Source organism: Dictyobacter arantiisoli (assembly GCF_008326305.1).
GTDB classification, from domain to species: domain Bacteria; phylum Chloroflexota; class Ktedonobacteria; order Ktedonobacterales; family Ktedonobacteraceae; genus Dictyobacter; species Dictyobacter arantiisoli.
Genome location: NZ_BIXY01000054.1, coordinates 1 through 49,216, shown reverse-complemented (window position 1 = coordinate 49,216; position 49,216 = coordinate 1). Strand labels below are relative to the sequence as shown.

Below are 49,216 nucleotides of genomic sequence, written 5' to 3'. Positions count from 1 at the left end.
ATTTGAACCCAGGTTTGTTCCACTAGATAACATCTCGATCTGTGAATCTTGGCGCTGGTTCACCTCCTATTTTACCTCCTTTTCATCGTTCCGGGTGCTCCGCAGGAGCATGGACTATTTGAACCGTATTGGGCTGCCACCCCTGCACCCCGCATTCACTCTAAAAGACAAAGACCCAGATGATCTGAAAAGCAATGCTCATTCGCGGCGCAGACGTGAGGCACCAGCAGCAACCAGTGCCAGCGCAATGGTACATCTAATTCCGCGCCCGCCACCGGTCACCGGTCACCACAGCAACCTGACCTGCCAGGGGTTTCATTGCATCAAATATCTTCATCTCACACCATCCTGAAAAATCTCCATCGCAACCGGCAGCATCTTGCTCTCCTCATAGATCACCCTGCTGCGCAAAAAGATAAAGGTGGTAGAGAATGTCAGTATCAGGCCAAATCCCAACGCACCCCAGAAGAGAGGCCAGAAGGGTGCTATTCCTTGCGTGAGCCAGACGACCAGAAAGATCGCCCCTTCCAACAACCCACCAGCGATCAAGAGCGTCAAAATAAAGGTTAACAACGCATAAAAAATATAGCTGAACAAGAGCAAAATTCCATCAAACTTCCCCAATATAGCGGGCTGATCCTCTGCCATATGGCGTAGCTTACGATAATGGATCTGAAAAAAGGAGACGGCCATCAAAATAACAACAGCCAATAGGACAGCACCCACTATTTCTAGCGTGGATCGATGCTCAGGCCGTATAAATATACTCATGTCGGGCAACATATGCACACTCCATATGCAAACGCATGATCAAATCAGCGAAAAATAATCGAGCATCCTGCCCTGCATATTTGCTGGCACGATGGTACACTACCATCCATTGTAGTATTTCTAGCATCTGCTGGCAATTACCCCTTCCAAATTGGCCCCTTGCCTGGTAATGAAGGCCCGATCCCTTGCGGTCGTGCTCCGTTCATCGTACGACCCTGCCCCTCTTAACTCTCCTACTCCTTCTACCTTTCCAGGAGAGTGCCCGACCGCAAGAGACAATACTGCTCAAAGAACGAGAATCATGGTGGAGAAGTGTAGGTGCGCACCTACATCCCTTCCCAGCATTTGCAGCTATTACTTGTAGTAGGCCGGGGCTTTTTTGAGGGTCTGCCACTGGAGACCGTCGTGGCCGAAGACGACCAGCGCCACATGCTCACACTCGACGAGATTCAGGAGTTTGCGGGTGCTGGCACGCAATGGCTCCTCGTTCTCAAATGCCCATGCTTTGCGTTCCGGTGTGAAAAAACACTGGAACATGACGGCATCGATCACCAGTAATACGGGGCCGGTCTGAGGCAGGCGTACCAGGACGGATTGATGTCCGGGCGCATGTCCGCTGGTTTCGATCAGCGTCAGTCCAGGAATTAACTCGCGGTCTCCATCAATCAGTCGATAGCGCAACTCTGGATGATCCCAGTGTGGGCGCGCACCTGCGTAACGAGGATGTCCACTCCGGGCCAATTCATAATGTTCACGCTGGACGATCAATTCCGCCCGCGTAAAGGCATCGTGATAACCTGCATGGTCTATATCGAAATGGGTACAGATGAGGGTATCGATATCCTCAGGGCGCAGGCCAAGCTCAGCCAGTTGTGCGAGCACGTTTTTTTCGGTCATGGCTGGCGATACACCTGTCGAATTCTCAGAGTCCGCCGGAAACCCACTATCGATCAGGATATTCTTGCCATCACTGGTCTGAATGAGGTAACATCCAGCTGATCCTGGCATCGGTGGATCGGTTGGGAAGGTCGAGGTACCCAACTGCATGAGATAGAGTCGCTGTGGAGTCGCATTGTTGTTCATTAGCACCGAACCTTTCTTATACAAAATGTTTCTTCCCGATTCTCTTGTTAGTGCCATGTTTTACTCAGGACACGTAGCCAGTTTTCATGAGTCAGCTTACGTAAAGCAGCATCGTCATAGCCATGCTCACGTAGCGCTGCAACAAGCTCAGGTAATCCCGCGGCATCCTTCAATGCTTCAGGCATCGTCGTTCCGTCATCAAAATCCGATCCGAAGCCTACCCCCTCAATATCTAGATGCTCGACAAGATAGTCAATGTGGCGCACGATGAGATCCAATGGCGTGTCGGGATCAATATTTGCGTCTGGCCGTAGATCCGCCACATCAAAGTTGAGTCCAACCAATCCTTGCGAAGCTTTAATCGTATCCAATTGATAATCCGTCAGATTGCGTGTTGAAGGACAGAGGGCATGGACTGCTGCATGCGTGACGATCAGCGGCGCCTCCGAGAGGCGTGCCACATCCCGAAAGCCCTGCTCGTTCAGATGGGCCAGGTCAAGCATGATGCCCAGACGGTTACAAGCGCGCACCAACTCACATCCCAATGACGTCAGACCCGGTCCTGTATCAGGAGAAGCAGGGAATTTGAAGGGCACTCCATGCCCAAAGGCATTGGGACGGCTCCAGACAATGCCCAGCGAGCGCAATCCCATCTGATAGAAATCATACAGGGCATCAAGTTGTGGATGTGGATCAATCGCCTCCGCGCCCTCAAAATGCAGGATGATAGCCATGATGCCTTGTCGGAGACAATCTATAATCTCAGCCACGGTACGCACAACTTTGATTTGTCCCTCTGACTCAGCCTCCAGATGAAACAGGTGTGCCATAACATCAAGCGTCACCTGCTGCGCATAGAGCTGATCTAGCACCGGAAAGGGATAAACTTCATAGCCATTCTCTCCAATCACCAGATTTTCTTGCATAAGTTGGGCCTGCCTGGGATCAGGAGCAAAAATGGCGAAGAAGCCGCCAGCAAATCCGCCACGCTTCGCACGCGGCAGATCCAGATGTCCCAGCTTGCTTTCGATAAGGAAGTTCCGACCTCCTCCAGTCTCAGCAGCCTCTAAAGAGCTCAATCGACTTAATGTATCATTATGCCCATCCAGGATGGGAAATGGATTTCTCGCAGCCATTTATTTTATTCCTCTCGCTTAGAGTGTGTCGGACTCCCATGCTCTCCACGATCTCTGTGTATGCGTTTTCGCACCTGCGGTGCTCAAACAATTTATATTGTATGTTGCTGTAAATGTGCATAGCACATTTACAGCAACATACAATATAAATGGCGCAGGCGCGTCGGCGCCTGCCAACAGGTGAGCAGCAAGATCCCGCTGGTACTGGGAGTCTGGTCTCCTTTAGAAACTATGTTCTTATCATATCACGCTTATTCAGCATTGGCAATCCTATAGCATCTAATAAAATATTAGATAGATAAATCCATATATTTATATTTATATATCAAACAAAAGCTTTTTATTAACCTGCATGCTATAATATATAATTACATGTATTTACTGCTTGTATAATAACCTTCAATAGGGATGATGGTAGCTGCTATGGCTATCAGCGCCTTCATCCTCTGACAATTTCGCCAGCGTGGATGGTTATAGGAAATCTTCTTTGCGCTGGCGTTGACAGGGCGAATAATCGATGGTACTGTTGTTGAAGATGCTATTGTTGGCTTTTTTAGCAATAGCACGCCTCATCCTATGCAGGTGCCCCTTTATAGAAGTAACATGGCTGTTATTGATTCGACAGGTGCCGCTGGATGCTACTTTTGCTGTTATCCTCTCTATCAACGAAGAGAGAAAGGGGAACGGATTCCATGTCTCTACGACGTTTACCACTCAAAACTCTGAAGGTGTCTCGCTGGATACTGGTTTTTCTCCTGGCACTGCTTCTCTGCCTGATCCGCACGACCACACCGACCCTGGCTGCTACCACACGCATCGTGCCTGGCACGCCCTGGAGCGATAGTAGCGGGCGCGAGATTCAGGCCCATGGGGAAGGCATTACGCAGGTTGGCTCAACCTATTACTGGTTCGGTGAAGACAAGACCAATGAGTCATCTGGCAATGCCTATTTCCAAAATGTACCCTGCTATTCATCCACTGATCTGGTCCATTGGACATTCGTACAGAATGTTTTGACAAAGCAGAGTAGCGGTGATCTCGGTCCGAACCGTATCATCGAACGCCCCAAGGTGATCTACAATGATTCTACCCATCAGTATGTGATGTATATGCATGTGGATACCAGTAACTATGGCGCGGCACTGGTCGGGGTCGCCACCAGTTCCAGTATCTGCGGCACCTACACCTATCATGGCAGCTTCCAACCGCTCGGCAACCAGAGCCGCGATATGGGACTCTTTAAGGATAGCGATGGCACGGGCTATCTGCTGACCGAAGATCGCGCCAATGGCCTGCGCATCGACAAGCTATCAGCAGACTATCTAAGCGTGGTAAGCTCGGTCGCCCTATTCGCCGATTATGAGGCACCGGCGCTCTTTCGCGCTAATGGGCGCTATTATCTGCTGGCCTCCCATCTCACTGGATGGAATACCAACGATAATCAGTACACCAGCGCGACCTCACTATCCGGCCCCTGGTCGGCCTGGAGCAATTTTGCGCCGAGCGGCACCAATACCTTCAATTCTCAAACCACTTTTGTACTGCCCATCACAGGCTCACAGGGCACCACATACATCTACATGGGTGACCGCTGGAATCCTGCTGACCTGGGTGATTCTCCCTATGTGTGGCAGCCCATCCAGTTCAGCGGCAACAATCTATCCATTAGCTGGCACAATAGCTGGTCCCTCAATGTCGCCGCTGGCACCTGGCAGGATCAAGGGACGGCCTACTATAAACTGGTCAACCGCAACAGTGGCAAAGTCCTGGATGTATCCAATGCTTCCACCACTGCCGGGGCCGCTATAGACCAATGGACCGATAATGGTGGCGCAAGCCAGCAATGGAATCTCTCAGCCCCCGGCTATGGCTTCTATGATAATCTCATCAATAATCATAGCGGACAGTTATTGGATGTCGCCAATGGAGCCACCACCGATGGCGCAGCGGTCATCCAATGGACCAGCAATGGCGGCAATAACCAGCAATGGAGCATTGTATCGGTAGACAATGGCCTCTACTATAAACTGGTCAATCGCAACAGCGGCAAAGTATTGGATGTCGCCAACAACTCAACCGCTGCTGGTGCCAGCGTGGATCAATGGACTGATAATGGTGGCAGTAACCAGCAATGGAGCCTCATCCTGATCTAACCTTCGCACAATACAGGATTACAGGAGAGATGAAATGGTATTCATCTCTCCCTTGCCTGCACCGCTATTTTTACATAACATAAGCTTCAAACCAGCGCAACTGGCGTTCAGTGGTGTCACGCACGTGGTCACGCTCACTCACACCATGGCCCGCACGGGGATAAATCACGCATTCAACCGGCACATTGCGTTCGCGCAGGGCACGATAGAAAGCATACGCCTGCGCGACCGGGACACATGGATCTTCCTCTCCATGCAAGATCAAGGTCGGCGTCTTGACCCGTCCGGCGAAGGTGATGGGTGATGCGCGATAATAGGCTTCGGGATGTTCCAGAGGATCAGCAGCCATCAACATGCTATCGGCATCGGGAGTATTGGTCTGGGCATGCATGTTCAGCCAATCTGAGATACCAGCACCCATCATAGCGGCTTTGAAGCGATCCGTTTGTGTCACAGCCCAGGCTGCCAGATAGCCACCATTGCTCCAACCACCAATCGCCACCCGATTGCCATCTACCTTGCCCTCTCGCACCAGATACTCTACGCCACTCAGGATATCCTGGAGATCCTTGCCGCCCATATCGCCGAGCACGGCATCAGCAAAGGCCATGCCCTGGCCCCAGCTTCCGCGATAGTTAGGACGAAAAACAGCATAGCCAGCCGCCAGAAATATCTGATCCCAACTCGCCCAATAATCGCATTCAGCACCGGAGGGGCCGCCATGCACATCTACATAGAGCGGCGGCAATTCACCTGCCTGTGCAATGGGAGGGACTGTAAAGAGGCCATCAACCAGTTGTCCATCCTCACTCTTGTAGCGGATGCGCTCTGATTGCACCCGAGGCAACACTTCCACGGCCAATGTATTCAAGTGTGTCAGTTGCCGCCATTCGATCCGTGTAGGCAGGTTATCCTCAAGAATCAGGTTGCCAGTCCAGACATCGCGTGGCAACTGCGCCCCCGAATGGACGGTTGCACAGCTAAGATGATTCGGTGTGAGCCAGAGGGACGGCTGATCATCCTGCATGACAAAATCTGTGTCCAGCAGCCTGATTGTACCGTCCTGGCTATCGAGCAGGCCAATCTGATGCGTGACGTGCTTCACCATCGCAAAGAGCAAATGACGGCCATCAGGGAACCAGCTACACCAGGCCGGGCTGCCATCAATCCCAGGAGTCAGATTGCGCACCTGCTGCGTCGCCAGCGTGACCGCGTAGATATCGCTCACGCCACGTCCTGGATCACTCCAGCTACCGGACAGAAAAGCAATCTGTGTACCATCGGGCGACCAGGCCAGGGCACGCGCTGGCAATTTGAGGGATGTGAGCTGGCGTACCGCGCTACCGGAGGCCGCCACGGTCCCAATCTGTCCATGATACCAATCGTTCTCTTCAGGTCCGTGGGCGTAGTAGAGAGCCAGAGACTGACTATCAGGCGACCAGACATATTCCATCACCATGATATCGCGGGGCGTGACAGCTTCAGGGAGAGCCTGCTCGGCACGTACGGTCCAGAGACGCTGATAGCGTGCCGGGGCCAGTACTTTAGGATCACTCTTTGGCTCCTCGCCCTCCAGGGAGAGAAAGGAGATCCGGCTACCGTCGGGGGACCAGGCCAGATTGCTTACGCCGTTGGGCAGCTTACAGATCAGCTTTGCTTCGCCCCCTTCGGCTGAGATGATATGCAATTGGGGTTTTTCCTTCTCGCCCTCTGCCTGCGTCACAAAGGCCAGTTGCTTGCCATCCGGGGACCAGCAGGGAGAAGTTTCGTCGCGCTTACCACTGATAAGTGGATGGGCCTCTTTGCTGCCATCTGTCTCTGCAAGCCAGATACGCTGACGTTTTTTCTGCTCGTCCGGTGCCCGTTCAGAGACCACAATGGCTACGCGCTTCCCATCATTGCTGAGGACAACATGGACTGGATTGCGCATGTCCAGCACCACATCCAGCGTCGCCAGGGCGCGTGTGATAGCCGGGGTATTGGTTATCTCGCTTGTCGAGGTCGAAGATTTAAATACGCTCAAGATATTCCTTCCTTCCTGGAACAATAAAGTAGTTAGCATATATTCTTTTTCATATACGCTAACTACTATACTATATGGAAGGTTAGGCTTAGAAATCCTTGAGGCGTTGCGCGATGCCTGCGACGGCGATCAAGCCGAGCAGCGGGAACAGGATGGCGCTGAGCACTGTGTAGAGATTCAGGCTGCCTGCTTCAGTTTCAGGGAAAGTGATACTTTCTGCTGATCACACATCCCCTGAAGCAACTTCTAATCTCCACTACAACGACAACACCATTATAAGCCATAATAGTTACATCACTTGCGATGCAGATATATCCATCCAAATGATCTATAAAGCACTCAGATTAATCGATCAAGTGCTGGTGAGTCAGGTAGAGACGGTTCTGTTTCACGCAAGTAGCGATCGTAGGAGAGCCGTCCTCGGGTGGCAATTATGATAATAAGTGTAAATACGAATAAAATGATATAAGTCATTATTTGATTCACTAACGTATTGGCAAAAGCTGGAGCTAAGGAGCCGCTTGAATTAATAGATGCATGTAGTAGCATTACCAGGAATAAGCTGCCGCCAGTACGATTGGAGACCCAGGCAAAGACGATAGAGAGCGCCGATGTTGCAACGATAAATGTTAGCATAGCGGTACTAATCCCAACAAAGCCTGAACCAGCCCCGTTATAACCTGGAATGAAGAACAGGGGCAGATGCCAAAATCCCCAGAGGACTCCAAGCAAAAGGCTTCCTCGCAATGGACCAAGGCGTTGCTGCAAACGAGGTAGCGCAAAGCCGCGCCAACCTGGCTCCTCCAAAAATGGCCCCCCAAGAAAGAAGACCCCGATATAGGTGATAGGATAGAGCGGCAACCCTGAAAGCAGAGCTGATATACTTCCAGCCATGAGCATAGGAACAAGCACAAGCAGCAGAGGAATACCAACAAACACCAGTAGATACCAGAATGCACCAACACGCCAACGAATATAACGGCGTAGCAATTTACCAATCCCGGCCCGGCCATCAATTGCCGCTGTCATGATGAACGACGAACCTGTTGGCCCAAGACATAGAAGAACCGCAAACCAGAGAGGTAGAGCAGCGTGATGTAATAAGAGGATGTAGGTAAAGCCTATACTCCAGGTTATGATGTACGCTATCAGAAAATAGCACCAGAGCGGGTGGCGCCGCATAATTGACAACAGCCACGGTACATTGGTAGATTGATCCTCAGATAGCATTGAAGAGCTTCCTTGTTGCATAAAAAATTTCCTTTATCTCCTATATTAGAAGCAAGGGCATCTGCCAATAAGGTACTATCCTTACTCGTTTCTGTCTATGAAATAAGGATAGTATCGAGGTATGACAGTTTGTTGCCAAAAATGTGACGATTGTGTGTCAGTTGCAAGGAGCGATGTGTGAAGATCAGGCACCTGAAAAATTAGTAGATATTACGATACAAAGCGATAGCCACTGCACAACCTTAGGCTGCTGACAGTTTGGACAAGCAGTGATACAAGGAGTTGCCGCCCCTTGCATCCCCGCTCTGGTCCCTTCAAATGAACTTTGACGAAGCACTACGTTTCCCGGGATTTTTATTACAAAACAAGCACTTTATGTTTGAAAATGCTGGTTTTGCTGCTGTCCTATGGTTTGATGCCGTCGACGTCGACGAGGAGATGGCGTGGGCCGCGTAACACGGCACTCTGGCGATAGGGTGGCGGATCAACCACAAGACGTGGATTAATCAGGCGTCGCGCCAGGGCGTTGAGCGCGATCTGTACTTCTACGCGGGCCAGGGGCGCGCCAAAACAGTAGTGGATGCCACTGCCAAAACCGAGATGCTGGTTGTCTTCACGATCTGGGATGAAGCGGTCTGGCTCGTTGAAACGCACAGGATCACGGTTCCCGGCGGCTATCATCAAGTAGACGGGAGCTCCTTTGGGAATCGTGACTCCATCAATGGTGATGTCGGCAAGGGCGGTACGCTGTGAGTTGAACTGCACTGGTGGCTCGAAACGTAACGTCTCCTCGACGAGTGGGATGATCAGATCTGGCTCGTGGCGCAGACGTTCGAACACGTCGGGATTGCGTAAGAGGGTCAGAGTTCCGTTGGTGATGAGATTTACGGTCGTCTCATGCCCGGCAATTAAAAGTGTAACAGAGGAACTTACAAGCTCCTCTTCAGTCAACCGTCCGTCCGCACTACTATCGGTGATCAGTCTGGATAACATATCATTGCCAGGCTGCTTGCGATGAACGTCTATCAGTGCACGCATATATTGGCCCAGTTCATTGCGAGCTACCAGACCTTTCGCGATCAGTTTACGTCCTTCTTCCCCGATGGCGGGGTCCAGGGAGAAGGCAATATCTTCCGCCCAGCCATGAAAGCGCTTCTCGTCTTCAGGAGGGATACCCAGCAGCTTACAGATGACGTCTACCGGAAAAGGATAGGCATAGTCATCAACAATGTCGATCTGCTTACGATCCTGCATGCGATCCAACAGGCCATTCACATACTTCTCCAGATCCCCTCGCATATTGTCGATCATGCCGACTGTATGGGGAGGACCAAATTGTCGTGTGAGCATGCGGCGCAAACGATCATGTTCGGGCGGATCAGTGCGAATAAACGCAGGTGAAATTGAGCTCTGCGCGACAGCCTGCTGCTTTGGATCATCAGGCGGGCGAGCACGAATATCTGAGCTGAGCCGTGGATCATGTAATAACTCGGTGATCAGGCGATAGCTACTGACCGCATAATTGCCGTCCTCATCCCCTAGCACAGGAGTCTTGCGCATCTCCGCATAGAGTGGATAAGGATTTGCTCGATGAGCATAGTCGTTAACCTGCTGGAATAAACTCTTTCCGGCCATAATCTCATCCTTCCTTCCTTCCTTCCTTCCTTCCATTATGCCATTATGCCTTCCCGCCTGACTCTACCGTTACCGGCGTCATAGGTGGCTCTTCAAGGTACGTTGCGCAAATTTCATCTGGCGCATAACCGGTCAGGGCGATGGTAGGGGTTGAGGTAGGCGCGTTCGCCGCTGGAAATTTAGCGGGTACAGGATGTAAGGGTATCGGTACATCATAAGCAGGCGGAGTAGGAGGGAAGGCTGCCGCAGATGCAATCAGCCGCTCATAATAGGGAAGCCAGCGACCTTGATTGAAGCTCACCGCCGCCACCGTACGCCCCTTGTGTCCATACGCCGCCACAAAACGGTGTTGTTCCACCGATCCCTGCATAATTACCACCTGATCGGCAAAGGGTGGAAGTCCAACGGATTTGATATTAACGCCAAATTGAATCGACCAGAAGGCGGGAATGGAGATATGTGGACGCCGTTCGGCTTCAGAATTTACCATATTATGGGCTGCCGCCTCGGCCTGAGCCACTGCGTTTCCCCAGTGCTCAAGCGCGATCAATTGATAGGCATATAAAGGATGAGGGAAACGTGCCACATCTCCTGCGACAAAGATATCATCCGTGATGATACCGTTGATGTCGAAGGCACGGCAACCAGCATCACAGGCAACGCCTAATTGACCTGCCGCCAGGCGGGAACCACGCAACCATTCAGTATTGCGAATCGAACCTAACGCGATGACCGCCACATCCACATCGAGCGTACTGCCGTCGGAAAAATGGGCACGGCGCAATGTTCTCTCTGCGTCTCCCTCCAGCGCGGTAACAGTGGTATTACAGCGCAGATCCACCCCGTGCTGGCGCTGGAGATCACCCGCGATGGAGCCAATCTCGCCCCCGAGCGCACCAATCAGAGGTGAGGCACTGCGCTCAGTTACCGTCACGGTTAATCCTAAATCGCGACAGACAGAGGCCATCTCAGAACCCGTAAAACCAGCACCAACAATCAGCACATGGCGCGGTTTGGTCTCTAATTTTTGACGTAACAAGCGTGCATCATCGCGTGTACGCACCACAAAAACACCCGCCAGTCTCGCTTCATCCTCTTTCGGCCAGTGCCGGGCTCGCACACCGGTTGCGATCAGCATGCGATCAAAATCAACCGACTGACCATCGGCAAGATGAACCTCCCTGGCCCGCAAATCCAGTCCGGTAGCAGCAATCCCCAGGCGCCAATCCACATCATCAAGAGGATGCTGGCGCGGCAAGGTCGTATGTTCCGCCTCGACCCAACCGGCTAAAACCTGCTTGGAAAGCGGCGGGCGATCATACGGCTCATACGGCTCATCCCCGATCACCGTCAGGCGGCCCGCAAATCCCTCCTTGCGCAAAACCTCGGTGGCACGCAAGCCAGCCAGCGAAGCCCCCACAATCACGATACTCCCGTTCTTCTTAAAGCTCTGTAGGACATCAGCTCTATGCACCATGCCGGGCCTCCGCTTCTGACGTTCCACTCTTTACCATCTCATCCGCATGACCGTTCATGTACTCAACCATGATTGCCTGAACTGGACACGAAGCAGCAGCGCGCTCAATCTTCTCCTTCAACGCATCGTCAGGACCAGAATCATACATCAACGCCTCTTCACCAACGAGCTTAAACGACTCCGGTGCCAAAAAGCAACATTGTGCATATCCCTGACACCGATTCAGATCCACAAGCACTCGCATCTGCATATTCTCCTTCACCCAATCACCGCTAGCCGTTCTGCTTTTCACCACTCTCCATGCGGAAACATATCCCACTTTCAATCGTTGAGGGAACTGCATTCCCACCAACAGATAGCATACAACAAAAAACATTGGCAACAACATGCCCTACCACAGGCATGCTTGCTTGCTTCCAGATATAACCAATCCCCCAGAATGTGTAACGAGGTTACGAATGTATTCACCATATAGCAGAGACCTCACAACTCAAACTGCCTCTTTTTCGAGTACGTTCCTCTGTCTGCTTGACAGGGGAAATAGTAGTCTATATAATCTGAGGCTCGTTCATGGACAGAGCTCGTGAAGAGCACACAAGAAGGAGTACCATATGGAGATCCGAGAAGCGACACGTGAGGATGCAATAGCCATTGCACGCATCTATAACCAGGGAATCGAGGACCGATCAGCCACATTAGAGACACAGCTACGCACGCCAGAAGAGCGGGCCGAGTGGCTCGCCACTCGGGAGTCTCGACATCCAGTTCTTGTCGCTGTAGATAGCCAGGGGAATGTTGCGGGTTGGAGCTCGCTCAATCCCTTCAATCCTCGACCCGTCTATGATCATGTCGCAGACCTCTCTGTCTATGTCGCACGTGAACAGCGCGGACGAGGCATTGGAGATACCTTGCTGAGCGCGCTAGAAGTGCGAGCACGGGAACTTGGATATCACAAGATTGTGTTGGCTGCCTTCCCAACCAATGCACCAGGTATGCGCTTGTATGAGCGCCATGACTTCCACACGGTTGGCATCTATCATGAACAAGGCATGCTCGATGATCAATGGGTAGATGTCATTATGATGGAAAAGCTTCTCAAGTGACTATCCTTGCCCCCCTTATCGCGAAGACCCGATCCCTTGTGATCGGGTCTTCGCGATAAGGGGGGCCGCGCCCATGGGTGCGAACAGAAGCGGGATTGTTAAGGGTTGCACCCTTAACCTGGGGTTCGGGGCTGTGTCCCGGTCTCTCACCTCCCTCTCGCCGCCGCGTGCGGCGGTGAAGAAAAGAAGAAAAAGGGGTATTTGGGGACACCCCAAACCCCGGCAAAGGGCGCGCCGCCCTTTGCAATCCCGCTTGAAAAGCCTTCTGTTCGCACCTATGGTAGTATTCCCCAAATGGGATGGAAGCTATGTTACCTTCCTGGCGCGCTTCTGCTGAAAGCGACTCTGTAAGAGCACTACGATCAACAAAAAGACACCGCGAATGACGTCCTGCCAGAATGAATTGAGATAGAGTCCTCCTCCGTGATCGAGGGTATAATTATTCTCAAGTTGCAGAATTTCAACGATGGTTCCCAATAAGATGGTCCCCACCAGGGTCCCAAAGACCGAGCCCACACCTCCGGTTAACAGGGTGCCACCTACGACCGTGGCCGCGATGGCGATCAATTCCCAGCCATTGCCTTCGGTTGCCGAGCCACCATTCAGATTGATGGCTAGCAGCACACCAACCAGACCGGATAGCGCACCACTGAGCGTATACACCCAGAAGAGAGTACGTTTAACGGGCAGACCCATCAGTTTCGCGGCTTCAGGATTGCCTCCAATTGCCAGTACATAGCGCCCAAAACGGGTATAGCGCAATACAAAGATACCGATCAGAAAGGCTATCACTAATAATGGGATGGTTAAAGGGATCGGTGGATTGAAGATGCCATTTCCTAGCGTGGTGCCAGCGATGGTAGTAAAGTCACTCTTCTGATCAAGATCGATGCTGGCTGCGTTATTGATGAGTTTTAAGGCAACACCGCGTACAATATACAGGGTTGCGAGCGTAGCAATAAAGGGGGGAATGCGCATCCAGCCGACAATAAAGCCATTGACAATGCCAACCAGTGTGCCCGCAATAATCGCGGCGATCAAGGCGTAAAAGAAACCATGGGGACTGGCAAGCGCCGCCACGACACTGGCGAGCGCCGCGATTCCGCCGACGGAAAGATCAATTCCGCCGGTCATAATTACAAACGTCATGCCCAGCGCGATCAGGCCAAACTGCGCATTGAAATTCAACATGCTATAAATAGTAATCGTGTCGAAATTGTCATAGCGAATAAAACTAAAAAGCACCACAACAAACAGCGCAATCAGCGTACTCTGCTGCCTCAATATTCCTTGCACCTGGGGCAGTCGCGCTTTGAACCGTTCGATACGCGTGGGTGCGGTTGCTGGCACGGCCAGATCGCTGGTCTCTGGCTGCGATGAAACCTTTGGCATAATAGGTACATCCTCCAAATTCACAAGCAGTGCCAACATACCTGCTGGCACACAGTTACCACTTCCTATGCCTGGCGCTGGCGCTGGAGAAAGACCGCCAGCACAATGAGTACACCAATAATGACACTGGCAATATTATCTGGCACATTGAGCGCGACCACCGTCTGGCGGATAAGCTGAATGAAGATCGCCCCAACGACAGTACCCATAATGGTCGCGCGTCCACCGGTCAGTGGTGTTCCTCCAACTGCCACCGCTGCAATCGCATCCAGTTCCCGGCCCAGTCCATCGGAGACGGGATTAGCGGCGGAATCAAAGGCGATAAAGGCTAATCCGGCGACGCCAGCCAGCAAGCCGCTCAACGTATAGACAATAATCAGAATGCGGTTCACCGGCACACCAGCCAGACGCGCGGCTGATTGATTCCCACCCGCCGCCAGCAGATAACGGCTAAAGGATGTGGCATGCATCAGCCAGGCAAAAATAGCGACGATGACGGACATCAGAATCACTTGTTTGGGGAGAAAACCTAAAACGTTACCACTCAGCCAGCTTACGATGGGCGCACTTAAAAAGGCGAATTGGAAACCATTGACCGTGACCTCCGCGACGCCACGCACAATGATCAACGCAATCAAGGTGGCAACGATGGGCTGTACTTTGAAACGCGTAACCAGCAAACCATTAAAAGCCCCGATCAGCGCGGCAACGGCTAATGCAATCGGAATCGCCACGGCGGTACCCAGTACGATATTTTGGATACCAAATAATTTTCCGCTAAAAATCAGATACGTGAGGATGCCCGTCAGGCCCATGATTGATCCGACTGAAATATCGATACCGCCAGTCGCAATTACCAGCGTCATACCAACGCCCAGGATCAGAGTCGGCGTCACATGGACCAATAGATCAGTGATCGCGATCACCGAATTAAATTGTCTGGTAAAGATAAGATTAAAGAGGATAAGCACCACAAGCGCAATCAAGGCCCCGTAGTCCTGTCCTATATTCCGCAGGTTCCGTGTCTTGAAGGCCGTTAAACGCTGCTCTAAGCGTATCATACATTTTCTCCCGCGTCAGAATGCGCCTCACCATGCGCCATAGCGGTTAAAATAGCATCCTGAGTCAAACCCTCACGTGGAAGTTTCGCTACCGTTATGCCATCCCGCAATACGACCACCTGGTCACTTCCTTCGATAATCTCTTCAAGTTCAGAGGAGATCAGCAGGACGCCCATACCTCCCTCAGCCAGTTCCTCGACAAGCTTCTGGATCTCGCTTTTGGCTCCGACATCAATACCACGTGTCGGCTCATCCAGCAACAACAAACGAGGATTCAAGCAGAGCCAGCGTGCGAGCAGGACCTTTTGCTGGTTACCACCCGATAGTTCGCGGATCTTTTGCTCTGGTCCAGCCGTTTTAATACCCAGGCGCTGAATGAAATGATCCACAATTTCTTCCTGTTGCTTGCGATCCACGATGCCATAGCGAGTCAAGGTAGGCAGCGCCGCCAGAGTAAGATTTTCACGCACCGAGAGATCGGGAATAATGCCATCGATCTTACGATCCTCTGAGCAGAATCCGATGCTTGCCAGAATTCCATCTTCGGGCCGACGGAAGTGGACCTCTTTGCCATTCACAGCCACCGTACCCGCGTCCAGACTATCCGCGCCAAATATGGCCCGCGCAACTTCGCTGCGTCCAGAACCAAGCAGACCAGCCAGGCCAACGATCTCGCCCACATGCACACTAAGGCTGGCATTTTGTAGCTTGCGCCCGGCACGCAAACCAGTGACATCCAGCAGGACTTCCTCGCTGGCACGGTGGCGGCTGGCATCAAAACTGGTCAAACCGCTCTTCTGTACGCTCCCTAAATCCTTTCCCAGCATCTTTGCCACTAACTCAAGCCGGGTAATCGTATTGATAGGCCGCTCATCGACCGTGCTCCCATCCCGCAAAATAGTGATACCATCGCAAATCGCATACAACTCGTCAAGTCGATGACTGACAAAGATCGTCGCAACCCCCTCCTCTTTCAACTGGCGGATAACCCCGAAGAGCGTCGCAACTTCATCCTCATTGAGTGAAGAGGTGGGCTCATCCATAATCACCAGTTTGCTTTTAAAGGAGATCGCACGGGCAATGGCCACCATTTGTTGGGTCGCGATGTTATAGGTATTGAGTGGTTTGGTGACATCCAGTGAGATGTGCAGGCGCTCAAGCAGCGCTCGCGCCTCGATGTGCATTTTGCGCCAGTTGAGTAGTCCCCAGCGAAAGATCTCACGTCCCAGAAAAATATTCTCGGTAACGCTCCGAAATGGAACCAGATTGATTTCCTGATAGATGGTACTGATACCCTCGCGTTGCGCCTGCTGTGGGGATTGGAAAGCTCTGGTCTGCCCATCAAAGAAAATAGTGCCTTCATCATAGCGATATACACCGGTAAGGACTTTGATGAGGGTCGATTTACCCGCGCCATTTTCTCCAATCAGGGCATGAACTTCGCCGCGCGCCACGTGTATGGAGGCATCTGAAAGCGCGACAGAACCCGAAAAGCGCTTGGTGATATGTTCCATTTGCAGCAGTATGTCGTTTTCTTGCATAAGCGTCCTCTCCGAGCGTAGCCCTGCATCCCATCGGCACTGAAAAAGGTCAGGATAGAAGGAATGCGCTAACCCGGCACGTAAAGCAGAGCTTCCGGTGTAACTCACAATCCTTGCCTTGTTACACCGGAAGCAATAGTACTTGTCCTAGAGAAGATTAGAAGGCATCGGGGAGGTAGGCTGCCGCCGAGCCATCAGCTTTTTTGAAGACTTTATCCTGCTGTACGACCCACGCTGGTAGATCCTGACCTTTGAGGTACTGATCCAGGGTCTGGAAGACCAGGGGGCCCAGGCGAGGATTGGATTGTACTACTGCATACTCTTCACCAGAGAGCACCAGATTGACCGCATCCTTTGTACCATCGATCGAGACAACCTTAATATCCGATCCGGGATGTTTGCCGCTCGCTTTGAGGGCAGTGATGGCACCGATAGCCATCTCATCATTATGGGCGAAGACACCTTTGATATTGGGATATTGCTGGATTAAGGTCGACATCACCTGCTGGCCGGTGGCGCGTGCAAAGTTAGCGGTCTGTTCAGCGACGATTTTGATGCCAGGGGCCTTTGAGGCAAGTTCACCATCAAAGCCACCACCACGCAGGATTGCGGGCGATGAGCCGGTGGTGCCGCTTAACTCAACGATAGTTGCCTTGGTACTCGGTCCACCCAGAGACTCAATCAAGGCATCGGCAGCTAACTGACCCTGCTTATTGAAATCGGAACCAATGAAGGTTGCGAAATCACGTCCCGGGGTAGCCAGGCTCTCATTAACATCGCGATCAACCACGATAACGGGAATACAAGCCTTGCGAGCATCCAGGATCGCTTTGGCTTCAGCATCTTCCGTGTGGGGATCGACCAACAGAACATCAGGGCGATCGTTGATCAAAGTTTCAATGTCCTGTACCTGTTGTACATCCGAGTTATTGGCATTGGCTTTTAACAACTGATAGCCATGCTGCTGAGCTTGCTGCTCAATACTCGCCTCTTCAGCAAAACGCCAGGCACCATCCAGGGCATTCTGCGACCAGGCAATCTTATGGGCCTTGCTGATTTTCACTAACTTGGTATTGCTGCCAGGGGTACAACTGGGATTGCTGCTGCTGCCAGTGTTGTTGCTGCTGCTGCCACCACCACCGCAAGCGGAAAGGATCAAACTCAGAATGGCAATGATTCCGATGTTTCTTACCAGGGACCGCTTTAACAGAGACAAGGATAAATGCATGAGGAACAACCTTTCAAATAAAAGACAACGTTGTCAGGTGAGCAGGGTGATTTTTCCTCTTTTACAGAAGATGTCTCACCCAAAGTTCTAGCACGATACGCTAGAAGAACAAGTATTCTTCAACTACCTTAGCTGATGCCAGGACTTGAAAAACGTTGCATGACCACATAGCGCCTTCGTCAGCGCATTGGAAGGTTGGCGAAAAGAAGGTTCTTCGAAAAATTATTCTGAATGCTTCTTAAGAGATTATAATATATAATACGCGCAAAGTCAATACGCATACGCGCAATTTTTTTAAGCGAATATGCAAATTTGTACTTCCCACAACGATATACCAGGCAAGGGGAGTTTTTGAATAGAGAGTAGTATCAGGCCAAACACGACGCTTGTTAATGGGACATATAATTAATTCAGCAAACGGAGGGTGTTTTTGAGGCCAAAACAGCAGTGCTTACTTTTCCGTTTGAGGTAAGCTCGACTTTGTACATTTTTAGGCTTTTGAGCCTGAGAAAAAGGGGGAGTGCGACGCATTTTCGAGCTCACGTTTTCAAAATTGTACAAAGTCGAGGTAAGAGAGTGTTTGATTCCCACTCCCAGCGGGATTGTGTGGCTCACCTACTGGCAGGCGCCTGCGCGCCTGCGCCCTTTTCAGCACCACACACTAAAAACAGTTTTGAGCACCGCAGGTGCGAAAACTCATGCGCCAGGATGGCGAAGATCATGGGAATCAAACACTTTGTTATTTATTTGGTTGGTTAATACAATTCAAGAATGCATTATATTAACTCTACTGTTATTATGTTGTTAGCCGATGTGGGCCATGGCATCGGTTGACGGCGTGGCCGTGAGTTCTTCTTCGGTTGGCTTGTAGGCGTACTGGTCGGCACGTCCGCCGGGCAGCAGGAACATGGCGGCGAGTCCGAACAGGGCAAGAATCAACATTAAGCCGTAGACCCAGAAGAGGCTCTGTGAGAGCGCGTTTTGTAGCTGCGTCAGAAAAGGCAGCGCCAAGGAGGTCCGCAAGTTGGGCGTGAGCAGGACGTTGGCGGGCGCGATATTCTTTGGCAAGCGACTGGCTGCGTCAGAAAATTGGGCGTAGATAGGAGCAAAGCGCTGGGCCATCTGGGCATTGAGGATGGTTCCCATAACCGCTACACCAATCGTGCCACCCATGGTGCGGAAGAATTGGGTTGTCGCGGTGGCAACACCCCGGAGATTCCACGGCACCGCGTTCTGTACTGAGAGGATGAAGACCGAACTTGCGAAACCCAGCCCCGCCCCGATGCAGGCCATGGCGGCGATAATAAAAGGCAGGCCGGTCTGTGGAGTAAACAGCGCGGTCATGACGATCCCGACAGCAGCAGCCAGCATACCCAGAACAGCTGTGATGCGATATCCATAGCGAATAACAATTTTTCCGCTGATGGTTGCTGCAATCGGCCAGGCCAGTAATAACGGACCCAGCGTGATACCGGCACTCGTTGCGCTGCCACCTTTGACTCCCTGTACAAAAAGTGGCACATACGAAGTGACGCCAAACATGAGGACGCCCAGCACCACACCGCCAATGCTAGAAATGGTAATCAACCGATTCTTGAACAGTTCCAGCGGTAGAATAGGCTCGGCTGCACGTTGCTCAGTCGCAATGAAGAAAACGAAGAGGATCAGTGCTGCCACGAAGAGGCCAATACTCTGGAAAGATACCCAGGCCCATGAGGTTCCACCCTGCAGGAGCGCAAAGAGGAGCGAGACAATACTACCCGTTAAGGTAATGGTACCCAGATAGTCTAGATGGTGTTTCTTGCGCTCAACCGTTTCCTTGAGCGTAAAGATCAATAAGAGCATCGATAACAGGCCGAAGGGAATATTAATAAAGAAGACCCAACGCCAGGAAAAGTTATCCACAATCAGCCCCCCGACAAACGGGCCGACCACACTGGACAATCCCCACACGCCGCTAAACAGTCCCTGGACCCTGGCACGCTCTTCCAACGTAAAAATATCCCCGATAATGGTGAGCACAATCGGTAGGACAGCCCCGGCTCCCAGGCCTTGGATAGCTCGGAAGATGATAAGTTGCTCCATCGATTGGGCCGCGCCAGAGGCAGCTGATCCGATCAGAAACAGCGTCGCGCCAAAAAGAAAGAGCGGCTTCCGCCCATAGAGATCCGCCAGCTTGCCATAAATTGGCACGGTGGTGGTAGATGTCAATAGATAGATTGAAAATACCCAGGAATAAAGTGTAATGCCCCCCAGCTTTCCCACTATACTCGGCAAGGCGGTACCAACAATCGTGGTATCAAGTGCTGCTAACGCCATACCAAGCATAAGTGCTGCCGTAACAATAAATTTTGCCTGTTTGGTCATCCCTGTTCCCCTCACATGAATTGGAATAAGATATGCTAACTAATCACCAACCACACAATATGGACGATGAAAAAAAGCTCCATTGAGTCTATTCGGATTTGCAGCCCTGCAAAAAAGAGATTACGGTAGCTCATGTATCTACTCAGGCTAACACCCGATCCAGGCTTTTTATTCCAGCATAATTTTTGCGCCCTCGGCGCTCATAAAAAGAGCATTATACAGAATAAGATTATGGAAATATTCTCAGAGCTTGTTTAGTCAGCAAAAAGCTGATGTAGCCACTCGGTGGCGAGCCGTATCCAACTGCTAAGATGGTCGTCATGCCCGATGCCGTCATCGGTCTCAACGCTTGCCAGCGAGAGTCCATGCGGCCCATGTGGATAAATATGGAGCTCAAAGGGAATCTGTTGCTTACGCAATCCGCTGGCAAAGAGAAGGGAATTTTCTACCGGAACGCTCGCATCTTCAACGGTATGCCAGAGGAAGGTGGGCGGTGTTTGCGCATTGATCTGCTGCTCAAGCGACATAGCTTGCAGCACCTCGGCAGAGGCATCCGCGCCTAACAAATTATTAAAGGAGCCACGATGGGCGAATGGCCCGGAGGTAATCACTGGATAACAGAGTATCAATGCGTTGGGCTGGTTCTTGCCACGCTCAAGGCCGGGGATATCATAGCAATAGGGCTGATCCCAATGCACGCCCAGGCTAGCCGCGAGATGTCCACCGGCCGAGAAGCCACAAACCGCAATCTGTTGGCTATCGATCTGCCACTCATCTGCGTGATCGCGTATAATATTCAGAGCTCGTGAGAGATCCCGCAATGGCTGTGGATGACGGCTTGGAGCCACACTATAATAGAGCACAAAGGCATGAAAGCCCGCCGCGGCAAACTGCAAGGCTACAGGCTCCGCTTCACGTGGCGCAAGGATTCCATAGCCGCCTCCGGGACAAATGACTATCGCCCCGCGCTTCTTCTCACCGGCCAGGACATAGGTTTCCAGTCTTGGCTGCACATCAATGTTAGCATGAGCCACATACTGGCCCTCTTCCCATAATGGGAATGTCTCGTGAATCACAAACAAACCTTTCTCAATACAAGCACAGCATATATTAAGCATAGCACACCGGCACATCCTTGCCATGGATGGACAGACCGCCATTGGTGAGAATGACAAACAAAAATGGAGGAGATTTCGTACCTCAATAATGGTGCCCCGGCATGCGACAGAGCGTCGGCACGCACCTACACTTCTCCATCATGATTCTCGCTATTTGAGCGGTATTGCCTGTGAAGGATGGTTGCTACGTGGGTTTGTAGAATTGATACGCATGCGCATAGACATAGGCTTGCAGAGAAAAGTCAGGATCGATTTGCAATGTCACATCTTCTCCCAGAGCGGTGTTAAGCCAGGAGAGCGCGTTCTTGCGATGAAAATCAACCGTCTGCTGATAGAAGCGTTGCCAATCTTGCTCACACTGGTCTACCGCATGCTTCATCATAGCGAGTGCCTCAAGATGAAGTGGTTCTAGCGCAGAAAAAGGCAACATGTTTCCCTTTTCCATCGCACGAATATAAGCTGAACGCCCAATCCAGGTTAGGACATTATCCCCGATCTGTGCCTCGATAAAGGCTCTATCCTCTTCAGTGTCAATCTTGTTCCCAAGCGCGACAATCTTGACGCCATAGTCACGTGCATAGGCTGTATACTGCTGATAGACGCTGAGCGATTTCCGGGTCGGCTCAACCACCAGAAAGGTCAGATCAAACTTCGTGAAAAGGCCGGAGGCAAATGAATCCGCCCCTGCGGTCATATCTACCACAAGATATTCATCCCGACCATCCAGACAATGATTAAGCAGCAGTTCGACCGCGCCGACTTTGGAGTGATAGCATTTGAGCCCTAAATCTTGCTCACTGAAGGGTCCCGTCATCAATAATGTGACGCCATTGGCAGGGCAGCCAAAGTAGCTGATCAAAGGATTAGCTTCGCATACAGACCACAGGCGAGAGCCCTTTCCTGGAGGAGTTGTCTTTGTCATCAGAGAGGCCGATGAAATACGAGGATTACTTCCGCATAAATAGGTTTTGATGCGCTCCATCTCAGTCCCGAGCACAGGAATATGCGCCACCTGTGCCTCAGAAAGGCCCAATGCCTCACCTAAATGTTGATTGATATCAGCGTCAAAGGCCATCACAGGTACAGATAGCGAAGCCAGATAACGGCAAAAGAGGGCTGATAGGGTCGTCTTCCCACTGCCACCTTTGCCCACAAATGCGATTTTCATACCACCTCACAACATCAAACACGCTTATCGAACACAATTAATGATACCACGTATCACGTATCAGAGATACTATGCCACAAAACAGAAAGAAAAACAAGAGGTTTTAGGATCAATGAAGAGCTAAAGCCATCGTATTCTTCATTTATAATTACTCACAAAGTGTTTGTTTCCCATCACCATCGGGATCTTGCTGCTCACCTGCTGGCAGGCGCCTGCGCGCCTGCGCCCTTTTTAGTATGTGATGTAGAAAAAGGTTCTTCGAACTTTTTCTACATCACATACTAAAAATCTGTTTGAGCACCATTGGTGCGAAAACTCATGCGCCAGGATGGCGAAGAGCATGGGAAACAAACACTTTGTCAGAATGTGTCGGACTCCCAGTACCATCGGGATCTTACTGTTTGACCTGCTGGCAGGCGCTTGCGCGCCTGCGCCCTTTTTAGTGTGTGGTGCAGGAAAGGTGCTGTGCACCTTTCCTGCACCACACACTAAAAAGATGTTTGAGCACCGCAGGTGCGAAAACTCATGCGCAGAGATTATGGAGAGCATGGGAGTCCGACACTCTCTCAGTAGACAATGGCATATTTGTCGTAACTTTCATATAATGAAAACATATTACCTCAGTGAAGACCGCAAAGAAAGATAGAAGAGGAAAAAGGAATAGTATGAAGCAACATGACGGCCAATTTCTACCTTCATCCAATTCCACGCCTGCTGATGGGGATAACCGCACCAGAAGGGTTACGCCCAATCCTATCAACGATTTCGCCTTACGTTCACCATCATCAGCTGAATGGGGAGCACACAAGAAAAATGTGCGTATTGTGGGCACTGAAGATAAAGTGTTGCGTCGTGTGCGCAGTGGCGTCCTCGAAGCGACAGAACAGGTAGAGATTCCACACAGTCGTCCCGCCCTCCTTTTGTATCATGCAAAGCGCATTCTGATCGGTTCACCTATCGCAAGTACAAACGCTGAACGCGAGAGATTGACCAAACTAAAGGCGCTCGCCGTGCTGTCCTCAGATGCGATTTCTTCGGTTGCCTACGCGACTGAAGCTATCCTCTTCAATCTAGCCGGGGCGGGCTCAAATCATCTTGGCTTAACCTTTCCCATCAGCATGATCATTATCGTCCTGCTGGGAATCGTGGCTATCTCTTATCGCCAGACGATTCCAGCCTATCCCAATGGTGGCGGCTCTTATATCGTGGCAAAAGAGAATCTTGGCACGGTGCCTGGATTGGTCGCGGCGGCAGCATTACTGATCGACTATGTGCTGAATGTCTCGGTCAGCGTTGCGGCAGGCGTGCTCAATCTGGCATCCCTCTTTCCCGCGCTCTCGCCCTTTATTATTCTGCTCGATGTGCTGCTGGTGATTCTGATTACCGTGATCAATCTGCGTGGGGTACGCGAATCGGGATCGATCCTGGCTTTCCCAACTTATTTCTTTGTTTTCACCGCACTCTTGCTGATCTTCGTCGGGATCATGAAGGCATTTGTCTTCGGTCATCAACCATTCATTGGTCAGTTCGCCCCTATCTCTCAGACGGAGCCGTTGACGATATTCCTGCTGTTGCGGGCCTTTGCGACAGGCTGTTCCGCAATGACGGGCGTAGAAGCGATTTCTAATGGTATCCCGGCTTTCCAGAAGCCGGAGACGCGCAATGCTGCCACCACCCTGACATGGATGGCAGTGATCCTGGGCACTCTGTTCTTTGGCATTACCGTGCTGGCTATGACATTTCATGTTGAGGCAAATGCCGCCGGCAATCCAACTGTGATTGCGCAAATTGCTACCCAGGTATTTAGTGGACCACTCACTTTCCTGTTTCCAATCTTTCAGATCGCCACGCTGGGAATACTGATCCTTTCCGCTGAAACCAGCTATTCTGATTTTCCGCGCCTGACATCCCTGCTGGCACGCGATAAGTTTTTACCGAGCATGTTTTCCTTGCGTGGGGATCGCCTGGCCTTTACTACGGGAATTATTGTGCTCGCGCTTCTGGCAAGCATACTCCTCGTCATCTTCAAGGGAAGCACGAATGCCTTGATTAATCTGTTTGCTGTGGGGGTTTTTCTGTCATTCACGCTTTCTCAGACAGGAATGATACGACATTGGTTACGCGTGCGTGGACCGCACTGGCGGCGTAGTATGCTCATCAACACAATGGGGGCACTGACTACGCTGCTCGTGGCGCTGATTATCTCTTTTTCCAAGTTCCTGGAAGGTGCCTGGATCGTGATTCTGCTTATTCCCTCGCTGGTATGGCTGTTCCTGACGATCCAGAAGCACTATATCACCTTTGAGCGCGAATGTAGGATAGAGATTCCTATTCAACCAGAAAATATCCATTCCCGCCTGGTGGTGCCGATCAATGCGCTTGACCGGGCCGCCAGGCAGAGTCTGGCATATGCCCGCGCCATCTCTTCGCATGTAACGGCTGTCCACGTTTCGATTAATGAAGACGATGCCGCGCTGATTGGGAAAACCTGGGATATATGGCAGCAGGAACATATCCCACCCGAAGAAGATACACATCTCCTGATTATAGAATCTCCTTATCGTGTCGTCGTCCGTCCCCTGCTGGCATATATTGATACGCTCCATGAGCGACATCCCGACGATACTGTGACTGTGGTGCTTTCGGAGTATGTGGTGGCTCACTGGTGGGAGAATCTTTTGCACAACCAGACGACATTCCGTATCAAAACTGCCCTGCTCTTCCGTCCCGGTATCGTGGTGATTAATGTGCCACAGCACCTGGGAGGCAGGCACAGCCTCCCATCGGTCGTTAAGTAGACACTTAGCTACTCAGGTACATATGTGCACCATTCCCTTTGAGGGGGGTCTGATATACATGTATGCAAACGGAACCAGGATTGCGCAGGATGCAATCTCGCTACTTGAAAATCTTCTTGTATTTACTTAAAATGTGAGGCGTGTCACATGATTGGCTCTATAATGGGCTTCGAGGAACCAGAGATCACCGCTTGAGGTAGCTGTGATGGCATACGGGCCTGCATCTGCTGTTGGCACGGTAAATTCGCTGATCGACTCATCATCATTTACAATGCCAATTTTGTTGCCCTCGTATTCAGTAAAGGCGGCTCGAACAGGACCCTGTGCCTCTCTTAAAGCGACAATGAAGAGAGAACGACTACTGGGGGTTGGAATAGGAATTTCCTTGAATAGCCTGGATACAATATTAAAACGACCGATCTTATTTCCAGCCTGCTCTACAAACCAGAGATTCCCATCTGAACCCATTGTAAGACCAGTTGGCTTAGAGTTAAGGGTCGGCACGGCAAATTCTGTAATATCTCCATTGGCTGCAATATGTCCAATTTTGTTGCCATACAATTCCGTAAACCAGACTGTGCTATCTGATCCGGCGATGAGATCCAGAGGCTGAGCATTGGGCGTGGGTATGGGATATGTGGTGAGAACATTGGTATTGAACTTGAGACGATCAAGTGCATTGTGCGCATAATCAGTTACCCAGATCGTCTCCTCTGGGCTAGCGGTAATCCCAAATGGTTTCGCGCCGTCTGGTAAGTTATAGATGAATAAGAGCTTCAGGAACGGAACAAGTTCTTCAACCTTGCCATTCGTAAGATCCGTAAACCAGATTGTGCCATTATTTAAAGCCACAAGGCGGCGCGCATCAGAATGAGCAGGCAAAACAAATTCTGTAAAGACGCCTGTATCCGTAACGCGACCGATCCTGGCTCCATCCACTTCACTGAACCAGATTGCTTTGTCGACACCAGCATCGATCCCAGTACTCTCTGAGTACTGCGTGGGTATCTCATATTGCGTAAAGATAGGAGTTAAAGCCGTTTTCTTGTTTTCCCTTCCAGTCTGTGTGGACGATTTAAGCTGGTGGGAAGTAGAGGTAATATGCACAACCCGCGGCTTATCAAGCAGGCTGGTAGCGTGTGAAAAGGTCATTACAGCCTGCCCGACGTGCGTATGCGCTGATGACACGGCCAGAGCAGACAGCGGAAGCAGGCCGCTGAACAACATACTCATAGCGAACAGAAAAGTATATTTGAGACGGCCCAACGTCAAACTATGCATCATTTCTCCTTTTCGGATAGCAAGCTAAAAAAAACACCTCTGAACTTTTCAGCGTGCTTACAACTGAATAGCTTGTTCTACTTCCAGTTTAATAATCCCCAAAAATAGAAAAGATTGCATATTATCTTTCAAACACCATTAGGTGCAGCAGGGTTAATAATGACAGCGCTTCCAGGTTCCACCAGAAGGACGAGGGAACATCGCAGCAGTAAAGGATATCCTCCAAAGGTGTGAAAAAAAATCCCCTGTTCCTTTTTGCTGACATAGCCTTCCACGGGCATTTCGCCACACGCTTGCAGCTTTACCTCATGCTGAATACTGAATTGCATGAACTTTCTCTTTCTCGCACTTTGTCGTATGCTGGATCATAGCATGGTTGCTAGAAGATCGAAAGATCATTCCTGCTTTTATTCTATTGACATAACTTCCCGCTCGTTGTCCATCCACAAACGTAGTGCTTGTCTCATATATAGCGAAAAGAGAACTTTTTCGCTTTTTTATAAAGTGTGTCAGATCATACCACGGTTGCCAGTGAGTAGAGCAACAGTATAAATCACACAAGTCAGAGTGGTCACGAACAGCATGGTGCCTGGAATTAGAGATGGCCCAGAAAGGAAAACAACTCATGGACCCAGACAATTGTCGAGGTCAGGATACAGAGAAAAAACTCTCCGACCAGTTTGCTGAGTTTATTGATCTGGCAGACGGAGATTTGCAAGAGATTGATATACTTGAACTTGGCAAGGTGAATGGTGGCCAATGTGGCTGTAGCTGCGGCTGTGCCTGTGGCTGTGGCTGTGCCTGTGGCTGCGGATGTGGGTGCACCTGTGGTGGATGCACTTGCGGCTCATGCGGCTGTAGCTGCGGAGATTGTGGTGGCTGCGGACATCGCCGTTGCGGTGGTCGCTGCGGTGGTCGCTGTGGTGGTGGCAGAGGTTGTCACTGCGGTAGACGTTGACACAGCTAAATGTTGCTATGAAGTTGTGCTTCACAATACAGAAACACAACTTCATAGTCTGCCATAAGTATTGCATCCCATAGATGCGAACAGAAGGCTTTTCAAGCGGGATTGCAAAGAGCGGCCAACCCTTGGCCGAGGTTTGGGGCGTCCCCCATAGGTGCGATAGGCGCGAACAGAAGCGGGATTGTTAAGGGTTGCACCCTTAACCTGGGGTCTGGGGCTGTGCCCCAGTCTCTCTCCCTTTCGCCGCCGCAGGCGGCACTCCTTCAAATGAAGAGTAATAGAGTACTAAAAGCAAGAAATCGATGGTGACAGCAAATATGCAACCAAGATTCAATGCAGATGTGTACTACATTCCACTGGATGATGGCGTGTATCTACGCAGCAACAATAATGGCCTCGCGCTCAAAGGAATGAGCTTATATCCTTTGTTAAAACATCTTGTTCCTCATCTCGATGGCACCGCTACGCTGGCAGAGATCACGGCAGGCCTGGATGTAGATAAAAAAAGGATGGTTACAAATCTGATTGAAAAGTTAGCAACCCACCATTTTTTGCATGATGTGAGCCAGGATCAATCCCATACTCTCGATTCAGAGGATTTAGCAACCTACACGACCAACATTACTTTTATCAACTCTTTCCAGACATCCGCTACCTCTCGCTTTGAGCATTTTCGCAATCAAAAACTGCTGCTGATTGGCTCAGGATACGGTTTTATTGCGCTCATACAGGCATGCCTGCACTGTGGAGTGAAGCACATCGCAGCTATCGATACGCTGGAAAGCTCGGAAAATAGGATTGCCACACCTGCACCTGCCTTTATCGACAGGGCCGCACAATTTTCGAGGTGTGATGCGGAACAAAGCGTGCAGTTTATGGCTGCCCCCGCCTGGGACCATGAGGCCGAAGTACGACCCCTGCTCCAGGACTGCGATGCTATGCTGCATATCTCTGATCAAGCACCGCTCGCACGAGCTCAACTATTAAACAGATTGTGCATTGAACAGCAAAAGATACTGATCCAGGCAATCGTGGTAGATGAACATGCCTGGATCGGCCCGCTGGTCAGTCCCACCACAGGAGCCTGCTGGGAGTGCGCATGGCGACGCCTGCAAGCAAATTCGACACAATCTTCAGCACAAGCTCAACAGTACGCGTTTTACGATCAGTCAACCACCACAAACAGCCTGTATCTTACCAGGACAACGGCGGCAATCAACGCGCAGCGACTCATCTTTGAAGTATTCAAATACTTCACACTAAGCAACCCCGGCGAAGCCCCACCACATCTAAGCTCGATTGATCTCAAGACAGGCACCAGTCAGAGCCATACCTATCTACCACATCCCCACTGCCAGTCAGACCAGCATCCGCCTGTCCCAACAGCGGCTCAGTTTCTGGAACAGATCCAGCGGTTACAGCTGCAAAATCCAATTGAGCCCCAGATATTATCGGAAAAGCTGGCCCATTGCTTTGACGATAGGCTGGGACTGTTTACAGCGCTTGATGATGACGATTTTGCTCAAACTTTTCTGGCAGTGTATCAAGTCCGGCTATCCAATCCAATGCTCACGCAGTATGCACCTGATGCTACGCGTGAAGCGCTCACTACCATTGCAGCCAGCAGCAAAACACAAAATGCCAGACTGCGGGCCTGCCAGAAGGCGTGCACACGCTATGCTGCCAATCTGGTGGATCAGCGGCGCTTACTATCCCAGGAGGCGCTACAGCATCATCCCTTGCCTGCCATAGCGCCTACCCAATTGATAGGCATACAAGCACCATCTAATGAGAGTGAGAGCTGGACATGGGCACTGGACCTGCATACACAACAGGTCTATCCTATCCCTGCTCAACACGTCTTCTGCCCTCCTCAGGAGTCAGAGCGCGGAATCGCAGCCGGGATAAATTGGCATGAAGCTATCTGTCAGGCTCTGTTAGACTGGTGCCAGTATCTCACGCTTGAGGAGTTACGCGAGGCGCATCAACCCTATAAGCAGGTTGATCTTGCCCATGCGCCAATGACAGCGGAAGGAGATTATCTCTATCATCTCCTCACGACTGCACTGGGACAGATTACTGTCTACGATGTCACAGGCAGCTTGCAAGTCCCTACCTTCGCCTTCTGTCTGACAGGCCCGGTTGTCACCTACAGTACACATTGCGATATCGCACAGGCACTTGAAACAGGATGCGAACGGGCATTACAGCAGTATCAAGCAGAGCAGTTCCGGCAGCCTGTCTATGCGCTCGCTCCTGTACCAGATTTACCGGCGAGCCGCCGTAGTAATCAACTCTCTGTACCATCCATGTTCTCACCAGCAACATGGGCAAAACGGCAGGCCCGGCTACTAGAAACATTGCAAACCCAACATTTACGCGCACTGGCGATCCCTCTGGACCATGATCCGGCTTTGATGCAGGTATTACCTTTTATCGTGCGTGTCCTCCTGACTCAAACAGAGGTACAATATGGAGCATAATCCTATGCGAGAGCACAGACAATATCCTATCGGGCTACTGGGGCAAGGGCTTATCCATCAAAGCGTCAGGCGTCATCTAGAGAACAGCTATCCCATCATCCCACTTGCCATGGAGGCTTCCTCCCAACAACTTGCCGCTGGCAAGCTGATCGTCTTTTGCAGCGACATATGGACTCCTCAAACACTGGCGAATATGAACTGCCGTTGCCTGCAAGCTGATGTAGCCTTGCTCCCCGTCTATACTCAATTTGGCGCGGCTATCGTCGGGCCCTGTATCATACCGAAGGAAAAAGGCTGTACTGACTGTGCTGAATTGCGGAAGTTAGGCGCAATCACCTCTGAAACGGAACGGGAGTTTGTGCGCCAGCATCTCTATGAAGAACGGGCACCAGTGGTCGCACAGCCCTGGCTGTCATCATTCAGCATAGAAATGCTGACAATGCTGGTCATAGAAGAAATCGCTGCCTACTTCCATCAGCCAGACCAGTTGCGCACCCGCTCTGCCTTGCTCTCCATCTCCCTGGAGACTCTGGATTGTAGCCGACATTCGTTCTTGCCTGTATCTTACTGTCCCGCTTGCGGAGAACTGAGCAGGGATACAGAGGAGATGGCGACCATTGCCCTGCAGTCATGCCCAAAACCAGATGTACACACATACCGTATTCAACAACCAGCCGCCAGCGCAGAACAAATTCTCGCCACCTATGTCGATAAGCAGGCAGGATTGATCTCTTCCCTCAGCGCGAACAACAAAAATTTGCTACCCATTGCCACGGCTCAGCTTTATTCTGAACTGGAAGATGGAGCCGACACAGCCATCGGGACTGGCTGTACGTTCCACACCAATCAGAGCAAGCTTGTCGCAGTATTAGAGGCTGTTGAGCGCTATGCGGGCTTGCGTCCAAGAAGCAAACTGACGACAATCAAGGCCAGCTATCAGCAACTTGTACAGCAGGCACAACCAGTACTTGATCCCACCAGGCTGGGATTACAGAGTCCAGAACAGTATGAGCAGCACAAGCAACAGCACCAGTGCCATCATCTGGTGGCCTATCAACCCGATCTGTCCTGCCATTGGATCTGGGGATATTCCTTCCAGCGTCAATCACCCATCCTCATACCGGAACACTGTGCCTACTATGGTGTGCCCATCAACCAGGAAAATCCAGCCTTTGTCTATGAAATATCAAATGGCTGCGCGCTTGGCAACTGCCTGGAGGAGGCCATTTTCCACGGCATGATGGAAGTGGTGGAACGCGACGCCTTCTTATTGATGTGGTATGCCCGACTCGGCTTGCCACGCCTCAATCTGAACTCAGTCAGCGATCCAACTATCCGTTTGTTGATTGGACATCTTGAGCACCATTCCGGCTATAGCATCCATGTCTTCAACGCCACCCTGGATCATGCGATCCCCTGCCTCTGCATGCTGGGTGTCGATGTCCAACAACGGGAAGGGATGCCAAAGGTGCATGTCCTGGCGGGCTCACATCCACAGCCAGAGCAGGCTCTGACAAGAGCGCTCCGCGAACTCACCTCCTCCCTGGCACTCTTACCCGAGGAAAATCAACAGCAGCGAGCGCATGCCCTGGAGATGCTTGCCGATGCCAGCCTTGTCCAATCCATGCCTGATCATCCCCAGGTGTACTATCTGCCGGAAGCGTTTGAGCGCTTCGATTTCTTGTATGAAAACAAACAACCACAGCAGACCTTTCAGGAAGCCTTCAGCAGCAGTTACCAGCATCCCGCAGAGCACCTGGACCTGCGGGATGACCTTGAGAATCTCATGGACTACTATCTCAAGCGTGGGACAGATATCATTGTGGTCGATCAAACAGCACCGGAACACATTCCCTGCGGACTGCGCTGCGTCAAGGTTCTGATGCCCGGGATGCTGCCCATGACCTTCGGTCAAAACAATCGGCGTATTCAATTTGAACGCCTGCATCAACTCCCATTTACCCTGGGATATCGTGATCATCCCCTCACCCAGGCAGAGATAAATCCGCATCCACATCCATTCTTCTGAGGCTCTCCGTCCTTCCGGGTAGCGGTGAAAGAGAGAAGTTGCGAAGATTACACGAGAAGATTACACGAGAGGAGTTTAGCATGGATATCAGTACCAGAACCTCACACATTGCGTATCGTTTACAAGAGAATGTAGAGATGAGCGAACGTGAGGATGGGGTGGCGGTCATCTCGCCTTTCTTCCAGATCACGATCGCTCCCCTCAGTCAGAGCCTGCGCCGCATATTGCTGCTACTGGCCGACACAACCTGTTCGGCGCGTCAGATTAATACAGCTATTAGAGAGGCGCATGAAGAAAACATGCTCACGACCTTCTATCGCTACCTCTCCAGCCTGCTACGGCATCAAATGCTTTTTATCTATGCAGGAAGTGAGGACAGATCTACACCTCTGGCAACCTTGATTCCGATTTCGTCGTATGTGCAGCATCAATGGATCAATGTGCGGGCCGAGCAAGCGTATCAGATGTCCCGTTTCGCCTACATCAGACGCGCTGAAGATGGCATGAGCTATCTAGAATCACCTCTCGCGCATGCGCGTATCAGACTTGAGCATCCAGTGACGACTCAGGTAATTTATCATCTTGGGAAGGCCATAACGCCCTGTGAGCTGATCCAGGCCATACCCGAGGAAGAAAAAGATAATTTGATCAGCGTGCTGGCGCTCCTGGTCATGGGAAACTTCGCTGCTCCAACCACTCCAACAGGTCGGCTGCATGAGGAGGAAGATGAAACGTTGCAGCAATGGGATTTCCATGATCTCTTATTCCACAGCCGTAGCCGAACCGGCAGGCATAATAATCCCCTTGGCGGGACTTATCGTTTTCTGCGACAGCTTCCCCCACAGCCGGCCATCAAGCAAGCACCATGGCCTGCCACCATTTCTTTACCCCGTCCCGATAGAGAGAGGATGCGAAGCGAAGATCCTGGTCTGGAGGCGGTGATGGAGGCACGCGCCTCGCTCCGTGACTATGGGACAGAGCCGATTACGCTGGCGCAACTGGCTGAGTTTCTCTATCGTGTGGCGCGTGTCAAAGAGGTCTACGACGATGATGACAGCGGTGAATTTACAGTCAGACCCTTCCCCGGCAGCGGCGCAAGCTATGAAATGGAATTCTATCTGACGATTGACCGCTGTGAAGGTCTTCAGCCAGGCTTCTACTGGTATGATCCATTGCAACATGCCCTGGCACTTATTCAGGAGTCCAATAAAGATACCGCCAGATTGCTCTATGAAGCCTATCAGGCCATGGGAGCCCCCGCGCAACCACAGGTCTTGATCACCCTGGCGGCCCGTTTCCAGCGTGTTTCATGGAAGTATCAAAGCATTGCCTATGCGCTGATCCTCAAAAATGTAGGCGTCATTTATGCCACGATGTATCTGGTGGCAACGGCGATGGATCTGGCTCCCTGCGCGCTGGGAGTCGGGGACTCGGACCACTTCACCAAATTGTCCGGTACCAACTATCTACAAGAAACCTCGGTTGGTGAATTTGCGCTTGGCAGTAAGCCAACTCCCACATCAGAGATAGAAGAGATCAGATAGCGAGTTGGATGATCTCTTCGGCAAGCGTTCGCAAGGCAAGCTTAAGCTCGACAGGCTGGCGGATCTCAAAGGAACAACCCAGGCTGACCAGGAAGCGTGCAATATAGTCAAGGCTGTGAATCGATGCTGAGAAAAGGATACCCTGTGCCAGCGGCTCAAGCGTGAGTGTCGCCAGGGATGCTGGGACTTTGCGCCTGGCCTCCGCCAGTGACAATTTGAGCAACACCTCTATGTTCCAGACATCGGGAATGGCAACAAAGGATTGGATGATGGCATCCAGAATGTTGAAATCAGTTGGACGAGTAAAAAGCTCTTTTTGAACCTCGACCTGCTGGATACGATCGAGCCGAAAAACTCTTAAGCTGGCGCGCAGATGGCAGTAGCCAACCGCATACCACTTCCCCTCATGACAAACAACTCCATAGGGATCGATCACGCGCTCTGTCTCTTGCTTGATCTTATTATGATAGCGAATACGTACCTGTTGTCCCTGTTGGGCTGCCAGGCTCAGGGTTTCGACCACTATGCGCTCGACCACCGTCTCTGGTGCGGTCATACCCAACACCAGCATCTCCTGGATGGCTTTGGCACGCCCTCGCAAGGGCAGAGGCAGCACACGCTCAATCCTGGCGATAGCGCCTTCACTCGCCGAGGTCATATCTCCAACCCCCAGCTTTTGTACCACCATCAGGCCCAACATCAGAGCCAGAACTTCCTCATTTGAAAACATCAATGGCGGAAGCTTAAAGCCGGGACGAAGTCGATAGCCGCCATGCCGACCCAGTACCGTTTCAACTGGGATACCAATATCCTGAAGCATCGTAATGTAGTGACGCACGGTTCGTACATCGACCTCCAAACGCTCAGCTAACGCTGGACCGCTGATCAATGGTCTGGCTTGAAGCAATTCCAGAACGATCAACACGCGACTGGTTGGATGATACATGAACTCTTTCTTTCTTTCTTTCTGACATAAAGACGAGAAAAGCCGGAACGATTCCTTCCGCATTCATCAGTATACTGGAGCAGATAGACATTGTGAAGACTCGTTCTCTCTCTACAGGAAAGGAAATGTTCATGTTTCAAGGATTGCGCACTGTGGTCTACGGCGTCGATGATATTGCAAAGGCCAAAGCATGGTATAGCGAAATACTCGGTATCGAGCCTTATTTCGATCAGCCATTTTATGTTGGCTTTACCGTCGGTGGCTTCGAGCTTGGCTTAGATCCTGCTGCTCCGCGTGGGGCATCCGGCCCGGTAGCCTATTGGGGCGTTGAGGATGCCCATGAAGCATACCAGCGCCTGCTCGCGGCGGGAGCACAGGAACGAACACCCGTGCATGACGTTGGAGACGGAATTTATACAGGTACCGTCCTCGATCCCTTTGGCAATTCTCTCGGCCTGATCAAGAATCCCCACTTCTCACCCGATTAACGAAAACCCGATAAGTATGGTCATACGTGTCACGGAGCCCGACCGCAAGGATCGGGCCTTCGTTGTATGAGCTAAGATGTCGGTACGATGAACAGAAAAGCGTACCTCGGTTGCGACCTCGGCACCCACCTACACTTCTCCATCGTCATTCTCATTCTTTTAACGGTATTGCCCATCACGAGGGTGGAGATTAACGCGCTGCTAAGGACTGAGGGTTGGCGATGCTTTGCGGATGGCCTGCGGCATAGGCGAGGAGAAGATCAAAGGCTGATCCGAAGTAGAGTTCATAACTGTCCTTCTCGACATAGCCCAGGTGCGGCGTGCAAACTACATTATCCATATGCAACAGTGGACTGTCATGCAGCGGTTCTTCCTCATAAACATCGACAGCCGCGAGGCCGGGGCGACCAGCCTGGAGCGCATTGACCAGGGCATCCTTCTCGATCAATCTGGCCCGACTGGTATTGACCAGCAGTGCGGACGGTTTCATTTCAGCCAGATCGGCGGCTGTGACAATGCCCTGCGTCTCAGGTTTCAGCGAGATATGCAGGGAGAGCACATCGGCGCTTCTGAAAAGGTCAACTTTACTAGCGGCTGTGGCAAAACCATCAGCACTGGCGCGTTCAAGGGAGCCAGCACGCCCCCAGACCAGGACTTGCATCCCAAACGCTTTGCCATAGCCAGCAACGATACGGCCAATCCTGCCATAACCAAAAATGCCCAGCGTCCGACCGCGCAAGCCATAACCCAGGGTATATTGCCACTGACCCATCTTCAAGCGTGCCACCTCCTGTGGGATGTGACGCATAGCCGCCAGTATCAATCCCCAGGTCAATTCAGCTGTGGATTCGGATGAACCACCGCCCTGCGCGACCGCCACACCGTGGCGTGTACAGGCATCCAGATCGATATGTGCAATCCCTTTGCCCGTCTGACTGATCAGTTTGAGGTGGGGTAAGCGAGCCAGCAATTGTTCGGTAATCGGGGTGCGCTCACGAATCAGGACCAATGCATCGGCATTCTGAAAACGCGTGACCAGCGTATCAATATCCCTTACTGTATCATTATAAATCGTCACCTCGTGCCCGGCCAATTTATCGAAGCAGGCAAGATGGCGTACAGCATCCTGATAATCGTCTGGAATCACAATCTTCATACGTTCATTCCTCTTATTTACAAGCTGCCAGGCGAGAAGCGTTTGCAACTGTTCTTATGCTATGCGCTTGCATAGATATTCATTGTGGCATGCCAGCAAGCGCTATGTAAAATGGAATAAAACCTATCAAGGTACAGGTATCCTCACACCCATTAATCAGCAAGACAGTTTATAACACCTACACAGATGGTCCACTTGGCGTCGTCACGTATGCCACCAACAATGATGCGGTCCAGACGACCTATAGCAATACGCGTGTATGGATTTCCTGATCCTAAAAAACATACAGCACGTTAAGCCCTTATCGTAAAGATGAGGGCTTCTTTTTCAGCGTAGCAAGGTTGTAACTACCATATTCCCCTGATCATTGATTGCCGGCATAGGCTTATTGCCCATGTACTTTTGTATATGTTTGTTGTAATATATCTTTAAAGGCTTTGTAGCATAGAATAAGAAATATCTCTACTTTCATAGCAGTAATTTTATTACAAGCTCTAACTTTGTCTGGTAAAGATTTTAAGCAGTAGCGTGTGATACAATCATGTTCCGGAGAGGTACTTGCTATGCTACGACGGTTCTCATTGCGTATCGGAGCGATCTCATTAATTATTGGAAGTCTGTGTGCGTTGCTGGGAGAAGGATTAAATCTCTGGAATAATGATCCTACACAGAATAGCTGGTTTCTCCCGATGATCCTGGCGGCATTGGGAACGATGGTCCTGCTCTATGGTATCAATATCTACACCATATTGTCAGATAAGATCAATTTGTTGGGAGTTCTCAGTTCCCTGCTGTTCTTTCTGGGCGCGCTGGTATTCGTGGTCGGCGTGATCGCTATTGATATCATCGTGGTTCCGATGCTCTTGAGTATGGCACATACGCTCACAACGGTAATCAATGCGCCAGGAAATGCAGCCCAGAGCGCCGCCAACTCGGCCTCATCGGGACTTAATAGCTTGAAGGATGGTATCGCGGGACTGTTTGGACAGAGTGCCAGTGGCTCAGATATCCCCTCCGTCCAGATTCCACAGGTCAACGGTCTGGATCTTATCAATAAAGCACTGGCGAGTTTCCATCTTCCATCATTTGCCACCATTACACACTGGGGACACTTCTTTTTCTCAGGGGGACCACTCGCACCTGGCTGCTTGCTTCTGGGCATTGCGCTCTGGCAAACACGATCCTTTCCGCGCCTCACCTGCTATGCCTTGATTGGCGGCGCTGGCCTGAATCTGATCAGCCAGATATTTCTCTCACTCCCCATCCTGAGTAACATAACTGGGATGCTCCTCTTCGCCTCACTGGCCTTGCTGGGCATCTCAATGCTCTCTCCCACGAAAATGGATGACCTCTCGCAAAGCGTATTCAGCCATACAGGCAGACACGCACGCAAATAAGGCCACCCGGAAAACAGTTTGTAGTGTGTGGTGCAAGATCCCAATGGTACTTCTTAGCGAGGCAACATAAAAGGTATTAGATACTTTATAAAGCGCATCAAAAGGTTACGCTGGTATCTCCTCCGCTAACTGGATCACATAGCCCTCATTGGCAGGCAAAGAGAAGCGAGCCAGATCCAGCGTGCCTTCGTGATCCATATGGGTGGAGATAACGATGCGACCGGTCCCTAACCGGGGTAATTCAACCTCAAGCTCCTCAGCGCCGCAGTTGAGAACGATCAGGAAACGCTGATCCTCATACTGGCGGAGATAGGAAAAGCAGCCTGCCGGTACTGCATCGATAGGCTGATAGGTGCCGACATTGAGTGCCGGTTGCGTACGCCGTACCTGTAACAAGGTGCGGATCAACGACAGGAAGGAATGGGGATCTTTGCGCTGCTCCTCTACATTGCGCACCTGATAATCCGCCGATAAAGGCAGCCAGGGAGTCACGCCGGGAGCAGTAAAGCCAGCATTGATGCCAGCATCCCATTGCATGGGTGTACGTTCGGGATCACGACCAAATTCAGCCCCAAATTTTCCCTGGGGATCGGTCCTGAACTCAGGCGGCACTGGCACATCCGGCAATCCCAACTCGTCAGCATAGTAACAGGTCGGGGTGCCACGCAATGTCAACAACAGCATCTGAGCGATACGCGCCTGCTCACTGCCGACACGGGATGCAACACGAGCATTATCATGGTTACTCAGCACCCAGTTAGGCCATGCCCCCTCTGGCAATGCCAGTTCATAAGGATTGACTTTGGAACGCAACAACTGATCATCCCACTTCTCCGTGGTGATCAATTGGAAGTTGAATGGCAGGTGTGCCTCATCACTGTTACTATCCATAAAACTGCGTGGATACACCTGGTAAACAACACCAGACTGCCACCATGCGTGTGATTGCAGCATGATAAGAAGACCTCAATAATTAAAGAACGCCGTCTTACAACAGCGTTCTTGCCTTTTTCTTCAGTATATCCGCAACCAGTTGCTTATTCAAGAGTACCAGGGGAGGAGAAAAGAAGGTTATCTATGAAAGTGCAACAAAAAAGCATGGGTTGAAGCGTGATAGAGAACGCTTCAACCCATGCTCTCAGGAAAAGGATTAGAATAGGGATATTCTCAAGCTTACATCGTTTCGTCCTGACGTGGGGTTGTCTTTTTTTTGGCAGCCGCGCTATCCGCGTGGAAAATGTAGCTCGAGGAATGGGGATCAAGCGCTCCCGGCGGGGCCTGCTCAACCAGATGCGCAAAGTTATTTAAATCGCGCTGCAAAGCTTCCTGGAAATGGCGTCCGCCACCGGCTTTTTCACCGATTTCACCCAGCACACCGGCCGGGGGATTGTAGTTGATGGTTACGTCGACACGAGTTTGATTCTGGCCCGTTGGCTCAAAGCGGACCGCTCCAAAGTTATCCAGGCCATTCGTCGAGCGCCAACCAATCTGGCGATCCTCAATCCAGTTGTCATTTTTCGCATCCCACTTATGGTGACCAATAATATCGGCTTCCCAGTGGCTGTTTTGATCATCGCGGTACGTTACTTCCTTCACAAAGGACATAAATTTGGGGAAATCATTAAAGTGGGAAAACAACGAATACACTTGATGAGCTGGTGCAGGAACCACTACTGATGCCTCGTGTGTTGTATACTTCTCAGCCATTATAGCTTCCTTTCTTTTTCAAGCTCAATTGAAAACTTCTGTTGCAGACACTCCCCTGCTATACTCACGCATTGCAGTGAAAGTAGTGTCTGGTGGTATTACGTTCTTGCATTTCATTACGCGTCAATACGTAACCATCTATTCAAAATATCAAAACTCGCTATAATAGAGGTTATCGGCAGGCTAATCGAAGCTCAAAGAGCCTCAAACGGATCAACGAACACATCTGAAACCATTCATCTGTACAGCTCGCATGTGGTATCGGGAAGAATATGATGAAGTGGCTTCACAGCGGGCATCTCACTGCCTATTTCAGTGATATTTAATGTTAACAAAAAAGGAAAAAAGGCATGCCATCTTCAGCTTTAGATATGCAAGGAAAAGTTGCACTGATTACTGGCGCGGGTTCGGGTATTGGCAAGGCTACGGCTCTACTTCTAGCACAGCGGGGAGCAAAAGTAGCTGTATCAGGCCGCACTGCTGACGAAATAGCACAAACCGCCGCCGAAATTATTCAACAGGGTGGAGAAGCCATCAGTATTGTAGCGGATATCTCGGTTCAGTCAGATATGGAACATGTGATGCAAAAGGTGCTGGAGACCTGGGAACGTCTGGATATCGTCTTCGCCAACGCCGGTATCAATGGTGTCTGGGCTCCAATTGAGGATTTATCGCTCGAGGATTGGTCCAAAACCATCAATATCAATCTGACGGGCACCTTTTTGACAATCAAGGCAGTTGTATCGGCTTTGAAGAAGCAAGGTGGTGCGATTATCATTAATTCCTCGGTCAATGGCACACGCGTCTTTAGCAATACCGGCGCCACCGCTTATTCAGCAACGAAAGCAGCGCAGATCGCCATGACAAAAATGCTGGCCGTCGAACTGGCACAGAACAATATCCGCGTCAATGCGGTCTGTCCGGGCGCAACGGTGACAAAGATCAGTGATAATACCGAGTTCCGTAACCTGGATCAGATTAATTTCCCGATGCAATTCCCCAAAGGACCAATCCCTTTAGGTGATGGCAAACCTGCCACCCCAGAACAAGTGGCAGAGGTTGTGGGATTTCTGGCCTCCGATGCCGCCAGCCATATCACCGGCACCGAACTCTGGATCGACGGTGCATACTCCCTTGTCAAGGGTTAAAATAGAATGAGTATATAGGGCAACCTTTAGTGCAACACTAAAGGTTGCCCTATATACTATTACAAAGTATTTGATTCCCATGGTCTTCGCCATCCTGGTGTATGAGTTTTCGCACCGATGGTGCTCAAAACTGTTTTTAGTGTATGTTGCTGTAAATGTGCTAAGCACATTTACAGCAACATACACTAAAAAGGGCGCAGGCGCGCAGGCGCCTGCCAGCAGGTGAGCAGCAAGATCCCATGCTCTCCACCATCTCTATGCATGAGGTTTCGCACCTGCAACATACACTAAAAAGGGCGCAGGCGCGCAGGCGCCTGCCAGCAGGTGAGCAGCAAGATCTCACTCCCAGCGGGATTCCGGCCTTCTCTTACAGGGAGATCAAGCTTCAAGATTGCTAGCTGCAATAGCCAAACAGGGTACTGATAAAGTAATGATCGGCGTTTTCGAAGTTATAGAAGACGTTATTTTCAATCACATCAAAGCGCTGTAAGGGAACCAGTAAGCCACGTGCATCCAGTTCAAAGTCGCGGTAAAATTGATGATCTAATTTTCGCTCACCCCATTTGCTTCCAGTGGTGACATCAATTGCATCAATAGCCGAGTTGACGACATGACCGGCTAACTTCATCATCCGGGTCTCTTTTTCGAGGAATTCCTGTTGAATGCTATGCGTGAGATTGGCTGTCACATTGATTTCAGCGGTGGCTTCCCTGACATTGGCACCCAGCCCTTTTTTCAAGGCATCGACACGATCAATATGCCAGCGAGATCCGATCAAACCACGGGTATTACCATCTCCGCTAAAAGTGATCAATCCTTTTAAGCCGTGTAACGGCTTTTTTCCTGCTTGCTCCGAGCCATGGCAGAGCGACGAGAGATCTTTCTGTATCAAACGCTCGACGCCTTCTCTGGTCTTGACAGCCTGTAAGCGACTCACCTGGGTGCTATTGGGTGTCAGGCCAAGATCATAGTGAAAGCCGGTGGTGACCAGATAGCCCGGTTCGCCATCTGGCAATCTAAAATCATAACTGGTATTTACGGCGGCCCGCTGGTTCCTTCGTAAAACCTTGCGCTCGACTACCGGCAAATGGACGGTACTGCGCGACCGCACCACCAGGTCTTTCGAGGAGACCAGATATTGATCATGGCCATCACGTATCTTGCCGTTTGTTTCCTGGGTACCATGGCGAAAAATGACCACTTCATCTCCAAAGACATCCTCAAGCAGGCGAGTCATCCCCACGCTCTTTGAATTCACGGCACCAGCTTCCTGAAAATGCATCGTAAAAGCTACGCCATTGCGCTGTGCACGCCGCCGCATGGCCTTCAGAACATTAACCGTAGGAATATCACCGCGCAATAACTGTCCTGCATTGCCAGAAAACACCATCAGCGCGGGCAAGCTATCGGTAGGATGCTCGATAGTTAAGACACGACTTCTATTTTCTGAATTCTGTATAAGCATAGTGTAGAAGATCCTTTAGCTGAACAGTAAGCCAGTGAAAGCTGGATATTCTTTTCACGGTTATTCCTTATTGTCACATAATTTCCGGCTGCATCATATTTTCAATAGCATCATAGATGATGATAAAAATCATACGTCAAAAAAGAAAACAGGTCAATTCCTATGAGCCTACACGATCCATGGGCTAGCAACAATGTCTAAACGCAATGCCCTGATCCACCGCCTGCAACCAAAGCATAAAAATAACAGGAACAGGCAGACGCTGACACGCCTGCCTGTTCCTGTTATTTAATGCAGAAAACGTGATAAAAGTTCCTGAGCACTAGAGGTGCGCGATCTCATACACGAAGATCACGAAAACCATGGGAGTCTAACACGCTTTTTATGAGGCTAATTGGGCTGCTTTCTCGACGAGTTCTTTGAGCTCAGGTGGCAGACCAGGAGAAAATTCTTCTGGACGCTCTGCTGCCAGTTTAAGCGGTGAGCCTGCTGGTGGTTCAGGGGCTACCTTGAGCTCGCCAGGACCATGAAAAATCTCCTTCTCATATCACTACAAAATCACACTATAGATATAATTTTGTAGCACATAATGATATCTATACACATGTTACACGTTGGATACTATAAAATCATGTCTTTGTATTTCAGTGTATCTTAACGTGTATCCACCATATAGTATCGGCAGGAGATGGCTAATCCCCAAAGTGTGAGACATAGAACTGCTTCATCGGAAGGCAAAAGATTCAAGCATGGCTCCAGTGAGCAAGGCGCCTTGATGACGCGTATATTTCCAGTTAGTACCACGCAGATCAGCGGCCCGCAGGTCGGTAGCACGAAAATCGGCATGGTAGAGCTGACTTTCACGCAGGTCTACGTCGATCAGGCTCGCATGAGAGAGGTGTGCTCCTTTAAGATTGCTTTTGAGGAGACAGGCTTCTTCCAGATGAGCATATTCTAAGTGGGCAGCCGATAAGTTCACTTCGCGCATGTTGGTCTGGTTGCAGCGTGCCGCCCGTAAGGATGCATGGCGAAACGAGACACCTCTCAGATTGGCATGCCGCAAATCTACATAATCGAGCATGGCGCCACGAAAGCATGCACCATGGAGATTAGCACGATGAAGATTCGCACCCCATAACCAGGATTTTTTCCATTGGGTATGTTGAAGATCAGCATGACTGAGATCCGCATTGCAAAGGTTCGCACCCACAAAAGATGCCTGCTGAAAGAGACAATCGATCGCACTCATATCGCTCAAATCGGCGCGATCCAGTCGCACAGAGCGCAGATTACAGGCTTGCAACAGGGCTCTCTGGAAATTTGCACGCTGCAAATGGCACGCCTGCAAATCAACCTCGATCAATTGGGCATCTGAAAAATCGATGTATGCATGGGGATGTTTTTTTCTCCAGGCATTCCAGACCGCAGCCCCTTGCCTGAGAATAACAAACTGGCGTTCATTCATTGTACTCATCCTGACCTTCCCTTGTCACAGCATTGTGAACAAGCTATCTAGAGAGCATACCACTACCATAAATAGCATAAGTGTTCCCTCTCTATCTTATCTCGCATACATTACTAGTATACAGAATTTATAATCCAGTATGAAACAGCTTTTCAGCAAATATATGCTTTAAGATTTTAATAAGTACATATACAATTAGAAGATATTCCTTACAAATACTTGATACTATTTCCCTTTACGTTCTCTTTAAATTACAGTATGATTGTTATAAAACTATGCAAATGAGAGCGATGATATATATGGTCAGGAATAACTTTTCTGAAGGTGAGAAATCTATTCTTACTGGTGACGTTTCTACAACCGAGCAATCAAATATATACAACTTGATGACCTCCTTGCTTGAACAGAACAAAAACAAAGAACGCAAGGATGGAGGAAACACATATTCTATCACAAAACTCAACAATAACGAGATAAAGGGAATATTCGCCAGCGGAGAGACAAAAGAAGTTTCGCAGGTGCAACGCTTTGATGTAACGGAAAGATTACGCACCTTGAAAGAGCACTGTCTGGAGAGAGAGGCTCTTAATGAGCAGAAGATCATGCAAGAAATTGGTTCCTGGAATATGGAAACGGTAGAGGTCACGCATCTTGCAAACAGAGATCTGCACTATGATGCGGCAGCGCGCGATTTCCCGGTCGCGGATGTGCTTGATTTTCCTGTTCTCGCACAAGACTTTACCTCTCTGATGCAAAATAAAACAGCCGCTCCTGAACAGTTTTATCGCGTCCTACAATCATTGCAGGCCGAGCCTGCGGCTATTGCTAAATTTGAAGAGTATTACCAACAAAAAAGTGGTATCGCTCTGAAAGAGGATTTACAAAGACGCTTTCAAGGACCCGAAGATCGATCACGCCTGAACTATGCACTGCAACTGCTTCAGCCTCAAAGCTTACGCCGGGATCAAAAGCTTCCCTTTTTACAACAGCAAATCAGCATACAACAAAATACATCGCGTCTCTATAAAAGTATTGAGCTAATCCATCAAGCCCTGCAAGACAAAAATCCTGAGGCTTTTTATCAGGAAACGACACATCTCCATCGCAACACAGATCTGCTGCTGGCGCTGAGCGATACCTACCAGAAAAAATATCCCACAGAGGCTCCACTCTATAAACGTGTCCAGGAGACGTTTTCCGGTAACGCACTTGACTATGCACAATACCTGCTAGGCGATCAGAAACTGGAGAAAAAGTCTCTGACTCAGTACGAAGCTATGCAGCTTGCGAAGGCTATGGCCCAATTAACCTTTAAACCTTTCCATGGAGAGCGCGTACCCATACCCTATGATCATCCCGATGGATGCTATATTCGCGCTCATACGATGAGTCAGGTTTTCAAAGAGTTGGGATACACAGCAGAAAAAGTCTATTTCTTCTCTTACGACTTTGATGCGAAAGGTCATAGACAAGCCAGACTCAACAATCAGCAGAAAATGGAACAGGGACAAGAATATCGTAAGGTAACAACCTGGTTATATCATACAGCAGTAACCATTCCAGTGGAGTTAAGCAGGCATCAAACGCAATCCGGTACGTTACGACTCGTTTTTGATCCAGACTTCAGTGACCGTCCGCTACCCATCAAACAAGAGGCAGCAAAAATCAGTGCAGATCAAACGGTGCAACAACTATCATGGAACAGTTATCGCACCAAATTAGAGATGGAACAACGTCAAGACCCTGCACGGCAACAACTGTATCCTTCGGAACATATCTATGCTGTGACTGCGCATCGCAACTACTATGATTTTCCCACCCTGGGCGATATCCAGCAAGATAGATCTAAATTGACCTCAGTTCCTGACCAGGAGGCCGGGCTGGATCATAGAAATAACCTCTCACAATATACTCGTCATGCCGAGATTATATCATTACAACGTCGGCTCCATGAACAGATATCTGAGCTCAAAAGTAAGCAGGATACTCAATCTTTGCTGGAAAAACTGGAAAAACTGGAAGATGCTGATTCTACACTCATGGCTCAGGCCAACGACGTTTTTCCGGGCCTTTTTCTCAATCTCAAGTCAAAACTTGATAATGATCTGGCAACAATACTCTCGCCCGACACAAAGGAAAATTTTGCCGATCTTTTAGTCAACTATCTCATGTAACCGACTCTTCATTAGCCACGCCCCAACTGCACAATAGTCTCATTTAACCAGTTTTTAGTCAGCAGGTCAGTTTACTTTGACTTTTGGAAGCTATTCCAGCTATATAGATACTATAAGTAAGTGCTGTTATACAACAGAGGAGCGGCAAGGAGGGCTGCTCCCTTTACATCCCTGCAATGGCGGATGGAACCGACATGCAGAACAATCTCCTCCCACAAAACAGCACACGATGCTTTTGCTCGCTATCTGGTCTTATCTCTGTGGATGCCTGGCTGGCTATTTCGCTGTTTTGCTCCTCTTCATCAACGTCGAAAAGTTATGTTGACAGCATGACCTGTCCCTGTAATGCTCCCCAACTCTGTTTGATAGCAACCAAGGAGAACTTTACTATGATAGAAAAGTTATCCCTTTCCCTCAGGCGGCGTAGATGGCTGCTCCCCATGCTCTCACTGGCAGTCATGATCCTATCTATGGTGCCGATGCTGGCAAGTCCATCCAGGAATGTGAACGCCGCTGCAGCGGCTTCGCCGGCCGCTACACAGGCGTATACCTGGAAAAATGTCGTCACCGGCGGCGGCGGCGGCTTTATCCCCAATATTATCTTCAACCAGAAACAGAAGGATTTGATTTATGCCCGCACCGATATGGGCGGGGCCTACCGCTGGAATCCCACGACCAGTACCTGGACACAGTTACTCGATTGGGTGAGTCCCGACCAATGGAATATGACGGGTGTTGAAAGTCTGGCGACCGATCCCGTCGATCCCAATCGTCTCTATATTGCGGCGGGAACCTATACGAACTCGTGGACGAGTATGAATGGCGTGATCCTGCGCTCAACTGATCAGGGCAAGACCTTCCAACAGACGCCAATGCCTTTTAAGATGGGCGGCAATATGCCGGGACGCGGCATGGGCGAACGCCTGGCGATTGATCCGAACAACGATGCAATCCTCTATTTTGGCGCACGCAGCGGCAATGGCTTATGGAAGAGTACCGATTATGGGGTGACCTGGAACAAGGTGACGAATTTCCCCGATAGCGGTCCCTTCGTCGAGAAGGCAGGTGATGCCTATCAGGGTGATCCGCTGGGTGTGGTGTGGGTGACCTTTGATCCTTCAACCGGTACGGCTGGCAAGACGACCCAGACTATTTATGCAGGCGTCGGGGATAACAGTAGCGGCGCGCATAATATCTATCGCAGCACGGATGGTGGCGCAACCTGGGCTCCCATACCCAATGAACCGACCTGTAGCGTGAGCGGTACAACGGTCACCTGCACGGGTGGCGCGACCTGGAGCACGACGACGAACGCGACAACTGGCTATCTCCCCCATCAGGGCAAGCTCGATTCCAATGGTACATTATATGTGACCTATAGCGATTGGGATGGTCCCTATAATGGTGGTCATGGGGATGTCTGGAAGTTTGTGCCCGCGACCTCAACCTGGACAAAGATCAGTCCTGTCCCGGGCTCGGATACGACCAATAACAACTTTGGCTATGGCGGTCTGGCGGTCGATATGCTGCATCCAGGCACGCTAGTGGTTGCACCCGTGAATCTGTGGTGGCCGGATGCACAACTGTATCGCTCCACGGACGGCGGCGCAACCTGGAAGACGATCTGGGAGTGGGCATCCTATCCTACACGCACCTTGCATTACACTATCGATATCTCTAACGCACCGTGGTTGAATTTCGGCGCGACCAATGTGGTTGATCCCGTGCCGCCCGTCAAGCTGGGCTGGATGATTGAGGGCATGAATATCGATCCCTTTAATTCAGATCGCTTGATGTATGGGACGGGCGCGACACTGTATGGAACTACTAATCTGACGGCGTGGGATACTGGTGGGCAGGTTGCGATTAAGAGTACCGCCATGGGTATTGAAGAAGAGGCCGTGACGGATCTGATCAGTCCGCCCGCCAATGCACATCTCTATAGTACGGTCGGGGATGTCAGTGGCTGGCGACACGATGATTTCACGAAATCACCTGCCACGATGTATTCGATTCCCTATGCAGGGACCTATTCCGCTATCGATTATGCGGAGCTAAATCCAAACTTTATGGTCCGGGTCGGCTATGGGAATCCCAGTGCTTCCCCGGCAGTTACCAGCAGTGCTTTCAGCTATGATGGCGGCGCGACCTGGTTCGCGGGCAATAAAGATATCTCAGGCGTCTCTAGCAGTGGTGGATCAGTGGCGGCAGCGGCGGATGCCAGTCGTGTGCTCTGGGCTCCCAAAAATGCTGCGCTATCCTACTCGACCGACAATGGCAATACCTGGATCGCTTCAACGGGTATTCCACAAAACGCTGTGGTGGCCTCGGATCGTGTCAATCCAAAGAAATTCTATGGCTATGGACAGGGCAAGTTCTGGCTCAGTACCGATGGCGGCGCGACCTTCAACGCGACCAGCGCGACTGGCTTGCCCCAGGCCAATGACTCGGTGGTTGTGAAAGCGATGCCCGGCCATGAGGGCGATGTCTGGGTCGCCGGTGGCAGTACGGGCAATGCTTATGGTATCTGGCATTCGACCGATAACGGGAACACATTTACCAAACTCACGAGTGTCAGCGCCGCTGACTCGATTGGCTTTGGGATGGCCGCGCCAGGACAGAACTATATGACGCTCTATGCCAGCGCTATTGTCGGTGGTGTCCACGGCATTTTCCGCTCCACCGATAGCGGTGCCAACTGGGTACAGATCAATGATAGCCAGCACCAATATGGCGCGGTCTGCTGCGTCACCGGTGATCCACGGGTCTTCGGACGTGTCTATTTAGGCACGAACGGCCTCGGCATCATCTATGGGGATATCGCAGGCACAACGCCCACTCCCACACCAGGCGGCACGCCGACCAGTACACCCACGTCAGTAGCGACCACGCCCACGCCCAATCCTACCCCAACATCGACGCCGGTCACTCCCACGCCAACCGCGACGGCAACCCCGGTGGGAGGAGGCAATGGAGTCACTGCCAGCGGGGTGGTAGCCAGTTCAAGTCCTTATTATACTGAAGAACAGGTTAAATTTAGCAACGCCGCAGCGATCAGTGCTATGACCATCACGATCACGGTCCAAAAGACCCCTGGGATCACATATAACGGCATGTATACGACGTTCGGCAGTACAACCACAACCCATGTGGACAGCAGCACGACCGTCATCTATACCTATACGCTGAATAGTGGCCAGAGCATAGCAGTATCCTCAAATCTGCTGGCGGCGGCCCAGTTTAGCGGCAATGGAACCACCCATACCACCAGCGGTGATCTATGGTCGATCACGACCACCAGCGGCAGCAAAACAAACACCATCAGCGGTCACTTCTAAGAATGTGTCGACTCCCAGTACCAGCGGGATCTTGCTGCTCACCTGCTGGCAGGCGCTTCACCTACTCCAACAAATGAATGGAAAGAGGGAGCATGGGGAACGCCGATGCATCAGTAGGAGCCACCCTTCACGGGTGGAGGGGAATTGCCATTGCGCCCCAAAGCTGCCCCAGAGCAGGCGGGAAGGAGAGCCAGTGCGAGAGGGTCGTGGCCCTCCACCCGTGAGAACTTATCCGAAAACCTACAAGGAGGAAACGCGATCACATTGTTGAAAGCAAATGAGCGCACAAGCCAAGCACAACAAGGTCTGATAGGAACGCGGGCGCTTCTCCCAGCGGATCAGCAGAC

The 49,216-nt window shown here is 50.7% G+C and carries 36 protein-coding genes; 13 read left to right on the top strand and 23 right to left on the bottom strand.

Annotated elements, in window-relative coordinates; genetic code table 11:
* Positions 1-352: hypothetical protein (locus tag F1593_RS29000; protein WP_216368898.1), on the top strand; the 352-nt coding region annotated here is incomplete at its 5' end.
* Here the strand turns inward: F1593_RS29000 and F1593_RS17430 are convergent.
* From F1593_RS17430 to F1593_RS17420, 3 genes are all read right to left on the bottom strand, one after another.
* On the bottom strand, positions 334-783 hold the full coding sequence (locus F1593_RS17430; protein ID WP_149402842.1) for a hypothetical protein: 450 nt from the start codon (positions 781-783) through the stop codon (positions 334-336). The genes F1593_RS29000 and F1593_RS17430 overlap by 19 nt on opposite strands.
* A 342-nt stretch (positions 784-1,125) precedes the next feature.
* Positions 1,126-1,854, bottom strand: a complete 729-nt coding sequence (locus F1593_RS17425; RefSeq protein ID WP_149402841.1) for an N-acyl homoserine lactonase family protein — start codon at positions 1,852-1,854, stop codon at positions 1,126-1,128.
* Positions 1,855-1,901: 47 nt separating this feature from the next.
* Entirely contained in the window at positions 1,902-2,990 is a 1,089-nt protein-coding gene (locus F1593_RS17420) for a dipeptidase (protein WP_149402840.1), read from the bottom strand.
* A 692-nt stretch (positions 2,991-3,682) separates the two neighbouring features.
* Here F1593_RS17420 and F1593_RS17415 point away from each other — a divergent pair.
* On the top strand, positions 3,683-5,143 hold the full coding sequence (locus F1593_RS17415; protein ID WP_172632204.1) for an RICIN domain-containing protein: 1,461 nt from the start codon (positions 3,683-3,685) through the stop codon (positions 5,141-5,143).
* A 70-nt stretch (positions 5,144-5,213) separates the two neighbouring features.
* Here the strand turns inward: F1593_RS17415 and F1593_RS17410 are convergent, their stop codons facing one another.
* From F1593_RS17410 to F1593_RS17390, 5 genes are all read right to left on the bottom strand, one after another.
* Complete coding sequence (locus tag F1593_RS17410) at positions 5,214-7,166, bottom strand: alpha/beta hydrolase family protein (protein ID WP_172632203.1); 1,953 nt, start codon at positions 7,164-7,166, stop codon at positions 5,214-5,216.
* A gap of 339 nt (positions 7,167-7,505) precedes the next feature.
* A complete protein-coding gene (locus F1593_RS17405) occupies positions 7,506-8,417 on the bottom strand; it encodes a CPBP family intramembrane glutamic endopeptidase (RefSeq protein ID WP_149402837.1) in 912 nt (303 codons plus the stop codon).
* Between the two features lie 384 nt (positions 8,418-8,801).
* Complete coding sequence (locus tag F1593_RS17400) at positions 8,802-10,031, bottom strand: cytochrome P450 (protein ID WP_149402836.1); 1,230 nt, start codon at positions 10,029-10,031, stop codon at positions 8,802-8,804.
* Between the two features lie 43 nt (positions 10,032-10,074).
* Positions 10,075-11,508, bottom strand: a complete 1,434-nt coding sequence (locus tag F1593_RS17395; protein ID WP_149402835.1) for an NAD(P)/FAD-dependent oxidoreductase — start codon at positions 11,506-11,508, stop codon at positions 10,075-10,077.
* A complete protein-coding gene (locus F1593_RS17390) occupies positions 11,498-11,752 on the bottom strand; it encodes a ferredoxin (protein WP_149402834.1) in 255 nt (84 codons plus the stop codon). Before F1593_RS17390 ends, F1593_RS17395 begins: the two co-directional genes overlap by 11 nt.
* A gap of 367 nt (positions 11,753-12,119) precedes the next feature.
* Here F1593_RS17390 and F1593_RS17385 point away from each other — a divergent pair, with 367 nt between their 5' ends.
* Entirely contained in the window at positions 12,120-12,611 is a 492-nt protein-coding gene (locus tag F1593_RS17385; protein WP_149402833.1) for an arsinothricin resistance N-acetyltransferase ArsN1 family A, read from the top strand.
* A gap of 306 nt (positions 12,612-12,917) precedes the next feature.
* Here F1593_RS17385 and F1593_RS17380 read toward each other — a convergent pair whose 3' ends face one another.
* The 7 genes from F1593_RS17380 to F1593_RS17350 all read right to left on the bottom strand — a co-directional run bounded on the left by F1593_RS17380 (position 12,918) and on the right by F1593_RS17350 (position 22,486).
* The gene (locus tag F1593_RS17380; protein ID WP_149402832.1) at positions 12,918-14,003 is read right to left on the bottom strand and encodes an ABC transporter permease; all 1,086 of its coding nucleotides are present in this window, start codon (positions 14,001-14,003) and stop codon (positions 12,918-12,920) included.
* 65 nt (positions 14,004-14,068) lie between these two features.
* Positions 14,069-15,064, bottom strand: a complete 996-nt coding sequence (locus F1593_RS17375) for an ABC transporter permease (protein ID WP_149402831.1) — start codon at positions 15,062-15,064, stop codon at positions 14,069-14,071.
* A complete protein-coding gene (locus F1593_RS17370) occupies positions 15,061-16,605 on the bottom strand; it encodes a sugar ABC transporter ATP-binding protein (RefSeq protein WP_149402830.1) in 1,545 nt (514 codons plus the stop codon). Before F1593_RS17370 ends, F1593_RS17375 begins: the two co-directional genes overlap by 4 nt.
* A gap of 157 nt (positions 16,606-16,762) precedes the next feature.
* A complete protein-coding gene (locus F1593_RS17365; protein WP_149402829.1) occupies positions 16,763-17,833 on the bottom strand; it encodes an ABC transporter substrate-binding protein in 1,071 nt (356 codons plus the stop codon).
* An 804-nt stretch (positions 17,834-18,637) separates the two neighbouring features.
* Positions 18,638-20,200 carry an MDR family MFS transporter gene (locus F1593_RS17360; protein ID WP_149402828.1) on the bottom strand — a complete coding sequence of 521 codons (1,563 nt, stop codon included), beginning with the start codon at positions 20,198-20,200 and terminating at the stop codon, positions 18,638-18,640.
* Between the two features lie 254 nt (positions 20,201-20,454).
* Complete coding sequence (locus F1593_RS17355; protein ID WP_216368897.1) at positions 20,455-21,276, bottom strand: alpha/beta hydrolase; 822 nt, start codon at positions 21,274-21,276, stop codon at positions 20,455-20,457.
* A gap of 226 nt (positions 21,277-21,502) precedes the next feature.
* A complete protein-coding gene (locus F1593_RS17350) occupies positions 21,503-22,486 on the bottom strand; it encodes an ATP-binding protein (RefSeq protein WP_149402826.1) in 984 nt (327 codons plus the stop codon).
* Between the two features lie 665 nt (positions 22,487-23,151).
* Between F1593_RS17350 and F1593_RS17345 the strand changes: the two genes are divergently transcribed.
* Entirely contained in the window at positions 23,152-25,284 is a 2,133-nt protein-coding gene (locus F1593_RS17345) for an APC family permease (RefSeq protein WP_149402825.1), read from the top strand.
* A 126-nt stretch (positions 25,285-25,410) separates the two neighbouring features.
* Here the strand turns inward: F1593_RS17345 and F1593_RS17340 are convergent, their stop codons facing one another.
* Complete coding sequence (locus tag F1593_RS17340) at positions 25,411-26,568, bottom strand: Vgb family protein (RefSeq protein ID WP_149402824.1); 1,158 nt, start codon at positions 26,566-26,568, stop codon at positions 25,411-25,413.
* 125 nt (positions 26,569-26,693) lie between these two features.
* The gene (locus F1593_RS17335) at positions 26,694-26,894 is read right to left on the bottom strand and encodes a hypothetical protein (RefSeq protein WP_149402823.1); all 201 of its coding nucleotides are present in this window, start codon (positions 26,892-26,894) and stop codon (positions 26,694-26,696) included.
* Positions 26,895-27,326: 432 nt separating this feature from the next.
* Between F1593_RS17335 and F1593_RS28415 the strand changes: the two genes are divergently transcribed.
* The 4 genes from F1593_RS28415 (at position 27,327) to F1593_RS17315 (ending at position 33,585) form a co-directional block, all read left to right on the top strand.
* On the top strand, positions 27,327-27,590 hold the full coding sequence (locus F1593_RS28415) for a hypothetical protein (RefSeq protein WP_172632202.1): 264 nt from the start codon (positions 27,327-27,329) through the stop codon (positions 27,588-27,590).
* 256 nt (positions 27,591-27,846) lie between these two features.
* The gene (locus F1593_RS17325) at positions 27,847-30,012 is read left to right on the top strand and encodes a TOMM precursor leader peptide-binding protein (protein WP_172632201.1); all 2,166 of its coding nucleotides are present in this window, start codon (positions 27,847-27,849) and stop codon (positions 30,010-30,012) included.
* Between the two features lie 4 nt (positions 30,013-30,016).
* A complete protein-coding gene (locus F1593_RS17320; protein WP_172632200.1) occupies positions 30,017-32,041 on the top strand; it encodes a TOMM precursor leader peptide-binding protein in 2,025 nt (674 codons plus the stop codon).
* An 80-nt stretch (positions 32,042-32,121) separates the two neighbouring features.
* Positions 32,122-33,585, top strand: coding sequence for a SagB/ThcOx family dehydrogenase (locus F1593_RS17315; RefSeq protein WP_149402819.1), 1,464 nt, complete (start codon positions 32,122-32,124; stop codon positions 33,583-33,585).
* Here F1593_RS17315 and F1593_RS17310 read toward each other — a convergent pair.
* Positions 33,578-34,531 (bottom strand): helix-turn-helix transcriptional regulator, encoded by a 954-nt coding sequence (locus F1593_RS17310; protein ID WP_172632199.1) that lies wholly within the window; start codon positions 34,529-34,531, stop codon positions 33,578-33,580. The two genes, F1593_RS17315 and F1593_RS17310, sit on opposite strands and share 8 nt — an antisense overlap.
* Before the next feature lie 131 nt (positions 34,532-34,662).
* Here F1593_RS17310 and F1593_RS17305 point away from each other — a divergent pair, with 131 nt between their 5' ends.
* Complete coding sequence (locus F1593_RS17305) at positions 34,663-35,019, top strand: VOC family protein (RefSeq protein WP_149402817.1); 357 nt, start codon at positions 34,663-34,665, stop codon at positions 35,017-35,019.
* A 190-nt stretch (positions 35,020-35,209) separates the two neighbouring features.
* Here F1593_RS17305 and F1593_RS17300 read toward each other — a convergent pair whose 3' ends face one another.
* Positions 35,210-36,175 carry a D-2-hydroxyacid dehydrogenase family protein gene (locus F1593_RS17300; protein WP_149402816.1) on the bottom strand — a complete coding sequence of 322 codons (966 nt, stop codon included), beginning with the start codon at positions 36,173-36,175 and terminating at the stop codon, positions 35,210-35,212.
* Positions 36,176-36,738: 563 nt separating this feature from the next.
* Between F1593_RS17300 and F1593_RS17295 the strand changes: the two genes are divergently transcribed.
* Positions 36,739-37,572 (top strand): hypothetical protein, encoded by an 834-nt coding sequence (locus F1593_RS17295; RefSeq protein ID WP_149402815.1) that lies wholly within the window; start codon positions 36,739-36,741, stop codon positions 37,570-37,572.
* 105 nt (positions 37,573-37,677) lie between these two features.
* Here the strand turns inward: F1593_RS17295 and F1593_RS17290 are convergent, their stop codons facing one another.
* On the bottom strand, positions 37,678-38,526 hold the full coding sequence (locus F1593_RS17290; protein WP_149402814.1) for an alpha-amylase family glycosyl hydrolase: 849 nt from the start codon (positions 38,524-38,526) through the stop codon (positions 37,678-37,680).
* 219 nt (positions 38,527-38,745) lie between these two features.
* Positions 38,746-39,279, bottom strand: a complete 534-nt coding sequence (locus F1593_RS17285) for an SRPBCC family protein (protein WP_149402813.1) — start codon at positions 39,277-39,279, stop codon at positions 38,746-38,748.
* 350 nt (positions 39,280-39,629) lie between these two features.
* Between F1593_RS17285 and F1593_RS17280 the strand changes: the two genes are divergently transcribed.
* On the top strand, positions 39,630-40,427 hold the full coding sequence (locus F1593_RS17280) for an SDR family oxidoreductase (RefSeq protein ID WP_149402812.1): 798 nt from the start codon (positions 39,630-39,632) through the stop codon (positions 40,425-40,427).
* A 394-nt stretch (positions 40,428-40,821) separates the two neighbouring features.
* On the opposite strand, the gene F1593_RS17275 is transcribed toward F1593_RS17280, so the two are convergent.
* Positions 40,822-41,892 (bottom strand): hypothetical protein, encoded by a 1,071-nt coding sequence (locus F1593_RS17275; RefSeq protein WP_149402811.1) that lies wholly within the window; start codon positions 41,890-41,892, stop codon positions 40,822-40,824.
* A gap of 724 nt (positions 41,893-42,616) precedes the next feature.
* The gene (locus tag F1593_RS17270; protein ID WP_149402810.1) at positions 42,617-43,366 is read right to left on the bottom strand and encodes a pentapeptide repeat-containing protein; all 750 of its coding nucleotides are present in this window, start codon (positions 43,364-43,366) and stop codon (positions 42,617-42,619) included.
* Positions 43,367-43,656: 290 nt separating this feature from the next.
* On the opposite strand from F1593_RS17270, the gene F1593_RS17265 reads away from it, so the two are divergent.
* Both F1593_RS17265 and F1593_RS17260 read left to right on the top strand, forming a co-directional pair.
* The gene (locus tag F1593_RS17265; RefSeq protein ID WP_149402809.1) at positions 43,657-45,531 is read left to right on the top strand and encodes a protein-glutamine glutaminase family protein; all 1,875 of its coding nucleotides are present in this window, start codon (positions 43,657-43,659) and stop codon (positions 45,529-45,531) included.
* Positions 45,532-45,920: 389 nt separating this feature from the next.
* Positions 45,921-48,869 (top strand): sialidase family protein, encoded by a 2,949-nt coding sequence (locus tag F1593_RS17260; protein ID WP_149402808.1) that lies wholly within the window; start codon positions 45,921-45,923, stop codon positions 48,867-48,869.
* Positions 48,870-49,216: the final 347 nt, after the last annotated feature.

Bases quoted from the DNA above. Each gene is read 5' to 3' on its own strand.
- F1593_RS17400 (WP_149402836.1), bottom strand. From the start codon at position 10,031: ATGGCCGGAAAGAGTTTATTCCAGCAGGTTAACGACTATGCTCATCGA.
- F1593_RS17390 (WP_149402834.1), bottom strand. From the start codon at position 11,752: ATGCGAGTGCTTGTGGATCTGAATCGGTGTCAGGGATATGCACAATGT.
- F1593_RS17265 (WP_149402809.1), top strand. From the start codon at position 43,657: ATGGTCAGGAATAACTTTTCTGAAGGTGAGAAATCTATTCTTACTGGT.
- F1593_RS17425 (WP_149402841.1), bottom strand. From the start codon at position 1,854: ATGAACAACAATGCGACTCCACAGCGACTCTATCTCATGCAGTTGGGT.
- F1593_RS17295 (WP_149402815.1), top strand. From the start codon at position 36,739: ATGCTACGACGGTTCTCATTGCGTATCGGAGCGATCTCATTAATTATT.
- F1593_RS17415 (WP_172632204.1), top strand. From the start codon at position 3,683: ATGTCTCTACGACGTTTACCACTCAAAACTCTGAAGGTGTCTCGCTGG.
- F1593_RS17285 (WP_149402813.1), bottom strand. From the start codon at position 39,279: ATGGCTGAGAAGTATACAACACACGAGGCATCAGTAGTGGTTCCTGCA.
- F1593_RS17320 (WP_172632200.1), top strand. From the start codon at position 30,017: ATGCGAGAGCACAGACAATATCCTATCGGGCTACTGGGGCAAGGGCTT.
- F1593_RS17385 (WP_149402833.1), top strand. From the start codon at position 12,120: ATGGAGATCCGAGAAGCGACACGTGAGGATGCAATAGCCATTGCACGC.
- F1593_RS17370 (WP_149402830.1), bottom strand. From the start codon at position 16,605: ATGCAAGAAAACGACATACTGCTGCAAATGGAACATATCACCAAGCGC.
- F1593_RS17395 (WP_149402835.1), bottom strand. From the start codon at position 11,508: ATGGTGCATAGAGCTGATGTCCTACAGAGCTTTAAGAAGAACGGGAGT.
- F1593_RS17275 (WP_149402811.1), bottom strand. From the start codon at position 41,892: ATGCTTATACAGAATTCAGAAAATAGAAGTCGTGTCTTAACTATCGAG.
- F1593_RS17310 (WP_172632199.1), bottom strand. From the start codon at position 34,531: ATGTATCATCCAACCAGTCGCGTGTTGATCGTTCTGGAATTGCTTCAA.
- F1593_RS17345 (WP_149402825.1), top strand. From the start codon at position 23,152: ATGAAGCAACATGACGGCCAATTTCTACCTTCATCCAATTCCACGCCT.
- F1593_RS17260 (WP_149402808.1), top strand. From the start codon at position 45,921: ATGATAGAAAAGTTATCCCTTTCCCTCAGGCGGCGTAGATGGCTGCTC.
- F1593_RS17380 (WP_149402832.1), bottom strand. From the start codon at position 14,003: ATGCCAAAGGTTTCATCGCAGCCAGAGACCAGCGATCTGGCCGTGCCA.
- F1593_RS17270 (WP_149402810.1), bottom strand. From the start codon at position 43,366: ATGAGTACAATGAATGAACGCCAGTTTGTTATTCTCAGGCAAGGGGCT.
- F1593_RS17290 (WP_149402814.1), bottom strand. From the start codon at position 38,526: ATGCTGCAATCACACGCATGGTGGCAGTCTGGTGTTGTTTACCAGGTG.
- F1593_RS17375 (WP_149402831.1), bottom strand. From the start codon at position 15,064: ATGATACGCTTAGAGCAGCGTTTAACGGCCTTCAAGACACGGAACCTG.
- F1593_RS17280 (WP_149402812.1), top strand. From the start codon at position 39,630: ATGCCATCTTCAGCTTTAGATATGCAAGGAAAAGTTGCACTGATTACT.
- F1593_RS17350 (WP_149402826.1), bottom strand. From the start codon at position 22,486: ATGAAAATCGCATTTGTGGGCAAAGGTGGCAGTGGGAAGACGACCCTA.
- F1593_RS17300 (WP_149402816.1), bottom strand. From the start codon at position 36,175: ATGAAGATTGTGATTCCAGACGATTATCAGGATGCTGTACGCCATCTT.
- F1593_RS17405 (WP_149402837.1), bottom strand. From the start codon at position 8,417: ATGCAACAAGGAAGCTCTTCAATGCTATCTGAGGATCAATCTACCAAT.
- F1593_RS17315 (WP_149402819.1), top strand. From the start codon at position 32,122: ATGGATATCAGTACCAGAACCTCACACATTGCGTATCGTTTACAAGAG.
- F1593_RS17360 (WP_149402828.1), bottom strand. From the start codon at position 20,200: ATGACCAAACAGGCAAAATTTATTGTTACGGCAGCACTTATGCTTGGT.
- F1593_RS17325 (WP_172632201.1), top strand. From the start codon at position 27,847: ATGCAACCAAGATTCAATGCAGATGTGTACTACATTCCACTGGATGAT.
- F1593_RS17365 (WP_149402829.1), bottom strand. From the start codon at position 17,833: ATGCATTTATCCTTGTCTCTGTTAAAGCGGTCCCTGGTAAGAAACATC.
- F1593_RS17335 (WP_149402823.1), bottom strand. From the start codon at position 26,894: ATGCAATTCAGTATTCAGCATGAGGTAAAGCTGCAAGCGTGTGGCGAA.
- F1593_RS17420 (WP_149402840.1), bottom strand. From the start codon at position 2,990: ATGGCTGCGAGAAATCCATTTCCCATCCTGGATGGGCATAATGATACA.
- F1593_RS17340 (WP_149402824.1), bottom strand. From the start codon at position 26,568: ATGATGCATAGTTTGACGTTGGGCCGTCTCAAATATACTTTTCTGTTC.
- F1593_RS17430 (WP_149402842.1), bottom strand. From the start codon at position 783: ATGTTGCCCGACATGAGTATATTTATACGGCCTGAGCATCGATCCACG.
- F1593_RS17305 (WP_149402817.1), top strand. From the start codon at position 34,663: ATGTTTCAAGGATTGCGCACTGTGGTCTACGGCGTCGATGATATTGCA.